This is a genomic window from Viridibacillus sp. NPDC096237 (assembly GCF_050278625.1).
Classification (GTDB): domain Bacteria; phylum Bacillota; class Bacilli; order Bacillales_A; family Planococcaceae; genus Viridibacillus.
Map to the genome: position 1 here is coordinate 1 of NZ_JBNNTI010000026.1, position 57,671 is coordinate 57,671.

Here is a 57,671-nt window from a genome sequence, read left to right on the forward strand (position 1 = left end):
TTTTTCCCTAAGCGAACAGACCTAGCTGAGGTAAGCAAGGATGAATTAAAAAAGGCGTTATATTTAATTAATAATCGCCCAAGAAAATGCTTGGGTTGGAAATCTGCACACGAAGCGTTCATGGAGCAAGTGTTGCACTTAATTTGACAAAGTAACATTTTGAAAATAACACAATAAAAATCACCAAGCAATGGCGCTATAAGGGGAATGGTGGTTTTGGACCTTTAAAAAATGAGAATTCTGAGCGAAATATCTCTTTGGATAAGAATACGATGGTACATTTTAAAAACTTCATCGAGACACGCAAGAAAGACTTTAAAAATGTGCACAAGCTCGTGTTCTATGATTGCTTATCTGACATCTTAATCATCAAAAATGATCGTTTGAATGACGTGTTAAGAGCTATTTTAAATCGTTTATAATTAATCCACTGATTACTGCTCATGGACTGCGACACACTCATGCAAGTGTTCTTTTATATCAAGGAATATCCATCCTTTATGTGTCTGAACGACTAGGTTATGCCTCCATTGATATTACATCATCCACCTACGCTCATGTGTTAAAAGAATACGCGATCGAGACTCTCAGAAAACAAACCAAATTTTCGATAATCTAATGCATTGAATGTGTAGAAAATGTGTAGAAACTTTTCATTTTCTATCGTTTTCTAACGTATACTCAGAAAAATCAAAAGCACTACAAACCATTGATACCAAAGGATTTGTAGTGCTATTTTAGTTGGTTCAAACTTTATCTATCTGAACCTTATTACGTCCCAGGAGGGATTCGAACCCCCGACCGACGCCTTAGAAGGGCGCTGCTCTATCCAGCTGAGCTACTGAGACAAATGTGCAATCCCGCGTTCCAACGGGAAAGACAATACTTAGTATATATCAGATATTTGAAAGTGTCAACATTATTTTTTTAATATAGAAAAATTCTTTTTAGTAATGATTTCATTTGTTTCTGTTTTGAATGTGACTTGCCACTCTTTACCGTCAAAATCGATGATTGCGTAGCTCTTTTCTTTACGCCCTCTAGGCAAGCGAAGGCTTCCTGGGTTAACAAACAGTGTATCACCTATTAACTCCGCTCCTAGCAAGTGTGAGTGGCCAAATAATACGAGGTTAGCGCCTACTTCTGCTGCGCGGTATGAAAGTGATAATAAAGTCAGTTTGACATTGTATAAATGGCCGTGTGTCATATAGATTTTTTGACCATCTATTTCTTCAATGACGTCGTCTGGAAATTGTTTATCGTAATCGCAATTTCCCCTTACTTTGTACATATCACGTAATTCAGTAGCTTCAAAAGATAATTCACTATCACCGCAATGGAACACTGCATCGATATCCTGAACATTAGAAATGACTTGTTTTATAACGGTAGCATCACTGTGGGTGTCACTCATTACTAGAATTCTCATCATTTATCACTCCACTTCTGATACCCAAGTCGGTAGTTGATCCGCTAATAAACGAATCGCATTACCACGGTGGGAAATGGCTCCTTTTTCAGCAGGCGTTAGCTCTGCCATAGCTTTGTTAAGTTGTGGAACAAAGAAGATTGGGTCGTAACCGAAACCATTTGTACCGCGTTTTTCAGTTAAGATCAGACCTTCGCAAGTACCAAAAACAGTTGTTGTTTCTTGATTTGGTCCAGCTATAGCTAGTGCACAACAGAAGCGTGCTGTACGGTCTTCTCCTTTTACGCCCTCAAGGTTTTTCAATGCTTTTTGCATATTTGCCTCATCATCATGATCGCCTGCATAACGTGCTGAGTAAACGCCTGGCTCACCGTTTAATGCATCAATTTTAAGGCCACTATCATCAGCAATGACGATTTTGCCAAGCATGTTAGCAACTGTTTCTGCTTTTAGAATGGCATTCTCTTCGAAAGTTGTCCCAGTTTCTTCGATATCTAAGTCAGGTGCTACATCAAATAATGTAACTACTTCAAAACCTAAAGGGCCAAAAATTGCTTCAAAATCCTTCGCTTTTCCTTTGTTTTTCGTTGCGATTACGACTTGTTTCATTTTCCTGCCTCCAAATTACGTTCTATGCGAAGTGCAATTTCACCTAAAACTTCTTTTTGTGCATTGATTAATTGTTGAACACCTAATTCTCCTAATACTAAAAGTTCATTTAACTGTTCACGTGAAAATGTAGATTCTTCACCTGTACCTTGTAGCTCAACAAATTGACCTTTGCCTGTTTGAACGATATTCATGTCCACTTCTGCTGCAGAGTCTTCAAGATAATTTAAATCTAAAATAGCGCCCTCTTCAGCAGCGATACCTACACTTGTTGCCGCTAGGAAGTCTTTTAATGGGTAGTGCGTGATTTTTCCAGCGTCTTGTAGTTTTGCCACTGCGTCTGCCATCGCTACAAACGCACCTGTAATAGAGGCTGTACGAGTACCTCCGTCTGCTTGAATGACATCACAGTCGATCCAAATTGTTCTTTCCCCTAGTTTCTCTAAATCTACTACTGCGCGTAAAGCTCGTCCAATTAAACGTTGGATTTCCATTGTACGACCACCGATTTTACCAGCAGATGCTTCGCGGCGTGTTCTTGATGCAGTTGCTCTTGGTAACATTGAATACTCAGCTGTTACCCAACCTTTTCCTTCTCCGCGCATAAATGGTGGTACTTTTTCTTCAATAGTAGCATTACAAATAACTTTTGTATTTCCTACTGTTATTAATACAGATCCTTCTGGGTGTATTAAATAATCCTTGTCCATTTGAATAGGTCTTAGTTCGTCTTTATTACGTCCATCATTTCTTGTCATGATGTACCTCCAATTAAGTTGTTTTAATTCATAGGAAAACCCCGAAATGTCCATCATTTCGGGCTTTTTCTATCCTTTTATTAACGCTATTACTTTTTTAAAGTAATTCTTTTCACTTGTATCTTCTGAAGTGGTAACCATTTGTTCGCAATTAATTGGAACATCGGCACCGAGCCCGTCGTAAAGAAACGGTGCTCTGGCGCTAATTGTTCCATCCTTGCGATATGATGATAACTCAGTAGATTTTGGACGTCCTTTGCAGTTTCTTCTGCTGAAGAAACAACATGAACGTGTTCACCTACTGTCTGTTCAATATTTCGCTGAATAAGTGGATAATGTGTACAGCCTAAAATAACCGTATCAAAACTTGTTTTTTGTAATGGTTGTAAACTTTCTTTTACTAACTGGTCAGCAAACTCCCCTTCGTACTCGCCACTTTCCACTAAAGGAACAAATGACGGGCAAGCTAGTGATGTTACCTTACTAGATGAAGAAAGTGAATAAAGCGCCTCTTCATATGCACCACTTTTCACTGTGACCTCAGTACCAAGGACTACAATATCGTGGCTTTTCGTCGCTTTAATCGCTGCTCTAGCACCTGCGTTAATAACACCGATAACTGGGAAAGGACATTTCTTTTGCAAACTTTCTAAAGCAACTGCTGTTGCGGTGTTGCAAGCAATGACAAGCATTTTGATATTCATTTTGGACAATGTATCCGCCATTTGCCATGTAAAGGTTCTCACTTGTTCTTGTGAACGTGGTCCATACGGGCATCTTGCTGTATCACCGATATAATATATGGATTCGTTCGGTAGTAATCGTAGCATCTCTTTTACAACGGTTAATCCACCAACACCCGAATCAATCACTCCGATGGGAGCATTCACGTTAACCGCCTCAATCCTGGTTCATTTCGTTATATAGTTTGTGTAATAATCTTGATAATTCTAGTACTTCTTTTTCGCTAAAATCTGTTACGATATCATTCAAGTATTTTTGACGTTTTACAATTACTTCTGCAATTATACGTTCGCCCTCTTCTAATAGATGAATTCGAACAACTCGACGATCTTCATTATCACGAATACGTTTAACTAATGCATTTTTTTCCATGCGATCGACTAAGTCTGTAGTTGTGCTAAACGCTAAATACATTTTATTTGATAGATCTCCAATTGTCATGTCACCAATCTCATGAAGCCATTGTAACGCAACAAATTGCGGAGGTGTAATTGTATAGTTACTTAAAATTTCTCGACCCTTCTGCTTAATTAATGCCGAAATATGTCGAAGTTCTTTTTCCAAAAATGCTACTTGTTCAGCATTATGTGTGGACTGTGAATCTTGATTTGTCATGTGAACCTTCACTCCTCAAAAGGATTACTTATCCCTATATTGTGAAGTGTTTTAACAAAAATGGCAAGGGCACATTCATCCTAACGACAATTCTCCTAGTCGAAGAAGCTCTATCATCGCTTGTGCACGGCCTGACACACCGAGTTTCTGGATAGTATTGGAAATATGATTGCGAACAGTTTTTTCACTTATGTGAAGTTGTGTCGCTATTTCCTTTGTCGAAAAGTCCTGTACAAGTAATTGAAAAATTTCACGTTCACGCTTAGTTAACAATGAACGATGATGTGAATGACTCATCACACGCGGCCCTCCAATCCCCTCTTCCATGTAGCGTATGTCGGAAGGAGCAAAGCGGTGACGGCTATTCAAATATTATGCTTCAACTCTTTCTAATTGCGATTCATTCCAACGTATAGACTTCCCTGTGACGCGGTTCATCTGTACAATTGTTCCGCGCCCTGTAAAGCACATCTCTTCCTTTTTATTCATCGCTAAATAGTGTATATCTAATGATGAGTTACCGATACTCTCTATTTTCACATAAATATTCAATTGCTCTTCAAAGTACACTTGCTTCACATAATCGCATTGAATATCTGCCACAACCGGTATAGCTTCACTATCTCCATGCATCCATTTACCCATAAAACCAAGATGCTTTAAAAATTCGATTCGTGCATATTCAAAATATGTGATTGGTACTGTATTATTCATATGTCCAAACATATCAGTCTCTGAAAATCTCACTTGCACAGGTACTGAAAATGAAAACCCCTTTTTCCATTCTTCCATATTACTAATGTATGATGATTGCATACGCTTTCCCCCTTCGCAAAAATGAACAATGATTCATTTTATTATAACAGAAAACCCTAAAGACAAAAACGGATAACTACTCTTTATAAGACGCAAAAAACAGCTCCACACTTATGTGTGAAGCTGTTTTATAAGTTTCAATAATAGATTAGTCAACCATATGGTCAGAACCAAAGAAGTTTTTGAACATTTGTACTGTAGTAGCACGGTTCAAAGATGCGATAGAAGTAGTCAAAGGAATACCTTTTGGACATGCAACTACACAGTTTTGAGAGTTACCACAGTTAGCAAGACCGCCTTCGCCCATGATTGCTGCTAGACGTTCGTCTTTGTTCATTGCACCTGTTGGGTGAGAATTGAATAGACGTACTTGTGAAAGTGGAGCTGGTCCCATGAAATCAGAGTGAGTATTCACGTTTGGACATGCTTCAAGACATACACCACAAGTCATACATTTAGATAATTCATAAGCCCATTCACGTTTACGCTCAGGCATACGTGGACCTTCACCAAGATCATAAGAACCATCAATTGGAACCCAAGCTTTCACTTTTTTAAGTGAATCAAACATACGGCTACGGTCTACTTGTAGGTCACGAACGACCGGGAAAGTGCTCATTGGTTGTAATTTAATAGGTTGTTCTAATTGGTCAACTAATGCTGAACATGATTGACGAGGACGCCCATTAATAACCATTGAACATGCACCACAAACTTCTTCAAGACAGCTCATATCCCATGAAACTGGAGCTGTATTTTTACCATCAGCAGTTACTGGGTTACGTTGAATTTCCATTAATATAGAAATTACATTCATTCCATGACGGTAAGGTACTTTGAATTTTTCCATATATGGCTGTGCATCTGTAGCAGCTTGACGTTGAATCTCTACATCAATATATTTCGTTTCAACTGCTTGTCCCATGTTTATTTATCCCCTTTCTTAGAAGAATAGTCACGTTTACGTGGTGGGATTAACGAAACATCTACTTCTTCATAGCTTAATTTAGGCTCAGTAGAAGGAGTGAATTCCGCGATAGTTGTTTTCAAGAAGTTTTCATCATCACGTTCTGGGAAGTCTGGTTTATAGTGCGCTCCACGACTTTCATCACGATTTAATGCTCCTAAAGTAATAACGCGAGCAAGAGCCATCATGTTTTTCAACTGACGAGTGAATTGTACACCTTGGTTACTCCATTTAGCTGTATCGTTAATATTGATGTTGTTATAACGTTCTTGTAATTCCATAATTTTATCATCTGTTGCTCTTAATTTATCATTGTAACGTACAACAGTAGCGTTTGCTGTCATCCATTCACCAAGTTCTTTGTGAAGTAAATAAGCATTTTCGTTACCATCTAGATTCAATGTATCATCCCATTTTTGCTGTTCTTCAGCAACTGCGGAATCGTAGATTGAAGAAGGAAGATCTTCAACATGTTTTTCAAGTCCTTTGATGTAATTTACAGCGTTTGGACCTGCAATACTACCACCGTAGATAGCAGAAAGTAATGAGTTAGCTCCTAAACGGTTACCACCATGTTGAGAGTAATCACATTCTCCAGCAGCAAATACACCTGGAATAGTTGTATGTTGATCGTAATCTACCCATAGACCACCCATAGAATAGTGAACAGCTGGGAAGATTTTCATCGGTACTTTATGTGGATCATCACCAACGAATTTTTGGTAGATTTCAATAATACCACCTAGTTTAATGTCTAGTTCATGCGGATCTTTGTGTGAAAGATCTAGATAAACAACATTTTCACCGTTAACACCTAGTTTTTGGTTAATACAAACATCGAAGATTTCACGCGTTGCAATATCACGAGGTACTAAGTTACCATATGCAGGGTATTTTTCTTCTAAGAAGTACCAAGGCTTACCGTCTTTATAAGTCCAAATACGGCCACCTTCACCACGAGCAGATTCTGACATTAGACGAAGTTTATCGTCACCAGGAATTGCTGTTGGGTGAATTTGAATGAACTCACCGTTCGCATATTTAGCACCTTGTTGATAAACAATAGATGCTGCAGAACCAGTGTTGATCATTGAGTTAGTAGATTTACCGAAGATAATACCAGGACCACCACTCGCCATAATCACTGCGTCAGAACGGAATGCTTTGATTTCGTGTGTAGTAAGGTTTTGTGCTTTAATACCTTTACATACGCCAGATTCATCAAGAACTAGTCCTAAGAATTCCCAACCTTCATACTTTGTTACTAAGCCTTCTACTTCCCATTTACGAACTTGTTCGTCTAGAGCGTATAGAAGTTGTTGACCTGTTGTCGCACCAGCAAATGCTGTACGGTGCATTAATGTACCACCGAAACGACGGAAATCTAGTAAACCTTCTGGCGTACGGTTGAACATAACACCCATACGGTCGAATAAATGAATGATACCAGGTGCTGCATCAGCCATAGCTTTTACTGGTGGTTGGTTCGCTAAGAAGTCTCCACCATAAACTGTATCATCAAAGTGGATCCATGGAGAATCCCCTTCACCTTTTGTATTAACGGCACCGTTAATTCCGCCCTGTGCACATACAGAGTGTGAGCGTTTTACTGGTACCAATGAGAATAATTCAACTTCTGTGCCCATCTCGGCTGCTTTCATAGTAGCCATTAAACCAGCAAGACCGCCGCCAACGACTATCAATTTACTTTTAGCCATGTTTTTTCTCACTCCTCTTTCAAATAGTAATCAAGCGCTTACATGATGTTAAGTGCATTCTATTAAACGAATGCAAGTAATGCACTTACGCCGACTACTGATAACACTAAGAAAATTAAAACAGTAATGTAAGTTGCAATTTTTTGAGATTTTGGAGATTGAGTAATTCCCCAGCTTACTAAGAATGCCCAAACACCATTTGCTAAGTGGAAAGTTGCTGAAATAATACCTGCAACATAGAATGCTAACATCCATGGGTTAGATAAAACATCTGCCATCATGTTGTAGTCAACTTCTGTTCCAAGTGCTTTTTGGATACGAGTTTGGAAAATATGCCAAGCGATAAAGACAACTAGGAATACTCCAGTGAAACGTTGTAATACGAACATCCAGTTACGGAAAGTGCTAAAACGTTTAGTATTTGGTTGTGCAGTGAAGGCTATGTACACACCATAAAAAGCATGGAACATTAATGGAATGTAAATTACAATCCATTCTAGAGCCCATAAGAATGGGAGATTACCCATAAATTCACTTGCTGAGTTAAATGATTCTGCACCTTTTGTTGCTGTAAAGTTAATAAACAAGTGTTGCGTCAAGAACAGTCCAACTGGAATAATTCCAAGAAGTGAATGCAGACGACGCAATAAAAACTCTCGATCTTTCGACAAAACTGTTACCCCCCTTAATACTGAAAATAGACAGACGAACAACTACCAATGCTTTTCAACATGGTATCCATTGACTGCATATTTCATCATGGTACAATATTATGACAAGTTCATTGTACTCTCATCATGGCAGAGCGTCAAGGTAACCAACACTATTTCTAACTACCTTTAATATACGATTTTCTCTCGTAAATACATAAATATTCTACTAGAAAACGTTATTTTCTAACTCTGACAAAAAATAGACAAAATTAAATGAAAGAAGGTAAATCATGTCATCTACTACTAACACTCAACACTTCCCATTATTTGGTTACGAACTAATAAGAGATCACGTACTCTCATCTGTTCTTGGAAAAAACGAAGAGGATATCTTATATTGGTGCGGAAAAGAGTTAGCACGCAAGTTCCCTTTATACAGCATGGAAGAAGCTATTTCATTTTTCCACGAAGCTGGATGGGGCGATCTTTCTATAGAGAAACAATCTAAAGATGAATCTTTTTATACTTTAACTGGAGACCCTGAAGCTATGCAATTTGAAAAACGCTGTTTCCGACTTGAAAGTGGCTTCCTAGCAGCTCAACAAGAAAAAATCAGTGGTTTCTTAACAGAATGCTACGACGAAAAGAAAGTAAAACGAGGGGTTGTCCGATTCCATGTCAAATGGGATTTAAAAGATCAACTATAAAAAGCAGCTGACTAAACATCTATTCAAGATGCCTAGTCAGCTTTTTAAATTTATATTTTTAAACTTGAATTTCGAGACTAGCTGCTAACTCAAATTCATCATGTAATGCATTTGCAGCCAAAAACATTGAATCCTGAGGTATGATGACAGAAATTTTAATTTCAGAAGTACTTACCATTTTGAGTGTAATATTTTCTTTATGTAAGCGATCAAACATTTTTGCAGCTACGCCAGGATTAGATACTATACCAGATCCAACAATCGACACTTTAGCTACGTCTTCTTCATAATTTACATGACGATAACCAATTTCAGATTTATTTGCTTCCAATACACGAGCGGTATCTGCTAAATTTTCTTTTTTAATAGTGAAAGATACCGAAGGCTCTACACCTTCAATAATAGTTTGAACGATTATATCTACGTTAATATGATTATCTGCTAATACTGTAAATATATTTACTAAAGAACCATTATAATTCCCTTCATACCCTACCGTTACACGAATAATATCTGACATAAATGCAACCCCGCGTACAACTAAATCTTTTTCCACTTCTACTTCCTCCTTCATAATTGTTCCTTCATCTTCTACATAACTAGAGCGAACTGCTAATGGAATGTTATAGTTTTTCGCAAACTCTACAGCACGTGGATGCAAAACACCCGCTCCTAAATTCGCCAATTCTAGCATTTCATCATATGACAGTCCTTGTAGTTTACGAGCATTCGGAACATAACGAGGATCTGAAGTATACACACCATCAACATCTGTATAAATATCACAGCGTTCAGCACCTAATACCGCAGCTAAAGCAACTGCTGTCGTATCTGATCCACCACGACCTAGAGTAGTAATATTGTTATTATTATCGATTCCTTGGAAACCTGCAACTACAGCTACACAGTCTCTATCCAACGCTTTCTGTATATTTGCCGCTTGGATTTCCACAATGCGCGAATCACTCGGAACGCCTTCTGTTAATATTCCAGCTTGCCAACCAGTGAAGGACTGAGCTTTTAAACCTATGCTTTGCAAAGCAATCGATAATAATGAGATAGTCACCTGCTCACCTGTTGTTAAGAGCGTATCCATTTCTCGCTTCGATGGATTTGGCATAATTTCATGTGCCATATCTACAAGTATATCCGTCGTTTTACCCATTGCCGAAACAACAACGACAACATTATTGCCCTTTTCCTTCTCTTTCTGAATGCGTCTTGCTACATGCATTACGCGTTCAATCGTTGCAACTGATGTACCACCAAATTTAAAGACTAAACAACTCACCCATAACCTCTCCCTTACTTGTTATGACGACCGTATTCACAATGACATCTTATGAAAAAAGCAGCCTTTCACACGTTTCCATGTGAAAAGCCGCCTCCGTAGAATGCACGTTCAAAAGAACATTCATGTGAGATAGCCCTCCAGAACCGAAACGGGTCTGACAATTCTACACTTGTTAAATGTAGAACCAGAAATAAATTGGAAATAGTCAATTTATCACTTCGGCGACCTTCCCTTTCATCAACAGTCCTAGGATCTATTCATCCTCTTGCTGATTACTCTTGAAATCCGCACCTCTATCATCACTAAATAGTGATTATTTAAATAGTAATGCTACCTTAACACAATTTTCTGATTACTACAATTTATTTTTCGGAAAAATAAGTAAATATGGTATAAGCTAGTTTTTTTGGTACATTCGCAGCAATTAACTCTTCATAGGATGCCTCACGAATTTTTTTTACCGAACCAAATTGTTTGAGAAGTTGTTGCTTTCGTTTCGGACCAATTCCTTCAATTTCATCGAGAACAGATGTAATGGCATTCTTCTCATGTAATTGGCGATGGAAGGTAATAGCAAAACGATGCACTTCATCTTGAATTCGTTGTAATAGATAAAATGCTTCACTCGTTCTCTTCAATGGAATAATTTCTGGCGGCGAGCCATATAGCAGTTGAGAAGTTTGGTGTTTATCGTCTTTTGCTAAACCAGCAATAGGGATATCTAAACCAAGCTCATCTTCTAATATTTCTCTTGCCACTTCCATTTGTCCTTTCCCACCATCGATAACGATTAAATCAGGTAAAGGCAAGCCATCTCTTAATACACGAGTATATCTTCGGCGAATGACTTCTCGCATTGCACCGTAATCGTCATGCTTTGCAGCCACTTGAATTTTATACTTACGATAATCCTTTTTGCTCGGCTTTCCGTCAATAAAAACAACCATTGCCGAAACGGCGTCAGCTCCGAAAATATGGGAGTTATCAAATGATTCTATGCGAAGTGGTGTAGCGATATTCATCGCATTTCCTAATTCTTCGCAGGCACCTATTGTCCTTTTTTCTTGACGCTCAAGTAACTGGAATTTCTCAGAGATAGCGATTTGAGCATTTTTACTCGCTAAGTCAACAAGTTCTTTTTTCTTTCCCCTATGTGGAATCGTCACTTTTATATCAAGCACAGTCGCTAAAAGCTCTCCTTCAATATTCGAAGGTATGAAGATTTCCTTCGGCTTAATATGTTCTGCTTGTTCATAAAAGCGCCCGACAAACGTTAAGAATTCTTCCTCAGGATCTCTATAAATCGGGAATAACGAAACATCTCTTTCAATTAACTTGCCTTGTCGAACAAAGAACACTTGGATACACATCCAGCCTTTATCAACCGCATAACCAAAAACGTCACGGTTCGTTAAATCAGTGAGGGTGATTTTCTGACGTTCCATGACCGTTTCTATATGGGCAATTTGATCTCGGTATTCTTTCGCTCTTTCGAAATCTAATTTTTCAGCTACATCGAGCATTTTTGCATTTAAATCTTCTTTAACTTCTCCATAACCACCATTTAGGAAACTTGTTATACCTTGAATAATCTCTTGATATTGGTCTTTCACAACTTCTTTTACACAAGGAGCTAGACATTGACCTAAATGATAGTATAAACAAACTCGGTTTGGTAAATTCGTACATTTCCGAAGAGGATACAGGCGATCAAGTAATTTTTTCGTTTCATTTGCAGCAAAACTATTTGGATAAGGTCCAAAGTATTTACCATTATCCTTCTTCACTTTGCGAACGATAAGAAGTCGCGGGTGCTTCTCATTCGTAATTTTAATATAAGGGTACGTCTTGTCATCCTTCAGCATAATGTTGTATTTCGGATCATGGGTTTTAATGAGGTTCAATTCTAAAATAAAAGCCTCTATATCCGAAGATGTCACTATGTATTCGAAATCTTCTATTTCGCTTACAAGTCGTTGCGTTTTACCATCGTGACTGCCTGTGAAATAAGAGCGTACGCGATTTTTTAGCACCTTTGCTTTGCCGACATAAATAATTATACCTTGTCGATCTTTCATCAAGTAACAACCTGGTTGGTCAGGTAGAATGGCTAATTTTTGCTTTATTAATTCGTTCATCTTATCACCTTCTCAGAAAAGTACAAGCGCCTTGTTCATTCCCGGCAAGCATAAGCCGAATTGGCATGGAGGTTGCCCTTTAACCTCCATGTCGAATTTGGGTTATGACCTCGAGGGGCTAGACGCTGGAACTAGATCATATACAGAATAGTTTTATACTTTATTATTTCTAAAAAAAACCGGGCACCATTGTAGGAACCCGGTTTTATATTTATTTCTTCAAAGATTAAGCGTGTTTTTGAATGAATTCAACTAATGCTTCTTTCGGTTGGAAACCAACTGTTTTATCAACTGGCTCTCCGTCTTTGAATAACAATAGAGTTGGAATTGACATAATGCCAAATTTACTTGCTGTTTCTTGGTTTTGGTCAACATCAACTTTAACAATTTTAGCTGCACCGTTTAGTTCAGAATCTAGTTCTTCTAAAACTGGAGCGATCATTTTACAAGGTCCGCACCAAGTTGCCCAAAAATCAACTAGTACTAAACCTTCTGCGATATCATTTGAAAAGCTTGCATCTGTTGCGTATACAATTGCCATATTAAATATCCTCCTTCAACTTGCGTATAACGGTAGTATAGCACGGATAAAAAGCACGAGCGACTGTTATGCTTATAACAGCATTATTTTGCAATAACGATAGTAAAATACGTATTTCACATGCCTATTTGTATGCTTGTATGAAAAAACCCCCGTAAATGGTGTATCCATTTACGGGGGTTAGAAGCATCAATTATGCGTTTACTAATAATTTTTTGAACTCTTCAGTAAGCATTGGGATAACTTCAAAAAGGTCTCCAACGATACCGTAGTCAGCTACTTTAAAAATATTCGCTTCTGGATCTTTGTTGATCGCAACGATTACTTTTGAGTTAGACATACCAGCTAAATGTTGGATTGCACCTGAAATACCTGCTGCAATATAAAGATCAGGTGTAACAACTTTACCAGTTTGACCGATTTGCAATGAATAATCGCAGTAATCAGCGTCACAAGCACCTCTTGAAGCACCAACAGCGCCGCCAAGTACGTTAGCAAGCTCTTTTAATGGAGCAAAACCATCTTCACTTTTCACGCCACGACCACCAGCTACTACAACTTTTGCCTCTGACAAATCAACGCCATCTGTTGATTTGCGAACGACCTCTTTAATAATAGTACGTAGATTCGTAATATCTACTGACATTGAAATCACGTCACCTGTGCGAGATTCGTCTTTTGTGAGAGGAGCAATGTTATTTGGACGGATTGTCACAAACACAAGACCCTCTTTCACTTGTACTTTTTCAAATGCTTTACCAGAATAGATTGGGCGGATGAAAATTGCTTTTTCATCTTCCCCTTCAATATCTGTAACATCTGATACTAAACCGCTTTGTAATTTACTAGCTACTTTAGGAGAAAGGTCTTTACCTAGAGCAGTATGACCGAAAACGATTGCTTCTGGTTGCTCTTGCTCAGTAACGGCCATAAATGCTTGGCTAAATCCATCAGAAGTATACTGTTTTAAATGTGGGTGTTCAACAGTCACTACACGGTCTGCACCGTTTTGAATAAGTTCCTCGGCAAGATTCGCTACAGCGTCTCCGATTAGAACGCCTACAACTTCTCCACTACCAGACACTTTTTTTGCAGCTGCAATAGCTTCGAATGATACATTTCTTAAGCTTCCTTCGCGTACTTCACCTAATACTAATACTTTTTTAGACATGTTATGTCCCTCCCATACAATTTAAAATCAGCTTAAACGACTTTTGCTTCTGAATGTAATAGACTAACAAGCTCTTTCACCTGATCAGATAAATCGCCTTCTAATACACGTCCAGCTACTTTTTGAGCTGGTAAGTAAATTTCAACTGTTGTTGTTTTTGCTTGAACATCATCTTCATCAATATCTAAATCATCTAATTCTAGCTCTTCAAGAGGCTTTTTCTTCGCTTTCATAATTCCAGGTAATGATGGATAACGAGGCTCGTTTAAACCTTGCTGTGCTGTAACTAAAAGTGGTAATTCAGCTTCAAGAACCTCTGAATCTCCTTCTACATCACGAATGATTTTAGCTGTTTTGCCATCGATTTCTAGTTTTGTAATTGTAGTTACATAGTTCATACCTAGTAATTCCGCAACACGTGGGCCTACTTGACCTGAACCACCATCAATAGCAACGTTCCCACCTAATATAAGGTCTGCATCTTTATCTTTTAAGTATTCAGCTAAAATATATGCTGCTGAGAATTGATCAAGCTCATCTAAATCATCTTCAGTGTTGATTAAGACTGCTTTATCAGCACCCATAGCTAAAGCCGTACGGAGTTGTTTTTCTGCATCTTCACCGCCGATAGTAACAACTGTTACTTCTCCGCCTTGTGCATCACGAACTTGAATAGCTTCTTCGATTGCGTATTCATCGTATGGGTTGATGATGAATTCTGCTCCATCTTCTTGAATTGCTCCACCAGTTACAACAATCTTTTCTTCTGTGTCAAAAGTACGTTTTACTAATACAAAAATGTTCATTCAACAAACCTCCTAATACTATTTTTTATTTACCTGTGAAAGTTGGTTCACGTTTTTCTATGAATGCTTGAATACCTTCTTTGGCATCTTCAGACATGAAAACGGTTCCAAAAGCTTTTGCCTCAGCTTCAATGCCTTCATAGAATGAAGTATGCTTAGCATATTGCAACATATCAATTGCAGCTTTTAGAGCGACTGAACTTTTCTTCGCAATTCGTTTGGCTGTTGCAATCGTTTGAGGTAGCAATTCCTCATCAGAAAAGGCTGCGTTTGCTAAGCCCCACTTTACAGCTTCAGTGCCAGAAATAGGCTCACTAATGAACATCATTTCTGCCGCTTTTGCGACCCCAACATAACGAGGTAGGCGCTGTGTACCTCCAAAACCAGGAATTAGCCCCAATTGTAATTCAGGTAATCCTAATTTCGCATTTTCAGTCACATAGCGGAAATGACAACTCATCGCTAGCTCAAGTCCCCCACCTAAAGCTGCGCCGTGAATACCAGCAATAACTGGCTTAGGAAATTTCTCTAAACGTTCAAAAACATCTTGTCCGTTCGCAGATAATTTTACAAATTCAGCACCTGAAGCAACAGCTGTAAATTCTTTAATATCTGCTCCTGCTGAGAAGAATCTTCCTTCCCCATGTAAAACGATAACTCGAACTGTATCATCATGCTCTACAGCACTTAAAAGTTCATTTACTTCTAAAATTAGACCCCGCGATAAAGCATTTGCAGGTGGGCGCTGAATCGTTGCAATTGCAACTCCATCTTCTACTGTCCAACGTAAAAATTCCATACTCCCATTTCCCCCCTTTGCATTGTGGCTATGTAAGTAGTGTACTAGATGAATTGAAGTAATGGATTGGCTACTATCAATTCAACTGTTGTTTACAGCCTATGCTTTTATTCCATTTAATATTAAATGTTGTACTTTCGGTGCTAGCGCAGTTAAATCATATTTATGATCATTCATGACCCATGATGTCGTTACTTCATCAATCGTTCCAAAAATGAGCTGGCGCGCGAGTCGCAAATCCATTTCTGAATTAAATTCTTTCGTCTCCATACCTTCTACTAATATTTCATCAAGTAATATTAAATACTCTCTTAATACCGCATTAATTTTGAGACGAATATCTTTATTAGACTGACGAAGCTCTAATTGTGTAACTGTGGCCAAATGATGATCTCCTGCTAGAACCTGGAAATGATTCTCAATCATCGCCTTCAACTTCTCAGACGATGATTTTCCATCTCTAATTATACACTGTAAATTTTCTACAAATACAGACATTTTTTCCTTAAATACCGAAATTAATATGTCTTCTTTGTTTTTAAAGTATAAATAGATTGTTCCATCGGCGACGCCTGCCTGTTTAGCAATTTTGGAAACTTGTGCATGGTGATAACCATTTTCCGCAATTACAATAACGGCCGCATCGATAATTTGTCTATACTTCGGTTTGTCTTTCTTCAATACGATCACCACCATATAAAAAATGAAAATATGAATGACTATTCATTCATATTTTCATCTTATAATTTCATTTTACACTTGTCAAGTGGACTTGTCATTATTTTCACATAATTTCCAGTGTTCTTTCTTTATCTTCTTCTTGTAAAGTACGGCGCAGTATTTTACCGACAGCTGTTTTTGGTAGTTCATCACGAAATTCATAAATACGAGGAACTTTAAATGCGGCTAAGTTTTCTCGACAATACGTATTGAACTCTTCTTCTGTCACTTCCATGCCTTCTTTTAATACGATAAAAGCTTTCACTGTTTCACCCCGATATGGGTCAGGAACACCGAGTGCTACACATTCCTGTACAGCCTCATGCTCATATAACACTTCTTCAATCTCCCTTGGATAAATATTGAAACCACCAGCGATAATAATGTCTTTTTTACGATCAACGACAAAAAAGTAGCCTTTGTCATCCATATAACCAAGATCTCCTGTTAACAACCACCCCTCCCTCATGGTCATCTCAGTATCTTCGGGACGATTCCAGTAACCTTTCATAACTTGAGGACCTTTAATAGCAATTTCACCAACCTCACCAACTGGTAATCGTTCAGTTGAATCCATTTTGAAGATAGCAGAATCTGTATCAGGCCAAGGAACTCCGACAGAACCTCTCACCCGTTCACCATGCCAAATGAAATTCGAATGTGATACTGGTGACGTTTCTGTTAAGCCGTAGCCTTCTACAAGCTTACCACCAGTAATTTTCTCGAATTTCTCTTGCACTTCTATAGGTAACGGAGCAGAACCACTTAAACACGCCTTGATGGAAGATAAGTTATATTTCGCAATATCTGGGTGATTTAATAGACCAATATAAAGCGTAGGCGCTCCAGGGAAAAGTGTTGTCTTTTGTTTTTGGATCGTTTTTAACGTTGTTTCAACATCAAACTTCGGTAATAGTACCATTTTGTCTCCGCGCATAACTGATAATAATAATACCGTAGTCATCCCATAAACATGGAAAAACGGCAACACACCCATAATCACTTCTTCACCAGATATACACTCAGGCATCCATGCACTACACATTTGTACGTTCGCTACTAAGTTTTTATGTGTCAACATAACTCCTTTTGGATAGCCTGTCGTACCACCTGTATATTGCAACAACGCAATATCATCTTCAATATCAAAGTTTAAAGCGATTGGTTCAGTTGTAGCTACCCTTAATATTTCAGTAAATAAATGATTGCTGCCACTATGCTCAACTGTAACTTTGAAGCCATATTGCTTCTTTTGAATAAATGGATATACTAAATTTTTCGGGAAAGGTAAGTAGTCTTTAATCTCTGTAATAATGACATGTTCTAAATGTGTATTCTTCATAATTTTTGCAATACGTGGATACAAAATATCCACGGATAAAATCACTTTTGCACCGGAATCCTTCATCTGGTATTCAATTTCTCTTTCTGTATAAAGCGGGTTCGTTTGAACGACAATACCTCCGGCATATAGCACTCCAAAATAACCTATAACGCCTTGAGGGCAATTTGGTAGCATTATGGCTACACGATCACCTTTCTCAATACCAATAGATACTAAATAATTGGCAAATTTCAATGATTCTTCATACAATTCTTTGTACGTAATATCCCTCCCCATGAAATGAATTGCAATTTTGGAAGGTGTTTTACTACTCGCTCGCGTCAAATACTCCTGCAACGGAATTTCTTCATATTCCATAGACTTAGGTATATTATCCGGATAATTTGACAGCCAAATCTTTTCAGTCATGCTCCATTCCCCCTTCGTTATTAAATTGTAAGAATACTTCTATAATTAAGTATAAATAAAAGTGGCAACGCTTTCAAATTTTTCCTAAATTTATCGAAAATCATATTTCTTTTTCCATTTGTAATTGTAAAGATCTCACCCATTATGTTTAGGTCAAATAATCTAAACATACAAAAACAATAAAGTATCGTACAAAAAAATGACTCCAATTTATTCTGAGGGCACTGAAAAAGTCCATAAAATGAATTTTAGCCATGGCTTTCTCTTCGATGCCGTTAATTTCCGTTCCGGCGAACGCTTTCCTGGGGGGCGAACCTTGAGCCTCCTCGTCGCTAACGCTCCTGCGGGGTCTCAAGATGTTCGCTAGTTCCCCAAGGAGTCGCCCCCTGCACTCCAATCAACTAGTTTTATCGTTTATCTGAGTTTTTCATTCTTTCCGATTCAAACCTAACCATTTATAATGAAAAGACTAATTCAAGGTGGAACTGTCCATGATTTCCAAACAAGAATCATTCACTCTAAGCCCTTATATGTTGCTTTACATTTAATTGTGCCTAAAATCAAAGAACTCGTTACGTATTACTTTGACATAGAAAAATGTGAGGTCTGTCCATTACAAGATGGCTGTTATAAAGACGGCGCCAAAATCAAAACGTATTCAGTTTCCATAAAATCCACCGAACTTGAAGAGCAAGCTGCTTTTCAAGAAACGGCAAGATTCAAAGACTTAGCGAAAAAGCGCTATAAAATTGAGCGAAGAATAGTGAGTTAAAAAATCCGTATGGCTACAATACGGCAAAACCAGCGGGTGTATTTGGCCTGGAAGTCCAAGGAGCTACAACAATATTTGCAGTAAATTTGAAACATATCTTGAAGCTATTAAATGAAGAATAAGGGAAATACAAAAAACACCGGCACTTTATGTTCAAAATCGAACAAAAGTGCCGGTGTTTACTATTGAAGAACAATACATTTTAAAAACGTTAGTTTTTCAGTACCCTCATTTATTCTTGAGGTCATGTTTATTTTTGTACTGGAATACATTTACTTATTTATCTAATTCACGAACTATATAGGTACCGGAAACATAGCCTAGTTCTCCATTCGGTAATTTTACTTTATACCAAGTGCCACTCATAATCGGCTTATTTTTATCTATTGCGAGTTCAATAAATTGATAATTTAATAATTCTCCAATTTTAGAACTGGTTGCATTTCCTTCAGAGCGAACATTTAATGCTATTCCATTAGCTGAAGAAGTATTAACACGCGCTAAGTTCTTCACAGTAAAAAATTTATTGTAAGTGCTGAACTTTTGAACATTTGTATAATACGTTTTCCCTTTATATGATACCGTTAGCCAGTAATCATTGGACTTTTCTAGCAAGTTGAACGTTTCGCCTTTTGCAATAGTTGATGAAACACTATTTGTACTTCCTTTTTTGCTGTATAGATTCAAATTACTATTTGCAATTGCTACCGTTCCAGTTGGGAACACATCTTTAAGATCAGGATAACTTGGTTCAGAAGGAACGTCTGTATTAGGTGTTTTTGAAACTGCTCCTTCTTTATCATATGCAAGTATAGCGTTCATATGATTAGCGATTGCATTTCCCCAATTAGTATCACTTGCATAATAGAAATTCATCCCTTTACTCAAAGTATCAATGCGAACGCCATTAACGTCTTTAGCTGAGTATCCTAAATAGGCACCACCATTATATTTCCAATTTAAAGGATTTAAATAGGTCGCTTTCATCGACTGTGCCACAAATTCCAAATTATCTCCTACTGAATCGAATTTAACAGCCCCTATGAATGGAGCGATATCATATGCTCCAAAGCCAAATAAGTTATTTCTTCCAAACGAAATGTCGGAAGTTCCAAATTTGCTCTCATGAATTGCATGTGCTGCAAAGTAAAGAGCGTTTATCCCATACTTATCGGCTGCCTTAATAATAGCTTGTCCTTGACCTGTTAAAACACTAGTTTTTCCAACAGTCTTACTAGCAATATATTTATTGATTTGATCTGCTGTCACAGATGAATTGGTACGAAGATCCATGAACAGATAGCTATTTTGATTGGATTCTAGACTAGCGATTTTTGACTTCGTTGTTTCATCTATTAAATACGAACCTGATACAAAGCCTGTCATACCTTCGTAGCTCACTTGGTACCAGCCATTTATTGCCTTATACGTTGTTTTCAACTGCGTATTTGCAGGAATCATCTTTAACAAATCTGATGATGTAGAGTTCGATTGGCGTAATTTTAAATCAGCAATACTATAGATGGTCATCTGACTTATTGATGAACCACTTGGTAATGTTGGTGTACTGTCGTCTATATCATCAGCAGTCGTATCGACACTTGGCGTATAGACACTAAATTTAGTACTGTCTATATAACCCGCCTCACCTTCGTATGTTACCTTTAACCAATTACCTATTCGATCAGTCGAAGTCACTTTTGCATTTTTTGGAATGCTTGTTATTTTAGTATGCGATACTCCCGCTTCCGCATATAAAGAGGTTGCTGAATCAGCTGTATAGTCCGTATTTTTTACTTTTGTAGGTATTACTTTACTAACTACAGTAGATTGCAAAAAATAATACTTGCCCTTATAGAATACACGATACCAATTTTCTCCCTTACTATTAACAACTGATTGTGTTGACTTGAAGGTATTATTTGTTGAAATTGAGTATACTTGCGCTTTCTTGGTGTTAGGCGTTATACGAAGTGTAGCTGTTTTCTCTGTTAGGTAATAAGTGGTTGCCGTCTTTTTATAGGCATCATACTCTTTAATATATGAACTATTTACCCAACCAGTTTTGCCCTTGTATGTTACTTTATACCATACTCCAGATTTCGCGGTAGCTTTCACCGTCTTCCCTTTTGTTGAGCCGCTAGACCTTAAGTTAGCCTTTTCTATTGATTGATAGTTTGTTGCAGCAAACGCCGTCATTCTAGTTGTTACTTTAATATTGTTTGTACTGACATAGCCAATTTTCGTCCCATATTTCACCTTATACCAACTGCCCGTTTTAGAAACGTATGTGACAGATTTTCCTTTTGGTATTGATAAAAGAATTTTCCCTTTTGCCGAGGCTTTAGATCGTAAATTAACCTTTGCAGTTACTGTATATGTTTTTACGGCAGCTGCCTCGACTTTTTTTGGTGATATCGGTGTTTCAAACGGATTCACACTTGAAGCGAAAAGAATTCCTATTGATACAAATGTACAATTTGTTAGATATAAAAATGTTTTTTTATTATTAAAACTCATATTGAGCCCTCCCATATATTCGAAAAATTAATTCTAAGAAAAATATACTTCCATAGAATATGGCTATACTATTAATATTATATCTCTCTTGCTATAAAAGTAGAATCATAATATATACACTATTTAACATTTTTTAAATCTTCTTCTTTTATCGGTAATACTTTCATTTCACTTAGAATCATTAATACTGTTTCATTACTGAAGAAATTAGAAGGTAGCATTTTATTGTTTGAAGAAGCGTCCGCTCGACTCCTGCGGGAATAGCGAGACAGTCGAGACCCTGCAAGAGCGTAGCGACGAAGCGGCTCGGCTCTCGCCCGTGGAAAGCGAGCGGTAAGCTTCGGAAAACCTGATCTATCCTATAGAATTTTATTGGTTTGGAGAAGCGTCCGCTCGACTCCCGCGGGTAAAGCGAGACAGACGAGACCCTGCAGGAGCGTAACGACGAAGCGGCTCGGCTCTCGCCCGCGGAAAGCGAGCAGTAAGCTTCGGAAAACCTGTTCTATCCTGTATACAAATAAAAAGACTGTAGATTCGCAGTTTGTCTACAGTCTAACAACTATTAAAATGAATGCGTAAGTAGAAAAATAGAAGGTAGCATTCTATTGGTTTGGAGAAGCATCTGCTCGACTCCTGCGGGGAAAAGCGAGACAGACGAGACCCTGCAGGAGCATTGCGACGAAGCGGCTCGGCTCTCGCCCGTGGAAAGCGAGCGATAAGCTTCGGAAAACCTGTTCTATCCTATAGAATTTTATTGGTTTGGAGAAGCGTCCGCTCGACTCCTGCGAGAATAGCGAGACAGACGAGACCCTGCAGGAGCGTAGCGACGAAGCGGCTCGGCTCTCGCCCGCGGAAAGCGAGCGGTAAGCTTCGGAAAACCTGTTCTATCTTGTATAATTTTATTGGTTTGGAGAAGCGTCCGCTCGACTCCTGCGGGAATAGCGAGACAGACGAGACCCTGCAGGAGCGTAACGACGAAGCGGCTCGGCGCTCGCCCGCGGAAAGCGAGTGGTAAGCTTCGGAAAACCTGTTCTATCTTATATACAAATAAAAAGACTGTAGAAAACTCATTTTTCAGAGTTTACCTACAGTCTGAGGAGCCCTATTGAGGACTTCAAGACTAGTTCATTATTAAATAGACAATTCCTACTAAAATGAACGCAATACATACGCCAATTAGTACCTTCGATAATGTTTCCATATTCTCTCCCCTAAGAAATACTTGCACCGATAACAAATGACAGACCTACTGAAATCGTAAACGAAATAAAACCAACTGATCGATTATCCTTTTCAATTTCTTCATCTACCTTAAATGTCGGCGTCATAAATTCAAATAAAACATATGCAAATATTAGTAAGATAAAACCAATCAATCCCCAACCCATCATTTCTACGAGCGAGTTATGCTTCTCAATGGAGTATCGGAAAATATTACATACCCCTAATATCTTCCCGCCTGTTGCAAGTGCAACTGCTACATTGCCTTTTTTTATTTCCACCCAATTTTTGTATTTTGTTACAATTTCAAATATCACCATCGATAGGATTAAGCAAAGGACAACAACACTGAAGTTACCAGCAGCCTCGACAGCAGGATATCGCCAAAATTCATTTAACAACATAAACATCCCCTTTCAGTGTCAAAATTTTTTCTCTATTTTTGATTACTTTAAAAGGTTATTTTAGCTCGGCTACTGTTACGCCATAGCCACCCTCTCCTGCTTCACCAAAACGATAAGATTTTACACGCGGATGTTTTTTTAGTAAGGCTTGAATTCCTTGGCGTAATGCCCCAGTTCCTTTACCATGGATAATTGAAACGCGTTGATAATTTGACAGTAATGCATCATCAATATATTTTTCCGTGCGTACAATCGCATCTTCATAACGTTCTCCGCGAAGATCTAGTTCTAGCTTAACATTTGAGTCTCGATTTCGAACGCTTGAAACATTTACAGTTTGCTTTTCTTTTTCAGGTTTCACGTACTCTAAATCTGATTCATCAAGCTTCATCTTCAATATACCAATTTGCACGATCCATTCAGAATTTGATACTTTTTCAAGTAACACACCTTTTTGACCATAGCTCAATACTTTTACTTCGTCACCCTTAGATAATTCTTGAGCTCGTGCTTTCAGTTGCTGTTGCTTTTTCAGTACTTTATTTTCCGGTGCAGCTTTTTCTAGACGTTTACGAGCATCAATAATTTCATGCTCTTTGACAATCTTGTTTGCATTTAAGCGCATTTTATGAAGTTCTGAAATAACCTCTTCAGCTTCTTTTTTTGCTTCATCCACGATTTTACGCGCTTTGTCTTTTGCTTTTTGTTCTAATGCTTCTTTTTTATCTTCATAAGCTTTAATTTTTTCATCTAATTCTGCTTGAAGTGCTTCTGCTTGCTGGCGTAATGCACGTGTTCTTTCAGCATCTTCTTCTGATTGACGACGACTTTCTTCTAAAGACGCAATCATCGATTCTACTTCATGACGATCAGTACCTGTGAATGTTTTAGCACGATCAATAATAGTATCTGGCAAACCAAGACGTGTCGAAATTTCAAAGGCGTTACTACGCCCTGGAACTCCGATTAATAGTCGATAAGTTGGGCTCAACGTCTCAACATCAAATTCTACACTTGCGTTGACAACACCTGGGCGATTATAGCCGTATGCTTTTAACTCAGGATAGTGAGTCGTTGCCATTACTCGTGCTCCACGACCATGTACCTCATCTAAAATAGAAATGGCCAGTGCTGCACCTTCTTGAGGGTCAGTTCCTGCTCCAAGCTCATCAAAAAGAATCAGGGAACGGTCATCAAATTGATTTAAAATATCAACAATATTCACCATATGTGATGAGAAAGTACTTAAGCTTTGTTCAATAGATTGTTCATCTCCAATATCAGCAAATAACTGATTAAATACGGCAAGATGAGAGCCATCAAGAGCAGGGACTGGAATACCAGACTGTGCCATTAGTGTACATAGTCCCACTGTTTTTAACGTAACCGTTTTACCACCTGTGTTAGGCCCAGTAATTACGATTGCAGTGAAATCTTTTCCAAATTCAATATCATTTGCTACTGCCTCTTCGCTTGGTAGTAAAGGATGACGCGCTTTACCCAATTTAATATATCCATCATTATTCATAATTGGCTTTGAACATTTATTGGCTTGTCCGTATTTTGCTTTTGCCAAAATAACGTCAATTTCGCCAAGTAATTGCACAGTGATAAAGATGTCAGGTGCTACCTCTTGTACTTTTAGAGATAACATTAATAAAATGCGCGCGATTTCAACTTGCTCTTTTGATTTTAGTTGATGAATTTCGTTATTCGCTTGTACGACTGCATCCGGTTCAATATATAGTGTTTGACCAGATGAAGATTGGTCATGTACAACACCACCGTAATGACTGCGGTATTCTGATTTAACAGGAATAACAAAACGATCATTACGAATTGTAACTATCGCATCAGAAAGCATTTTCGTTGCATTAGTACCACGTGTTAAGCTCGCTAACTTTTCACGAACACGTCCTTCTTGTGCTCGCAATTGCTGACGTATTGAACGAAGCTCAGAGCTAGCAGAGTCTAAAATAGCACCGTTATCATCAATACAAGCATTAATCTCATGCTGCAAGCCTGTTAATGTCGGGATGCTTTCTTTCTTCTGAATGAAGTAAGGTATTTGTATATCCTCTTCTACTTCAATTCCTTCAATAAACTGACGAAGTATACGACTTGCACGAATTGTGCTCGAAATCTCCATCAATTCAACTGGGCTGAGAGCACCACCAATTTGTGCACGTCTTGCATGCGGACGCACTTTGAAAATGCCACCCATTGGCACATTTCCTTTAACTCGAAGAATGGATAAACCTTCATCCATTTCGTCTAATAGTTGCGTTACTTTTTCAAAATCAGTTTCAGGGACAAGTTCATCTATTACAGTTTTCCCTAAAGAGCATGTACAATATGAAGCTACTTGAGCACGTACTTTATCAAATTCTAGTGTTTTCAATGCGCGTTCTGCGATCATTCAAAACACCTCCCCTTCATTTCTTCTGTATAAAGCGGACAAAATCTTCAAGTGTCCACGTATTTACAATATTATTTTTCTTTAACCATGCTTTTTGAGCGTATTTCGTTCCAACTTCCATGAAGCGAAGTTGGTCAATTGCATGTGCATCTGTATTTATAGCGATCGGTACACCAGTAGCTGCTGCCATTTCTAAATGTTCTTCACATAAATCAAGACGATATGGATTAGCATTTAACTCTAAAATTTTACCATATTCTCTCGCCCATTCAATCAATTGCGGGATATCTGGGTTATATCCTTCTCGATTACCGATAATACGGCCTGTAGGATGTGCAATCATATGGACATATGGATTTCGCAGAGCATTATGTAATCTGTCCATTATTTTCTCTTGAGGCTGTGAAAAGTTAGAGTGAATTGACGCAATGACAAAGTCTAATTCCTTTAGTACATCATCTTCAAAATCAAGCGATCCATCTGGTAAAATATCCATCTCAGTTCCTGCAAGTAAGCGGAAGTCTGGATGCTTTTCATTGAATGCCCAAATTTCTTTGCTCTGTTCAATTAAACGTTCAGGGGTTAATCCATTTGCAACCTTTAAATATTGCGAGTGATCTGTGATGACAGCATATTCATATCCTCTAGCAATGAGTGCTTCACCCATTTCATGTACTGCATACGCGCCATCAGACCATGTTGTATGCATATGCAAATCAGAACGAATATCTTCTAATTGAACAAGCTCTTTGATGTCCTCTAAACGGTCAAATTCTTTATTACCTACTCTTATACTAGGTGGGATAAACGGTAAGTCAAAATGAGCAAAAAAGTCAGTTTCAGAAGCAAATGTTGTGACAGATCCATCCGCCTGCTCCACACCGTATTCACTAATTTTCTTACCTAAATCCTTAGCCAATTGACGCATTCTTACATTATGTTCTTTTGAGCCAGTAAAGTGATGAAGGGCCGTTGCATATTCATCTTGTGTCACTAGACGGAAGTCGACGCTAATTGGTTCTTCAGCGGCCAAAGTTACGGAAATTTTAGTATCACCCGCTGCAATCGTCTCAGATATGACAAGCGCCTCTAAAAGTTGCTCTTTCACAGATTCTCGGTTTGCCGTAGCAATGATAAAATCGACATCCTTACTAGACTCTTTAACACGTCTAAAGCTACCTGCAACTGAAAACTGTTGCACTTCTACAATTCCACTTAAAATACCCTCTATTTCTTGTACAACTTTTTCTAGTTGCCAAATAGGTAGTCTCTCTGAACGAGTACCAAATACCTCTAGTTCTTTTAATATCTTCTCTTCAGTCTTTTTACCAAAGCCTGCTAACGCAGAAACTTTTCCTTCATCACATGCTACCTTTAGTGCCTTTGCTGAATCTACGCCTAACTCTTGATATAGCTTTGCGATTTTTTTCCCACCAAGGCCTGGTAATTTTAATAATGGCGGTAATCCTTTAGGTACTTCTTCTTCTAACTCTTTTAGAACAGAAGATTCTCCAGTTGCAAGTAAATCTTCTATAACTGCAGCGGTTCCCTTACCGATGCCTTTTATCGCTGTAATATCTTCAATTTCACTTAAACTTCTAGTATCTGCTTCTAGTGCTGCCGCAGCTTTACGAAATGCTGAAATTTTAAACGGGTTAACTCCCTGTAACTCTAGATACAATGCTATTTTTTCAAATGTACGGATGATTGTTTTTTTATTCAAAAAATGACCTCCTTATTCGTGAAAAAACTGCTCTCGGTTGAGAGCAGTTATTTCATGTAGACAAACCACATATTTTTGAACATGCTTGAAATAATCGGTGTGTATTCAAGCATTAATTTTGTTAGGATTGAATTATCCACAGATTTCTGGATACCATCTAATGGTAATAGCGCTAAAATATAAAGTAAAATAAATACTAATATATAAGCTTCTATAAATCCTAGTATTCCGCCTAAAAAGCGATTGAACGGACCTATAATAGGCACATATTTTAAGAAATCAAAAATTGACGCTACAATCTGCATTGCAAATTTGACGACAAAGAAAATAATTGCAAAGGCAAGTAGCTGATAAAATGTTTGGCTAAGATCTAGTTGTTCCATCGCATAAGTTAACGTAGTATTCCCATCAACTACTGGATATGGAATCCAAAGCACAAATTTTTCAGCTAAAGGTTTATAATAAACATAAGCAACAATCATCGCGATTAAAAATCCAATGATATGTATCAACTGGACTACTAAACCTCTTCTTCCACCAGTGATAATGCCGGCAAGTAATAAAATAATTATAAGTATATCAATCATTTACTTCAATCCTTTAGTTTTTTCAGTTCTTCTTCTAATAATACAAGTTGCTCTTTTAATTTCAAACTATCATTTACAGAATTTACAGCTGTTAGGACGGCCAGTTTAGTGCTGTCAAGGCTCGGGTTTGCCTGTTTAATCTCTCTCATAGTATTGTCAACTGTTGACGCGACTAAACGCATATGTGTTGTTGACTCTGTACCAAGCATAGTATATGTTTGACCATATATATCAACTGAAATTCGATTTTTTGGTTGCTCTGACACAGCTGCCCCTCCTTAAAATCCTATTTCTAATCATACCATGAAATTGTTTATCATGTGAATAACGAGAGTAGAAAGGACTATAAAATGTCTAATATTGTAATTTTATTAACAACCGAAAAGCAAGGAGAACTTGCTTCTTATTATGCCTCATCTAGAGTAGAACGCAATGCGCCAGGAGTCATATTTGCTGCAAAATTAAGCGATACTTCTATCACTTCATATAAATCTGGCAAAGTGATGTTCCAAGGAAACGGAGCAGAACGGGAGTCTAGTCGATGGGGAAAACCTAATGATCCTACGACTAAAAAGACGTCGTCGAAGGGTGATAAGTTGCCTTCCAATTTTGAACAACTCTCCGTAATGGGGTCTGATGAAACAGGAACAGGTGATTATTTCGGACCTGTAACGGTAGCCGCCGTATATGTACCTGCTGATAAAATCGAACTAGTTCGTGAACTCGGTGTTAAAGACTCTAAAATGCTGACTGATGACTTTATGCGACAAATCGCGCCTGACTTAATGCGGGCATTACCTCATAGCATTCTAACCGTACGGAACGACAAATATAACACTATTCAAGCTAGAGGCTGGTCACAAGGGAAAATTAAAGCAATGATGCACAACCAAGCACTACATAACGTGCTAGGTAAAATTGCACCAAAAAAACCAGCACATATTTTAATTGACCAATTTGCGGAGCGTGGCATTTATTATAACCATCTAAAAAATGAAAAGACTATCGTTAAAGAGAATGTATTATTCGCTACAAAAGCTGAACAATTACATGTCTCAGTAGCAGCTGCCTCTATTCTAGCACGATATGCCTTCTTAAAAGAAATGGACCGCCTTGGCGATTTAGTTGGCTTTGATTTACAAAAAGGCGCAAGTAATAAAGTAGATGAAATGGCAGCACGTATTTTACTATCAAAAGGCGAAGAGACATTAAAATCAATGACAAAATGGCATTTTGCAAATACCCAAAAAGCACAAACCATTGCCGCAAAAAAACGTACAAAATAAAAAACAAGCTATTCCCCTCTTTTCATGAAGAGCAGGAATAGCTTGTTTTTATATTTTTATATTCTCCATATTCTTTTTTGCACCAAATACTCCTACGAACATCAACACTAATATGGCAATAACCGTCACTACTACCGACGACCAAAAATCACTATTATCTGGTTTTGACTCAAGCCAAGTTATGGCGTATGTACCTAACTTCCAAGGTGACACTGTCCAAAACTGCCCGATTATGCTATCGATTAATTGAAGAAAATATGTTAGTAGAATGGCTAGAGTGCCTGCAACACCCGTAGAGAATAATGCACTTGCTGTAATTGTCACCGTCACAACGAATAATACCCATAGACTATACGTACCGATGAGGGCTGCTATCCGCCAAACATCTACTTCATTATACAAAATTACAGTATAGTAGTAACTTGCAAGTAAGCCTACCAGTGTACTAAAGAGCGCAACAATCGTTGCTCCAGACCACTTACTGAAGTAATAAGAGCTAAATGAAATCGGTCGTACATATAGCAACGCTGCTGTTCGATTTTTTCTTTCCTTACTAATAGTTCCCATGAAGCTTAAGACAATAATGAGCGCAACAATGAGATGAAACTGACCGACTGTGGAGGCTATTACTTCCGCTGATGTTATATCTGTAATACCCATATCAAAGCCCTCAGGCATATTGCCAACAGCCTTCATAATATCTTCCATATAATAAAGTGTTACTGGCTGCATAACACCATATAATATAAACACAATTGGTATCCATAAAATCTTCAAGCTACGTACATGATCACGCCATTCTTTTTGTAAAAGCACACGCCATTGCATCATAGTTTCGCCACCTTCATGAAGATTTCTTCCAAGCTAGCAGATTGCTGCTCGACTTTACGAATTGCGAAGCATCCTTTTGCTAACTCCTGAATAACTTGTTGCATATTATCTGTTTGCAAAATTACGATTCTGCTTTGTTGCTCTGCACTAAATGTGCTATTACCTACAAATTGCGCAGCCTCTTCTTCTTCTTTAAACTCCACTACAATTTGACGATGTTCATATTTTGCTTTTACATCCTGTAGTGAACCTTGCTCAACTAGCTGACCAGCTTTTAAGAATAATAACTGATCCGTCATTTGCTCAGCATCATTCAAAATATGAGTTGAATATAAAATCGTCATTTCTTTTTGTAGCGATTTCATCAAATTCATCATATCTAAGCGTCCAGCTGGGTCAAGTGCGGATACTGGCTCATCCAATAAAAGCAGTTTAGGTTTATGTATAATTGCTTGAGCTAGACCCAGTCTTTGCTTCATACCGCCTGAGAACGTGCCAATTTTCTTATTTGCTGCATCTTTTAAGCCAACGAACTGAAGCATTTTCTCTGACTCTTCTTTAGCAATTTGTGCAGTTAATCCACTTAATCGTGCAGCCATAATTAGAAACTCACTCGCTGTTAGCCAAGTATTAAACTGTGGATACTGTGGCAAAAAACCAATAGATGCTCTTGGGTCCCCCTCTATTCCATCGAATTGAATATGCCCACTTGTCGGTTTTAATAATCCAGCAAGCATCGATAATATCGTTGTTTTACCTGCTCCATTCGGTCCAATCAAAGCAGTTGCCGTGCCTTTTGTTAACTCAAAAGAGATATTCTTAATCACTTCATGCTGTCCATAGTTCTTTTGCAACGCTGAAACTTGTAATAACTGGCTCATACTTGTTTCCTCCCGAAGATAAAGTAAATAATCGAACCAATAATATTTCCACAGACAATAACAATAGCCCACAGCCATTTTGGACCATTTGTTTGCGGGATTTTAACTAGATCAATTAAAGCAACAATCATCAAAATAAACTGAATAATTATAATCGGTAAAAGCATCATTAATAATGAATTCATCTTGCTCACCTCTTTTTGTTATATAATAAATATAACAGATTAGAACTTTCATGAAAAGCATAATATAAAAAAATACCTGATCAAGACAGTTCGTCTGATCAGGTATTTAGTATGAAAATTTATATGTTAACGAATTTGTGCATTTGCTTCTGCTAATGCTTTTAACACTTCGTCATGTGCTGCTACTACTTCTTCATCTGTTAAAGTACGTTCAGGTTCAAAGTATTGTAGTGAGAAGGCTACTGATTTTTTACCTTCTTCCATTTTGTCCCCTTCATATAAATCGAAGACACGAACATCTTTCAATAAAGTACCACCAGCCTGACGGATGATTGCTTCAAGATCAGCTGCCGCTGTGCTTCTATCAACAACTAGTGCAATATCACGTGACATCGATGGGAAACGTGGAACTGAAACGTAAACTAGCGCTTCAGTAGATGCGTCTAAAATAGCTGCTAAGTTCATCTCCATTACGTATGTTTCTTTTAAGCCACTTGCTTTTTGTTCAGATGGGTGCAATTGACCGATTAAACCGATGCGGTTGCCATTTAATAATACGCTAGCAGTACGACCTGGGTGTAAGCCATCTACAGTTGCACGTTCATATGTTACTGCATCTGCTAAACCTAGACGATCAAATAATCCTTCAACGATTCCTTTTAATACGAAGAAATCTACTTGTTTATGCTCACCTTGCCAAGCATGATCTACCCATTTGCCTGTGATAACAGCTGCTACATGCTCTTCTTCAAGTGGCAGCCCTTCCTCAGTTAAACCTAAGAATACAGAATCGACTTCATAAAGTGCTACAGTATCCGCTTGACGAGCGATATTATAAGAAGTTGCTTCCACTAAATGTGGGATCAAACTTTGACGTAATGTGCTACGTTCTTCACTCATTGGCATTAACAATTTTGTAACTGAAGCTGTTTCTATAGCATATTTTTGTGAAAGTGCTTCAGATGTTAATGAATAAGTAAGTGCTTGGTAAAGACCTGCACCTTCTAAGTAAGAACGTACGATACGACGCTTTGCTTGGTAAGTTGTTAAGCCACCTGGTGTAGATTCGCCAATTGGCATTGTTGCTGGAATTTCATCATAACCGTAAAGGCGTGCGATTTCTTCCACAATATCTTCTTCAATTTTAATATCTTGACGGCGAGTTGGTGCATCTACATAAAGCATGCCATTCGCAGTTTCAACATCAAATTTCAAACGTTTTAATATTGATACCATATCATCTAAAGAAATCTTCATACCAAGACGAGCATTAATAAAGTCAGGAGACACGATTACTTTTGAAGGTGTTTTATCCAATTCATCAAAAACAACTGATCCAGCTAATACTTCTCCACCAGCTAGTTCTGCTAATAATTTTGCTGCACGTTCTGCTGCAGGAATAACACGATTTGGATCAAGTCCTTTTTCAAAACGTGCACTTGCATCACTACGTAAGCCTAAGTCTTTTGATGTATATCGTACTGATAAACCTTCGAAGTATGCAGATTCAATGACAACTGTTGTTGTTCCATCATGTACTTCTGAGTTTAATCCACCCATAACACCAGCTACTGCGACAGGTTCTTTTCCATTTGTAATAACAAGGTTTTTTGCATTTAAAGTACGTTCTTTATCATCAAGAGTCGTAATTTTTTCGCCTTCATTTGCAAGACGAACAACAATTTCACCTGTTCCTAAACGGTCATAGTCAAATGCATGAAGCGGTTGACCATATTCCATTAAAATGTAATTTGTTACGTCAACTACATTGTTATGTGGACGAACACCAGCTGCCATTAGACGTTGTTGTAACCATAATGGAGACTCAGCAACTTTGACGTTTTTTACAACTTTTGCTACATACATAGGGTTTTCTGCTGGTGCATCTACACGAAGTTTTAAATAGTCAGTAGCTTTTTCAGCTGATTCTGTATAGTCTAACTCCGGTAATTTAATATCCTCCGAAAGAATTGCACCTACTTCATAAGCAACACCTAACATACTCATAGCATCAGAACGGTTTGGTGTTAAACCAAGTTCAAGCACTGTGTCATATAGACCAAGCACTTCAAGTGGGTCAGCCCCTACTGGTGTTTCTGCAGGTAATACGAAAATACCTTCACTGTAAGCTTTCGGTACTAATTTACCTTCGATACCCAGCTCTTGTAATGAACATATCATACCGTTTGATACTTCACCACGAAGTTTGGCTTTTTTGATTTTACCACCTGGTAAATGTGCACCTGGACGAGCAACGATAACTTTTTGGCCAACTGCTACGTTTGGAGCTCCACATACGATTTGTGATAATTCCTCTTCACCAAAATCAACTTGGCAAATATTTAATTTATCCGCTTCTGGATGTTTTACTTTTTCTTTCACTTCGCCGACCATTAGCTTTTTCATGCCTTCTGCTAAGTCTGCTATACCGTCAACTTCAATACCAGCGCGTGTAATTTTTTCTGCTAAAACTGCTGGCTCAAGGCCTTGTAAATCTACATATTGATCTAACCATTTTAATGATACTAGCATGATTTCCCCTCCTTACTGTTCTGTGCGATGGAATTGCGATAAGAATCTAATGTCATTTGTGTAGAAATGACGGATATCATCCACCCCATATTTCAACATTGCAATACGTTCTTGCCCCATACCAAATGCAAAGCCTGAAACTTTTTTAGGATCATACCCTGCCATTTCTAGGACGTTTGGATGTACCATACCAGCACCTAAAATTTCAATCCAACCTGTTTTTTTGCATAAGCTACAACCATCTCCACCACATTTGAAACAAGAGATATCCATCTCTACTGAAGGTTCAGTGAATGGGAAGAAACTTGGACGCAAACGAATTTCACGTTCTTGACCAAACATTTTTTTAGCGAAAAGATCCAAAGTACCTTTTAGGTCACTCATTGTAATGTTCTCACTTATTACAAGCCCTTCAATCTGATTGAATTGATGCGAGTGAGTAGCATCATCATTATCACGGCGGAATACTTTACCTGGACAGATAATTTTTACTGCAGCACCTTGTTTTTTTTCCATTGTACGTGCTTGAACAGGAGAAGTCTGTGTACGAAGTAAAATTTCTTCAGAAATATAGAATGTATCTTGCATATCACGAGCAGGGTGACCTTTTGGTAAGTTCAATGCTTCAAAGTTGTAATAGTCTTTTTCAACTTCTGGACCTTCTGCAATTTCATAACCCATGCTGATGAACAAGTCTTCAATATCTTCAACTACCTTTGTCAGTGGGTGTTTATTACCTACTTTTAAAGATCTCCCTGGTAAAGTTACATCGATAGATTCTTTTTCAAGTTGTTCTTGGATTGCTTTTTCTTCTAGTAATTGTGCGCGTGCTTCAAGCACCTCAGTTACTTCTTGACGTACGACGTTTACTAGAGCACCCATTTTAGGACGTTCCTCTGCAGGAAGTTTACCCATCCCTTTTAATAAATCCGTAATCGGACCTTTTTTACCTAAATAAGCAACACGCACATCATTCAACTCTTTAGAGTTTGATGCCGCTGCAATTTTCGCTAAAGCTTCTTCTTTTAGCTGATTTAATTGTCCTTCCATTGCCATTTAAATTCCTCCTTCCAATATAGAAAAGCAAAAACAAATTGTTTTTACTCAACATGTAAACCCTCTTTTTATGTAGATTGTGTAAAAATCTGCACAAAAAAACTCGCCCCTGAAAAGGGACGAGGACATAGTTCGCGGTACCACCCTAGTTATTGTGCCTGAACACAATCACTTCATTGAAATAACGGCTCTAAACCGGCCAACCTTTACAGCAAGTGCTGGTCCCGGTGGCTGCTAACGGAGTGAACTTCCATGTAACACAACTATATGCACGCTTGCAGTCTTTGGCGAGCACTCCCTAAAAAGTGTAGAAACATATACTTTTTCCGATCGAGGCATTTTAATTATTATTAAGCATTGTATGCAATAATAATCATTATACGCAACTAAATTGTTTTCTTCAAGGTCACTTTGCTGAAACTGAGAAGTTATATAACAAAATCCCAGAAGCCACTGCTACGTTTAAAGATTCAGCTTGCCCTAAAATCGGAATGATAACATTGGCATCAGTTTTTGCCAGTAGGTCTGGGTGAATACCATTACCTTCATTGCCCATAATAAGTGCAAATTTATCGCCTTTTTTCACTTCAGAATATACTACTGCATTATCTAAAGCTGTCCCAATTACAGGAATTAAACGGTCTTGTAAACTATCAACCCAGTCTCCCAATTCCCCTTTTACAACTGGTATATGGAAATGTGAACCTTGAGCAGAGCGTACTGTTTTTGGATTAAAAGCATCAGCGGAGCCTTTGCCCAGAATAACAGCATCAATACCAGCTGCATCTGCAGTACGAATCATTGTACCTACATTACCTGGATCTTGAACAGCATCGATTAACAATAACTTTGTCCAGCCCGCTTGTTCTTCTTCCGTTACCTCACGTTGCTTACATTGCGCGAAGATACCTTGAGGATGTTCTGTTTCAGACAATTCTTTTGCGATTGGTTGTGTTACTTCTACAACAAAAATGTCATCGATATTCCAAGAGTGTGGAATGTCCACACCTTCACGGACAATAATTGTTAGTACCTCACCATTGTTTTTAATTGCTTCTTCAACTAAATGGAAACCTTCAACGATAAATTCCCCAGAGCGTTCACGTTCTTTTCTAGTTGTCACTAGCTTTTTCCAATACTTAACTAGTGAATTTTGTGGTGATTCTATTCTTTTCATAAAATGTATACCGCCTTTAATTTTTAAATCGTTATAGTTATTTTGCCAAACTGATGATTTTCTTTTAAATATTCAAGCGCTTGTTCTGCTTCATCTAATGAGAAAGTACGATCCATCACTGGATGCGTGTTAAATTCCGCTAAATGCTCAAGGCATGCACGGAATTCATCGCGACTTCCCATTGTAGTCCCATACAATGTATATTGTCCATAGAAAAATTTTCGTAAGTCAAATTCAACAACGTCTTCTGTTGTCGCACCGAACAACACTATTTTACCACCCTTTTTCAAAACATCCAAAGAGCGATTAAAAGTTGCACGTCCAACACTCTCAATGACAATGTCGATTTGTTCTCCTTTTAATAATTCTACCCAGTCTCCGTGCGTATCAATCGCTACGTCAGCACCGATTTCAAGCGCTGCATTACGTTTTTCTTCACTTCGAGAAGAGACTATGACTCTTGCTCCTACGTTTTTAGCCATTTGGATTAAAAACGTCGCAACACCACTACCTGCTCCTGGGATAAATATGGTATTCCCTGCTTCTATTTGCCCTTTTGTAAATAATGCACGATAACCTGTTAATGGTGAAATACCAATGACAGAAGCCTCTTCAAATGAAAGGTGTGATGGCTTTCGCTCTAATTGTTCCACTGAAATGGCGATTTTCTCGGCGAATGTTCCGTTATCAGGGAAGCTTAAAATATCAAAATCAGCTGGAGGGACATCAAAATTTTCATACCAACGCAATGAAGGATTAATAATTACTTCATCGCCTACTTGCCAATCAGTCACTCCCTCACCGATTTCTTCAATAACACCTGCTGCATCAGAACCTAAAATCAGCGCCTCGCTATCATTTCCTAAACGTCCTGATGTATACAAATCTCGACGGTTTAACCCCGCAGCTTTAATCGCTACAACCGCTTCTAAAGTGCCCGCTTGCGGATTAGGTAATTCAGTTACTTTAAAAGAACCTTTTTCAAAAACAAATGCTCTGATGATAAAACAACCCCTTAGTTATGTAGTTTTTTTCACAAAATTCTCAATAGTAAATAATATCAACCATTCTAATTTTAACAAATGAATGTATAACTATCGAGCCTAACGGCAAAAATGATAATAGGAGGGATGAAGTATGAATTTTCAAATACGAGAAGCCGTTAAAACTAATGTTCAAGGTCAAAGTGCCGACGAACTGAAGAATGTTGTTGAAGATGCGATTACACGCGGTGAGGAGCATTTACTCCCTGGACTCGGTGTTTTCCTAGAAGCATGGTGGAACAATGCAGATCAACAAAAACAACAAAACTTTATGCAAGATTTAGCCAAAGCCATGGCGTAATAAAAAACTGTCCAAGCGGTGAAATACGCTCGGACAGTTTTTTCTTTTTAAGTAAGTTCAGAAACTTCCTCTTTATCTTCTTTTACATATTTACGGATTTCAAAATAATACATGAGGTTTTGTATAATAGCGATTAATAAAATGATTAGAATATACCAAAAATGATTCATAGGGATTAAGAATATTAGCACTGCTAACGGTAGTGCATAAGAAATGAAAGTATACACCTTTTGCGTTGCACGCTGTGTAACAGCACGCATCATTTCATCCTCTTCTAAGTACTCATTCGGCTGGATTCTAAACACGGATACTTTTTGTTGTGGGTGCAATTTGTTATGTTGCTTAATTTTATAAGCATATGCAGGCAAATAAATTAGAAAGAACAACGCAGACGCAGTGAAACATATTAGCCAAACACTATTGCTACTTGTTATATAAAATTCGAATGCCCCGTCTCTCCCTTTGTTCCATTCAATTGTGAAAGAATGTGTTAAACCGTACAATAAATTACCTAATAAAACAATAGCGCCAATATTCCATAACGGATACATTACTCGCAAATCATTTTTCATTCCTCTGCCTCCCCTTCTAACCAAAATAGTTCATCTACTTTAATTTGTAACTCTGTTGCAAGTTTTAAAGCTAATGTAACGGACGGTGAGAACTCCCCTTTTTCTATAAAGCCAATAGTTTGCCTTGTTACACCGACACGATTTCCTAATTCAGATTGCGAAAAGCTATGTCTTGCTCGAAGCTCCTTCACCCGATTTCTGAGCATTCTATAACCTCCAGAAGTTAAGTTTTATATGCATATTGTAACCTAAACTTAACATTATGTAAATATTTTCAATCTATTTTATAAAAAATCCCACAAAAAAAGAGAGCTCATTGGCTCTCTTTTTTTATTAAATATTAATTATCGTACTCGTGCTGCACTCGAGAACATAGATGGGTTGTATGATGCGATTTTCACGACATCACCCGTTTGCGGTGCATGTAGCCATTGTCCATTTCCGATATACATACCAACGTGATACGCCGGGCTACCAAAGAACACTAAGTCACCAGCTTGTACATCATTTGGTGAAATACGAGTACCTGCATTTTGTTGTTGACTAGACGTTCTTGGAAGACTAATACCTTCAGAACGGTAAACATATTGCATTAAACCTGAGCAATCAAAGCCTGATGGTGAAGTTCCACCCCATACATATGGTACGCCAAGGAAATTCTTCGCGTAACCAATGAGACCTGATGCATCTCCGCCAGAAGGCTTTTGATTTATTAAATTTAGAACATCATCATTTTTGTTCGATGTTTTTGTGATATTCACTACTGGTGATAAACTTACTTGCTTGTTGTCATCATCATTTGATGCTGTTTTCACTGCTTCTCTTACAGCTTTTTCTGCACGTTTTTGAGCGGCCTTTACAGCTTTTTTAGCGGCTTTTTCTTCTTTGATTGTTTTTTTCGTAGCTTTTAGTTTTGATTCAACTTTCTTTTTATCTTTTTTGATTTGCTTCATCTCTTTAGCTAAATCTTTTTTATCTTCTTTCAGCTCTGTATTTACTTTTTTAAGAGATATTTTAGAAGCAATTAGTTTGTCTTCTTTATCATCTAACTCTGTCATTAAAGATTGATCACTATTTAAAATTTGAGTAACAGCTGTTGTACGGTCGATGAAATCAGACATACCCTCAGATGATAGGAAGACATCTGCATACAACATAAATGTACTTTTGCTTTCACCTTGGATATCTCTTAGTCGTTCTTCATATAATGTTTTGCGCAATTCATATTCTGTTTGCGTTTGTTTAATGTCTTTTTTTGTTTGAGTAATTTTCTCGTTTGAGTTTTTAATTTTCTTATTTAGTCGATCAACCTTATCCATTGCTTCAATAATACTGTTATCAAGCTTTTGAATTTTTTGCTCTAGCTTTAATGCTTTTTGTTCAGCTTTTGTTGGAGCTGAGTCATTTGAAGGACTAGCGTAAGAAGGGGATACTTGTAATAGAGCAGCCGCTAAAACGGTTATTGCTAAAACGTTTTTGAATATCTTCTTCATTAATTATCATCTACTTTTCTATGTAATATTATGGGTGTTTTGCTATGTTTTTTTACTTGACTATTCTTCAGTTTATACTTCTACTATTTGAAATACAATATTTCGACATGCACTGTAATATAATTGTAATCTTTGGAGGAGATAATTTAGTTATTCTAAACTTAAATTATATCAAATTAGTACTATCCAAATTAGCTAGCGTAATATGGTGACAATATTATAATGAACTCTATTACATCATTAATTATCCGAAAATAACCATATTTCGGATTGTTCTAAAAATATAAAGTGAGGCGATTTAAAATGACAGTAACAGTCGACACCATTGCAGAAGCGTTAAAACAATTCCTTGACGGAGATCAAGTTTCTGTCAACGAGACAGTTAGAGAACTGCACGGACAAGACGAATCTTATCATGAGGCTTGCCTTCCAGATATCGTTGTATTTCCTAAAACGAAGGAGCAAGTAAGTAAGATTATGAAACTTGCCAACGAGCTAGTAGTTCCGGTAGTACCTTTTGGTCGCGGTTCTAGTTTAGAGGGCCATGTAATTCCTTATGAAAACGGAATTACAATCGACTTTTCTTTAATGGATAAAATTTTAGAAATTCGCCAAGATGATTTGCTTGTAAAAGTACAGCCTGGCGTTACTAGAATGCAGTTAAATAAAGAGTTAAAAAAACATGGGCTCTTTTTCTCTGTTGACCCGGGTGCCGACGCCACTTTAGGCGGAATGGCTGCTACAAATGCGAGTGGCACAACTGCTGTACGATATGGCGTCATGCGCGACCAAGTACGTGACTTAGAAGTTGTTTTAGCTGACGGAAGAATTATCCACACTGGTAATTTAGCTGCAAAATCATCATCTGGTTATCATTTAAATGGTTTATTTGTCGGCTCTGAAGGTACCCTCGGTTGTTTCACAGAACTTACATTAAAGGTTTATGGTATTCCAGAATTTGAAACGGCTGCCCGTGCTGTCTTTCCAACTGTCGAGAATGCAATTGCTGCTGTTACTTCTATTTTACAAGTCGGTATTCCAATTGCTCGAGTTGAATTAGTCGACGAAGAGTCTGTTCGCCAAGTAAATCATTACAGCGACACCGCTTATCCTGAAAAACCAACACTATTTATCGAATTCCACGGTAATGAAGCAGGCTTAGCACAAGATGTTTTATTTACGCGTGAAATTATGGAGGATCATGGTTGCGTGGAAATGCAGTTCGAATCGGATAACACTGCTCGCACCAAACTGTGGGATGCTCGTCACAACTTAGCATACGCTTATACACATGGTCATCCAGGTAAAAGACAGATGGTAACGGATGTGTGCGTAGCCATTTCAGATCTAGCAGATGCTGTACGTTTTGCACGTCAGCAACTAAATACTGCTAATCTTCCAGGTGGCGTATTAGGTCATGTCGGTGATGGTAACTTCCATACAATAGTTATGATTGATTTGAAAAATGCAGAAGAAATTAAAAGAGCCGATGCCTTCAATGAAGCCATCGTACAATTTGCACTAGATCGCAACGGTACTTGCACAGGAGAACACGGGGTGGGAGTTGGTAAACAAAAATACCAAGCCAAAGAACATGGCGAATCGTATAATGTCATGAAAGCTATTAAAATCTCACTTGATCCAAAGAATATTTTGAATCCAGGTAAAATTGTTCGAATTGAAGAGTAAATATTAAAATCTGATATTCCGCTTCTAATTTTTATTAGGAGCGGCATTTTTATTTGATTTTCATAATCTTCTTGAAAAATCCTTAATCATCATTATAATAAGTATATTATAAAAATATTCAGAATAGTATTTATATTCTTTTTTTATAGAGTAGTACTTACTTTTAATAGTCTTTACTTACCCTATTTGAAAATTTACAAGCAAGAGACAGAAAGGATGTTGTTCAAATGAAAACTCTTGAAACGTTTAGCACTTTTATCGGAAAATACTTTGCTGTATGGGTAATGCTTATTGCCGTAATAGCTTATTTAGCACCCACACCCTTTTTAGGATTAGGGCAATATATCACAATACTACTTGGGGTTGTCATGTTTGGAATGGGACTTACACTAAAAGCCAGTGATTTTAAATTAGTTTTGACAAAGCCGTTACCAGTATTCATCGGGATTATAGCACAGTTTACGATTATGCCTCTTACTGCACTTGCAATCGCTTATATATTGCAATTACCTTCAGAATTAGCTGCAGGTCTTGTATTACTAGGTTCTGTTCCAGGTGGGACTGCTTCTAATGTTATGGTGTATTTAGCAAAAGGAAACGTGCCCCTATCTATTACAATGACTTCTGTTTCTACATTACTTGCACCAATTTTGACACCACTATTATTATTGCTATTAGCTGGTCAATGGATGCCTGTAGATGCAAAATCAATGTTCATGTCTATTATTCAAGTTATTATCGTTCCAATCGCTCTTGGCATACTAGTTCGCAAATTCTTGCCAACTGTCGTTGATAAAAGTATTTCTATTGTGCCTTTAATTTCCGTTTTCGCAATTATTGTCATAGTATCAGCCGTGGTTTCAGGGAACCAAGATAAAATCGCTTCTGCAGGTTTACTAGTATTCTTTGCAGTATTTTTACACAACGGTGCAGGGTTATTATTAGGATACTACGCAGGCAAATTATGTGGTCTTTCTTTACAAGATCAACGGGCTATTTCTATAGAAGTAGGTATGCAAAACTCCGGATTAGGTGTCGCACTTGCTGCAGCACACTTTGGCCCCCTAGCAGCTTTACCAAGTACATTTGGAGCTGTATGGCATAATATCTCTGGACCAATTCTTGCAACATATTGGTCAAAGCGTCCAGTCCGTAATGTTGAAGTTGATAAGATTACTTCCACTGTTACACAAAAGGCCAAAAGCATATAAGATTGCTTCTCTAAAGTAAAAAAATCCCCACCAGTTATTGAGGACACTGAAAAAGTCCATAAAATGAATTTTAGCCATGGCGGAAACGAGTAATCGTTTCTGCCATGGCTTTTCTTCGATGCCGTTAATTTCCGTTCCGGCGGACGCTTTCCTGGGGACGAACTTTGAGCCTCCTCGTCGCTAACGCTCCTGCGGGGTCTTAAGATGTTCGCTAGTTCCCCAAGGAGTCGCCGCCTGCACTCCAATCAACTAGTTTTATCGTTTTTTCTGAGTTTTATTCCTTCCTATTCACACCTAACACTTTATAATAAAAGGACTAATTCAAGGTGGTGCTGTCCATGATCTCCAAGCAAGAAACATTCACTCTAAGTCCTTATCTGGTGATAAAAGAAAAATGTCCATTAAAACCAACTTCAAATGAAATCACAGAAATAAAAAAGAAGTAGGTAAAAATCAAACACAAACGTATTACTTTGACATAGAAAAATGTAAGGTTTGTCCATTATAAGTTGGCTGTTATAAAGACGGTGCCAAAAGCAAAACGTATACAATTTCCATAAAATTAACCGAACATGAGAGCAAGCAGCTTTTTAAGCAACGGAAAAATCGCGGGTTTATTTGGCCTGGAAGCCCAAGGAACTACAACAATATTTGAGGTGAATTTGAAACGTATCTTGAAGCTAATAAATGAAGAATAAGGGAAATACAAAAAAACACCGGCACTTTCTGTTCAAAATCAAACAAAAAGTGCGGGTGTTTGCTATTGAAGAACATTACATTTTAAAAATGTAAGTTTTCAGTACCCTCCAGTTATATAGATGGGAATTTAGTATGTTAATGATTATTAACATTACAATCTATTTTACACTTACTTTTTTGGTGTATAAATGGATTTATCCTTTCCATCAATGATTAATACTGATTTCCCGGGTATCTTTTCTCCTTGAGCGATGGTTTCATCTTCAGAGAAATTGGCTATTACACTCAAATCTTCTCCATATTCAGTCATTTGAACTAATCTGTCATCTGATAGAATTTTATAATCTGTCATCTCTTCCTTTATTGCTTTTTTGCTGAAATTTGACCATACTTTAGAATGGTTTATTATTGTTGTTTTGTACTTTTCCCACTCGTGTTTATCAATATGATATAGAGGTGGTACATTGTAAAGTATTTCATACAGCATTCTATTTTCAATTTCATCTTCTATTTTTAGAGTTCCCCATCCCCACCAATATGTCGTAATCACTGAATCGTTGTAAACTAACTTATATAATGGAATGGTGTAGTTGGAATCCAAAAATAGTTTCTTGTACTTATCCTTTACAGGTATTTGTTTAGAAAATAGTTCTGGAACTCCGCCAGTACTCGAATAGTATCTTCCTACATAATAATTACTCTCTTTATTTTTGCCCATATCCTCATCCATCCAGGAAAATGAGGGGGTTTCTATTCCATGTGCAAAAGCAATCGTTTTGTTAACAAAATCATTTCCACCTTCAGTTCCGACTACCATTCCCCATTCTTTTTGTAGATACTCCATTCTCTTAATTCGAGCTTGGGCATCTTCTGACTCAGTAGTAGTATGTTCTGGTGAGTAGTCATCAAAGATCTCTCCTGTACCATCTGTATCTAAAAACCATGAGTTAAATGGTAAACCAGTATTTAAGATCGACGTTACTCTTTCTTTCACACTCGGCATCGCTAATGTTGGATTCAACTTTCTACCTACACCTTGGAATCCTTCAATTTTACTTCCATCTTTTTTAGTGACGGTTGCATTTTCAAAAAGTGAAGTGTCCTTAAATTTAGCCGTTTCCCACTGCTCTTTACCTGGTTCATGGATTGAATGATACGAATCGTAAGTACCGATTAAATATCCCTGATTTTCTGCTTCTTTTACTAACTCTGGTTTAATAAAACCTTCTTGCCAGTCATCTAAACCAATCCATAAATTTGCTAATCCTGAATGCTTCATATCCTTTATGACATCTATTGTATTTGCATCTGCCCACTTTTCTATTGGATCCACTACGTTACCAAGCTCGTTTTTTAATAATCTCTTATTAAGTTCAATTAATTCTACTGGATTTAATTTGTCTATTTTCTTATTTATTAACTTTTGAATTTCTTTATCCTCTTTAGTAAATACTTCCGGATTGTAAAATTCTTTTAGTTGCATGACAGCACTTAAGCTTTTTACTATTCTATTTTTAGTATATTTGTCTACGTAATCGTAAGTATTTAAATCATCATACGCAGCTGCAAGCTCTGTCCCATCTTCAACTTTAGTAGCTAATAACTCCTGAATCCATAATTTCAGCTTATCAGGGAAACTACTTTTCAATCTTGCCCATTGTATATTTTCTTCTGAAATTACAGTTCTGTCCCAAAAATAAACATGAGGAGCACCATAAAGTTTTTCAATATTATTATTTTCTTTAGCCTTCTCATTCAATGATTTAAAGTCACCTTGCTCAATCAAATAATTTTTATAAGTTTTGGCAACATGTACTGGATTTTTTTTCGTTAAATATATTCTAAAACCATATTCCTTCTGTTGATTGATAGACGGGAACTCATGATTAAAAGTAAACTCTATATTTTTCTTTGTATCAAAAGAAATTTCATTATTGTAGGGATTTTTAATAATGTATACTAACGAATATTCATCTTTATCAACCGCAAAAAACTGCATGGAGAAAGATTCAATCAATTTCATTTTTTCTTCATTTAGATGGTCTTTCCAAACTGCATCATCGCTTGGAATGTACTTCCCTTGATTTAATGGGAGTAGATATCCATTACCTTTCACTTTCGGCCAAGCAAACGTATTTTCATCGTCTTTACTGGATTTGATGGTTACATCTACATACTTATCTTTCTTTTCGATATCAATATCAAGATCCTGTTCTGCATAGGTCCAGCTAATATTATCTTCACTGTCTTTTAAATTTGAAACTTTCATTTTCTCCAATGGTTCTGATGCCTTTTCCTTATTTCCATTGGATTCCACCTCAAGCGTAAAGGTTTCCGGATCTACACTAAAGTTAAAATCTAAATTATCTTTTTGCGTGTAGCCCACTTTGTTTGGCCTTTTTTCTTTGCCAGCGCATCCTGTAAGAAAACTAATAGCAAAGACTACAATTACCATGATAGATATTATTTTTTTCATGTATCGCACCTCCTAGTCTTAGACTAACTCGGGCTTGTTACACGAATGTGACAAAAAACTCTAACTTATTATTTTTCAATTCAAATCCATAATCCACATTGTGATTATCTAAAATGGTCTTAATAATAGGTAAACCCAATCCTGTTCCAGAAAGCTCCTTACTTCTTGATTTTTCTAGTACATAGAAAGGTCTCCAAATATTTTCTAAATCATTTTCAGTCATTTCACCTATCCCGTTAGCAATCGTCAGCTTCACGGCATTATTGGCTTTCTTTAAAGCAATTTCAATATTCTTGTCATAGGAATATTTAATGGCATTCGTAATTAAATTATCGAGTACAATATCGATTCCTTCTTTTTCAGCTTGAATCAAATATTCTCTGCTCGCATCTACATCTAGTGATAAATTAATATCGTATTCCTGCAGGATCAGCTTGTACTTCTTTGTCATTTCAATAATTCTTTTACCTATATCAAAAGTAGATTTGTTTAATGTACCATTCTCTAGTGCTGTCCAAAACAAAAGCTTCTCTATTAGAGCATTCATTTTTTCAATCTGTTCTTCAATGGTGTCTCTGTAAGTACCGTCATCCAGACCGTCCGATATTCCTTGTTCATATACTTTCACTAATGATAGTGGTGTTTTCAACTCATGGGATATGTCTGCCATTAGTTCTTTCAAACGCTTATTTTGACTATTAATTTCTTCATGAGCTTTTTCTAATTTTCCACTCATAATGTTTATACTTTTTGCTAGCTCTCCTACTTCATCATTTGTCATTATCTCTTCTTTCCTAAAATTTAAATTGGCTATATCTTGAGATAAATTTTTCAAGGATTCTAATGGTTTTGTAATTTTGTTGGATATAATCACTACTAAAAAGACAATTAACATGACAGAAATGGACATCAAAACAATATTAAATCTATTTATTATGGAAATAGTATCTTCCATATGCGGCAATGGTAATCCAATAGCGATTATATAATTATCTATTTTCATAAATTTAGTTAAAACTTTATATTTACTTACCCCTTGGTCGTATATCTTATTTACGTTTTTTTCCTGCAACTTATCCAACGTCTGTTCAGTAAGCCAAAATTTGTTTAGCTTTATTTTTTTCTTGTCAAATTCCATAATTATTCTTTCATTAATTTGATCCAAACTTCCACTTACTTCTGAATAGACAATAGTAATAGCGTATTTCTCTTCTATCTTTTTCAAATCATTTAAAAGGTTTTTCTTAGGCTCCTTGAGTATATGGCTAGCCGCCTTATCCAAAACCTTGTTTTGCTCATGAATGTAATATCTGTCTACCAAAAATATATTTGCTAGTATCGAGAATATATAAATGCAAATTACTACTGATGATATACCAATAGAAAATTTATTTCTTATTTTAATCTTCCTTCACCTCCAGGCAATATCCAATGCCTCTGTAGGTTTTAATCAGGTCATCTCCAATTTTAGTTCTTAATCTTCTGATATGAGTATCTACAGTTCTATGATCCCCCTCATAATCCAAGCCCCAAACTAAATCAATCAACTTATCCCTTGATAAAATCACGCCTTTATTTTTTATGAAGAAAAGCAATAAATCATATTCTATCTTTGTTAGTTGGATAGGTTCTTCTTCTTTATATGCTTTCTTTTCACTCTCTTTGATGAGAATATCTTTCACTTTTATTTCTTCACTCATATTCAATAGCTTTTTTACTCTTAAAATTAATATACGCGGATCAAATGGCTTTTTAATATATTCATCAGCTCCACCATGTAAGGCGTGTATTTCATCTTCATTTTGACCTTTCGCTGTTAATATTAGAACTTTAGTTTGACTGTTTTCCTTAATATATTTACATACTTCTATTCCATCAATTTTAGGCATCATCCAGTCTAAAATTGCTAGCTTAATCTTAGTTGTTTCAAAAATCTCCAACGCTTCCTGTCCATCTCCAGCTTCTAGAATATTAAAGCCTTCATCTTTTAGATAGGCTGAAAGTATTTTAACCATATGCTGTTCATCATCTGCTATTAGAATATTCATTTTATACACTCCTTTCCGATTTCATATATAGGTAAGCGTCAAATAATCCCCACCTAGCGCATAGAGGGTATTATTTGACGCTTATCTTTTAAAAGTCATTTTATAAAGTTATGTTAAACACCGATATTTCTGCAGGGTTCCAAAATCGAACGGGTATCCTCGTAGTACCAATCCCGCTATTTACATATAGATACTTATGGATACCAAGCTGATATAACCCTTTGGTGTATTTCTCTGCAAGAGGGGGCGTATATATAGCACCAATCACTGGGACATCAACTTGTCCACCGTGACTATGCCCTGCAAGTGCGACATCAATATTTTCATCTCCTACCTGGTCTATAAGGTCAGGCTGATGTAATATAAGGAGGTTCATCCCCTCATCATTTGTACCTTCATATGCTCTTTGAACATCAGGATTTCCAAGCATCGCTTCATCCAATCCTATAACATTTATTACTTTTCCATTTTCAAGATCTATAACGTTACTCTCATTAGTCAGTAACTTAAATCCAGATGAACTCATTATCTCTTCATAAAACCTAACTCCACCGCCTCCACGATCATGATTTCCCCAAACTGCATAATTTCCATATTTACTACTTAGTCTACCCAATATCGTACTTATTTTTGACCTATCTTCAAACTCAGATGGTACATCCATTAAGTCTCCAGTAAAAGCTATTACATCAGGTTCAAGTCGATTAATTTTCTCAACAAGTTTACCAAGTTGCTCTAGCGAATAATTCGGACCTAAATGCACATCTGAAAATTGCACTACCTTTAATGAACTTTCTCCTCCTGCTACGACTTCCAGTTCATATTCCTTTGTGATTAGGCGTTTCGGCTCTATCTTAAATGAATATATGACGATTCCCGCTACAACTATACTTAATACAATTAGGCATTTTATAATATTAAAAATTAATCTTTTCATACTTTCACTACCATTCTAACGTATTGTTAATAACTTTTGAATCAACACCAAAACCAAAATCTATATTTTCTACTTTCGAAAAGACCTCGTGGATTAGAATAAACTAAATCTGTTACGCGAATGTTACAAAAAACTCAAACCTATTCCCGATAGTTCCTTTGGGTTTGGAGAAGCGTCCGCTACTCCTGCGGGAAAAGCGAGACAGACGAGACCCTGCAGGAGCGCAGCGACTAAGCGGCTCGGCGCTCGCTCGCGGTAAGCTTCGGAAAACCTGATCTATCTTGTTTAAAATACAGTCTGTAGTCTATTTAATTGAATGAGTAAATAGAAAAGTAAAAGGTAGCATTTTATTGGTTTGGAGAAGCGTCTACTCGACTCCTGCGGGAATTGCGAGACAGACGAGACCCTGCAGGAGCATAGCGACGAAGCGGCTCGGCGCACGCACGCGGAAAGCGAGTGGTAAGCTTCGGAAAACCTGATCTATCCTATAGAAAAATAAAAAGACTGTAGAAAACTCGTTTTTTTCGAGTTTGTCTACAGTCTACATCACTATTAGTAGTAATGTACTTTTTTAAATTTATGAAACATGTAGCCTTATACACTTTATGTTAATGTCAGCATCGTTTTCAATTAGTATCTACCCTAAGATAGAAGCTAAAACTGCTTTTTGGGCATGAAGACGATTTTCCGCTTGTTCGAAGATAAATGAGTTTGGTCCATCAATAACAGATGTCGCTACTTCTTCTTCACGGTGGGCTGGTAAGCAGTGCAAGAACATATAATCTGCTTTTGCATTCGCTACTAATGCATCGTTAATTTGATAATCATTAAAGTCTGCTAAACGTTTTGCAGCTTCCTCTTCTTGCCCCATAGAAGTCCATACATCTGTATAAATCACATCTGCATCTTTTGCTGCTTCAGCAGGATCATATGTGAATGATACAGTACTACCATTTACAGTTGCAATTTCCGTTGCTTTTCTCATGACTGCCTCACTTGGTTCATACGCTTTAGGTGTTGCTACAACTACATCCATTCCAACATGTGCAGCAGCTACTACTAATGAATGGGCTACATTATTTCCATCACCAATATATGCTAGTTTTAAGCCCTTCACATAACCTTTTTCTTCTGCAATTGTTTCAAGGTCAGCAAGTGCTTGACATGGATGAGCAAGATCTGTTAGACCGTTAATAACAGGAATAGATGCGTGTTCAGCGAGTTCTTTTACCATTTCATGTGAATTTGCACGAATCATAATACCGTCCAAATAACCTGATAATACATGCCCAGTATCATAAATAGATTCTCCACGTCCTATTTGTAAATCGCGAGCATGCATAAACATACCTTTTCCACCGAGTTGATTCATACCTACTTCAAATGAAATACGAGTACGTGTAGAATGCTTTTCGAAAATCATTCCTAACGTTTTCCCTTCTAATAACGGAGGACATTTCCCTTCTTTAGTAATAGTTTTCAATTGAATGGATAAGTCTAGTAAGCTCTGTACCTCCTCACTTGTATAGTCTACAAGTGAAATTAGATCTTTGCCTTTTAAGCTTTCTACTAATTTTAGTTGCACTAATTCTAATAGTTTCATATATGATCACTCCCAACTTTTTTATTGTTAATAACCATTATACATATGCATAAATATTAAATCAATTGTATTTTTATGTTTTTTCCAAAAAATTAAAATCCTTTGCTCGTGTGAGCCAAGGATTTTAATATAACCTTATTCAAAGATAATTTTATTTACTGTTTCACGGTCTAATTTCTTAATCACTTCAACGATTAATTTAACGGTATTTTCAAAGTCATCACGATGTAAAATCCCTGCATGTGAATGAATATAACGCGTTGCAATACCGATTGATAAAGAAGGTACACCGTTAGCAGTTATGTGAATGGCACCTGCGTCTGTACCGCCTCCTGGAATAGCTTCATATTGGAATGGGATGCTATTTTCATTTGCAGTATCCACCACAAGATCACGTATACCTTTATGTGCAATCATCGAAGCATCATAAATAATAATTTGTGGGCCAGCACCTATCTTACTCGTTGATTCTTTTGATGTAATTCCTGGTGTGTCACCAGCAATACCTACATCAACTGCAAAACCGATGTCAGGTCGAATTTTATGCGTCGCTACTTTAGCTCCACGTAAACCAACCTCTTCTTGGACAACACCACATCCATAAACGACATTCGGATGTTTTTCGTCTTTTAGCCCTTTTAATACTTCAATTGCAATCGCACAGCCGATACGGTTATCCCATGCTTTAGCAAGTAAATGTTTTTCGTTTTTCATCACTGTAAATTCAAAATAAGGTACGACCATATCGCCAGGTAAGATACCCCATCCTTCAGCTTCTTCTTTAGAAGTAGCGCCAACGTCGATGAACATATCTTTAATTTGGAAAGGTTTGTTGCGTACTTCTGCTGGTAAAATATGCGGTGGTTTAGAACCAATTACACCAATAATCGTTTCACCTTTACGCGTAATGACTTGCACGCGTTGTGCTAGCATTACTTGTGACCACCAGCCACCGATTGTTTGAAATTTCAAGAAACCTTTATCATCAATTTGAGTGACCATGAAGCCTACCTCATCTAAATGGCCTGCTATCATAACTTTAGGTCCGTTTGCATCGCCCACTTTTTCAGCGATTACTCCACCTAAATTATCACTATCCATTCTGTCAGCAAAAGGTGCGATGTACTTTTTCATTACCTCGCGTGCTTCACGTTCATTACCTGAAGCAGCACGTGCGTCAGTTAGTTCTTTTAACATTGTTAAAGTCTCATCCAATTGTTGCATTATTTCGTCCTCCTAAATATTCGAATCTTCAACTATTATAATTCAATAATAGCCAATTTTCAAAAAATACTCTAGTATCCATTGCGCTGACGTTCATAATTTTTTTCGTTTTTTGCGATATACGCTTGCACGATATCATCAGCTGTAAAATCTAATGCATTTGCCAGGGCACCATATAAAATCCATGCATCTTCATATTGTGCTCTCTCAGGCTTAAGAATGAAGTTTAGAACTGCCCCTTCCGTCTGGATGAAGAGATCTGTCAAATCTCCCTCACGACATGCTGTTGGCCACTCTACTAAATCATCGAAACCCTTCATAATACCTAATGATAATAAGAAGTGAATAGAATCTACAAACTCTTCTAAAATCACCGAACGCTCAGAAGGTCCCTTTGTGCTCCAAAACTTAAAGCAACGTGTTTCATTTGCAAGTTCACCTAACTCAACAAGTAATGCTAACCCTTTTTCACGGAATACATCCTTTGTAATTTGTTGTGTTTCTTCAATAAATGCATCAAGTTGTTGCTGCATTGTAAAAAGTTTTTGTAAATTCATTATAATTCCCCTAACATTTTTGAAACTTTTCTATCTCTTCTATCGTATAGGAAAGAATAATGTTTGTACAAGGGGGAACTGTAGATGCTTGTTCTCATTCGTGTTTCATTAGTTGTGCTCATTTTATATGTCATGTATAAAGTCATTCGCTACTTTTTTAATCCAAAGCGAAAATTTGAAGATGCGGTACAACGAAGAAGCTACTACTTCTATGATGATTCAAAAAACGCACGAAAGAACTTTTTTATTTCTTATAAAGGCGCTATGTTCGAGGGTGAAAAGTATCTAGGATCAGCTAATGACACATTAGATGTCGTATCCATCTTCATTGATACGAAAAATGTAATGGAACTCCAAGGCTTAAAGAAAGATGATTTTCTATTTTTAGAAAGCGAAATCCGTCGCCACTATCCAAATGCGACAATTAATTGGAAAAATCCAATTGAACAATTGATGAAGTAAAAAAGTACCGTCTTTTTAAGACGGTACTTTTCAGTATCTCGATAAAAGGTATTCAGAATGCTCGCATCCTGAATGTCTTTTGTTTTTTTATATATTTTCGTTATTGTGATCCTCTTTAATACCATTTTAGGAATTAGCCAAGTCCAATTGGCTAATTTGTTTAAATTTACAGCAGGAAAAGTAAGCATCGCTTGCATGAACACTTTTTTAAGACCTTTAAAGTTGTCCACCGCACCCTCAATTTTGAGGTACTAGTTGATATAAAGCAAATCATTTCAATTTGATCTTTGCTTTTAGGATTACTTTTTCTCGTCATCATTTTCTATCACCTTCAAAAGATTTGTTTTTATCACATGTGTAGTTGATTAGAGCGGAGGTTGCGACTCCTGCGGGAAAAGCGGGACTGTCCAAGACCCTGCAGAAGCGTAGAGACGAAGCGGCTTGGCGCCTGCCCGCGGAAAGCGTCCAGAAATCAACGGTCTTATCTATTTTTTAAAAGAAAAAAGACTGTAGACAAACTCGAATTTCTTCGAGTTTGTCTACAGTCGGAAAGGTACCTTCTTTTTATGACGGTACTTTTTTATTAATAGATAGCTAATGAAATGACGGCATAAATAACCGCAATCGCCGGTAAGCCAAATGCAAAGGAGGTATGTTGCGTTTTATGACGAAAAATTCGCATACCTATATACGAACCTATTCCCCCTCCAAAAAGTGCAACAAGCCATAAAGTCCTTTCTCTAATACGCCATTCATGATTGATAGCCTTTCTTTTATCATAACCCATTAAAATTAAACCAATTGCAGACATAAGTAATATCCAATAAAGTATAATTGCACTCATCTTATTCTCCTTCCAGAGACATATTTTTCTTATAAAAAACACACAGTCTAATTGCTGTGTGTTTTTACTGATTATTACAATTATATATACTTATACAAATACTATACTAATTATTTTGCTGTTACATAGGTTTTCTTCGCTGTAATATAATAACCATTCGTTAATTTTAATCGTGGGGTACCATTCGTTCCGTATGCAATACTACTTAATTTGACAGTAGATCCTACAGCAATTGCTTGTCCTCTATTAGCTGCCGTAAAAGAAGTACTTTTATATTGATATACTTTCTTAGTAACTTTTACTTGACCAGGGTTACTTGTCAAATAGTCATAATAGTTAGTTGGTAGCTTTAATACGTAGTCTTTATTTGCAGTGATATATGAGCCCGATGTCGTTATTAATCTCGGAGTACCATTCTTCGTATACGCAATGTCTTTAATACTTAAAATCGTATTCTTTTTGACACCTGAAATTTTATTACTAGATGTAAGATTTACACTCTTGTATGCATTTAATCCTTTTTTCACAACAATGTTTTTTGGCACTGTAGTGTAGTACTGATCAATATTACTTGTTACTTTTAAAACAAATTTTTTGTTCGCAGAAATATATTTACCATTCGTTAATTTTAGTCGCGGAGTACCGTTTGCAGTTTTAACAATACCTGAAACTGATACTATAGAATTCTTACTTAATGCAGCACCTTTATTTGCAGTTGTAAAACTTGTGGAACTATATTGATAGACCGTTTTCTTCACTACTACTTTTTTAGGGTTAGTTGTATAATACTCATCTTTCCCTGCTGTGTCAGTTTCAGCTTCTTCTGTAAAGAATTGCAGTGGTGTATTTGGATTTAAACGATTTAAATCCACGTAAGTTGAAATACCAGGAACAACCCCCTTATCTGTATATTGCCATAGATTATAATTATAGGCTGGAACAGTATTTGTATTGTTGTAACGTGGAATCCAAACAAAATCAAATTTTGACGTATCAATATTTAAATCTTTATATAAATGGTGCGCAATGTAAACACCTATTTTTTTATCTGTTTTAGTACGCAGTTGCTTCACGTATGCGTTGATAATTGTACGCATACTTTCGCCAGATTTACTCGTATTTTCTTCAACATCTAATACATAAAATTTAGCATCTTTACTAGCACGATTGTAAAAAGAATTTGCCTCTACTTTCGCATCTGCAGTAGATTCCGCTAGGCTATATGAATATACCCCAAAAGGTACGCCGTATTTAAGAGCACCAGCTTCATATTCCTTGTGTTTTATATCTTCTAAAATTGAACCATATTGGGTGCGAATAATAACCAGATCTAAATTCTTACTTGCTGTCGCCCAATCGATAGTTCCTTGCCATTTTGAAATATCCGCAATAACCGGTTCCACAGCACGTAATTGCAAATTAGAATTTGCCTTCACTTCAGGTTCGGTTTCCCACTTTGTTTTGCTATCTGGATTAGCAGGCCCTAATTCACTTGCCGAGGTGGTTTGCAAGGCAAAAAAACTTACAGCGACTAAACAGAATAGCATTGTTATAAAACGTAGTTTTTTCATATTTTGTAGCTCCTTATGTATTTTCGCTATTTCAATATGTGAAGCAATCTAGAAATAGCCACTTAAGCATAACAAAATCTATATAACAAATTGAACACAACTCCAAATCATTTCCTTTACGAACTTTAAATTCATCTAACAGTTGTATATCATAACAGTTCCAAAATGTTATATTTCACAAACAAAAAATGAAACTAAAAGAAAAACAATGAAAGGGAACTACACTCCCCCCATTGTTTTATTTTCCCCTATCAACTATTACTGCACATAACTTTTATTTGCAGTTGTATAATAGCCATTTGGTAGTTTAAGTCTTGGCGTACCGCCTTTTGTATAGACAATTGCAGAGACTTTTAGCATTTTACCTTTTGCTATTGCCATATCTCTATTTGCTGAAGTTAAAGAAGTACTTTTATATTGATATATTTTCTTTACTGTCTTTACTTCAATAGGTTTAACTGTAATATAATTCGCAATGTTAGCTGTTGTTTTTAATACATATTTTTTATTTGCAGTTACATATGTCCCCGAAGTGGTTTTCAAACGTGGTGTACCACCCTTTGTATAATCAATATCTGCAATACTAACAATCTTACCTTTTTTTAATGTAGAAACTTTTTTAGCAGTTGTAAAACTTGTACTACTATAATTTGTCACATCATTTTTTATAACGACATTCTTTGGAACTGCAGTATAATAATCGTCAATATTTGAAATTAACTTTACTACATAGCTCTTGCTAGCTGTAATATACATTCCATTAGCTAATACTAATCTCGGTAACCCATTGTTAGAGTAGTCTATACCTTTTACTTCAACAATTGTATTTTTGCTCAGTGAACCTGCTTTCTTCGAAGTAGTAAAATTTTTGTTGGTATATTGATTCACTTTTTTTCGTATAGATACTTTCTTAGGATTCTTTGTATAATAATTTGAAAGATCAACAGGTTTGCTATTTTCTTTTGTAAAGAAATCTAATGATACATTCGGGTTTAATCTATTTAAATCTACATTTGTATTAATTCCAAGCACTGTTCCTTTGTCCGTATATTGCCACAAGTGGTATTCATAGTCCGGAGGTGTATCTGTAGTGCTATATCGTGGAATCCATACGAAATCAAATTTGGTTGTATCAATGTTTAATTGTTTATATAAATGGTGTGCGATATAGACGCCAATTTTTTTATCTGTTTTCGTGCGTAACTGGGCTACATATGCATTGATAATATCACGAACACTCTCTCCATTAGTTGCTGTTTCTTCAATATCAATTACATAAAATTTAGCATTTTTGTTAGCACGATCGTAAAAAGTATTTGCTTCAATTCTCGCTTCTGCAGTAGATTTAGCCATACTATATGAATAAACACCGAATGGCACACCGTATTGCAATGCTCCTGCTTCATATATTTTATGATATGTATCTTCTAAACCACTACCATATTGTGTACGAATAATCGCTAAGTCTAGTACTTTACTAGCTGTTGCCCAATCTATTAAATATTGCCATTTCGAAATATCGGCAATGACTGGCTCAGCTGATTGTACTCTAACATTCATATTGTACTGCTCTTTTTCTTCTTTCTCCCATTCAGTCGTGCTATCTGGATTAGCTGGCGCTAAATTGTTCGCAGCCAAAGTTGTTATACTAATAGAACAAATTACAATCATGCAAACAAGTGTAAGTATAATACGTTTCTTTTTCAATGTTTAAATCCCCTTATACCTTCTTCTAAAGTCACCCTACTATGTATCTAGACTTTGAACTCTATGAGTTTAACAAATTCATGCGTCTTCTAACATCCACAATTTAGACGAATTTTATTTGCCCAACTAGTTCAATACAAGCAAAATTGTTATTCTAAGAAAACTTTAGACCTATAATTGACTATTAATTTTTCAAAAAAGTATAATTCATATGACTTTTTTAATAACTCTTCGTTTTCTACATAAAAATGCCATTAATAGATTTTACACTACTAATGGCATTTGAGGTTCTTATGCTTTTATCTCTAATTGCATGGCTGGTCCGAAAAATTCATAATGTACTTGCGATTCTTTGAAGCCTAAAGTATATAAGTCATTGATGACCGCTTCCATAAAGTTAGCTGGACCACATACATAAACGTTGCTACCTTTAGCTACATGTTGCTGTATAAAAGCACTATTGATAATACCATTGGGTTCATCAGAATTTAATTTTAAATACTTTGCATTTGGCATTTCCGCTAATAATGTATCAATTTCTCTTTCAAATGCATGGTAGTTTTCGGAACGAGCGCAATGGATAAATGTTGTCTTACGATCAACATCTGTAGTTGCAATTGTTTCAAACATACTCATTAAAGGTGTGATACCTACGCCACCACTAATGAATGCAACCGGTGCTGTTGAAGTCATATCTAATTGGAAATCACCAGCTGGAGCACTTACTTGTAATGTATCTCCCTCTTTTAACTGTTCATGTAAATAAACTGATACGACTCCATTTGGATGTCCTTCATCTTCACGTTTAACTGAAATTCGGTATGCCTCTTCACCAGCTGCTTGCGATAAGCTATATTGGCGATTATGCAAGTACTTTTCGCCTGGAATTTCAATTTGTACTGTAATATACTGGCCTGGTTTGTATGCAGGTAATTTTTTAGCATCAGCAGGTTTTAAGTAAAAAGAAACGATTTTTTCGTTTTCCTGTATTTTTTTCACTACCACAAATTCTTTAAAGTAGCGCCAACCACCTTCTTGAGCTTCCGCTTCTTTGTACATCACTTCTTCTGTTTGGATAAATGCATCAGCAATTACGCCGTATGCTTCTCCCCATGCTTGGATAATTTCATCTGTTGCTGCATCATCAAGAACTTCTTTTATCGCTTTTAATAAAAACTCTCCGACAATTGGATAATGCTCTGCTTTTATGCCTAAGCTACGGTGTTTATGAGCAATCTGTTTTACAACGGGTAAAATGGCTTCTAAGTTTTCAATATGCACTGCTGCTGCATAAACAGTGTTTGCTAAAGCAGTTTGTTGACGCCCTTTTGCTTGATTTGCATGATTAAATATATTTAATAGTTCAGGATGTGCTTCAAATAGATTACGGTAAAACACTGTT

At 36.9% G+C, this 57,671-nt stretch carries 52 protein-coding genes, 1 tRNA gene, 3 pseudogenes, 1 riboswitch and 1 other annotated feature (1 of these 58 running past the window's edge); of the genes and pseudogenes, 10 read left to right on the top strand and 46 right to left on the bottom strand.

Annotated elements, in window-relative coordinates:
• Both ACQKMD_RS14235 and ACQKMD_RS14240 read left to right on the top strand, forming a co-directional pair.
• Positions 1–147, top strand: a pseudogene (locus ACQKMD_RS14235) (IS30 family transposase); the annotation flags it as partial.
• Positions 148–433: 286 nt separating this feature from the next.
• Positions 434–619, top strand: a complete 186-nt coding sequence (locus ACQKMD_RS14240) for a tyrosine-type recombinase/integrase (RefSeq protein ID WP_427752865.1) — start codon at positions 434–436, stop codon at positions 617–619.
• 155 nt (positions 620–774) lie between these two features.
• On the opposite strand, the gene ACQKMD_RS14245 is transcribed toward ACQKMD_RS14240, so the two are convergent.
• The 11 genes from ACQKMD_RS14245 to ACQKMD_RS14295 form a co-directional block, all read right to left on the bottom strand.
• Positions 775–848, bottom strand: a tRNA-Arg gene (locus ACQKMD_RS14245).
• Positions 849–919: 71 nt separating this feature from the next.
• The gene (locus ACQKMD_RS14250; protein ID WP_427752807.1) at positions 920–1,432 is read right to left on the bottom strand and encodes a metallophosphoesterase; all 513 of its coding nucleotides are present in this window, start codon (positions 1,430–1,432) and stop codon (positions 920–922) included.
• A gap of 3 nt (positions 1,433–1,435) precedes the next feature.
• Positions 1,436–2,038, bottom strand: a complete 603-nt coding sequence (locus tag ACQKMD_RS14255; protein WP_427752809.1) for an XTP/dITP diphosphatase — start codon at positions 2,036–2,038, stop codon at positions 1,436–1,438.
• Positions 2,035–2,796: a ribonuclease PH gene (gene rph / locus ACQKMD_RS14260; protein WP_427752810.1), complete on the bottom strand. Its 762-nt coding sequence runs from the start codon at positions 2,794–2,796 to the stop codon at positions 2,035–2,037. Before rph ends, ACQKMD_RS14255 begins: the two co-directional genes overlap by 4 nt.
• Positions 2,797–2,885: 89 nt before the next feature.
• Complete coding sequence (racE, locus tag ACQKMD_RS14265; RefSeq protein ID WP_427752812.1) at positions 2,886–3,686, bottom strand: glutamate racemase; 801 nt, start codon at positions 3,684–3,686, stop codon at positions 2,886–2,888.
• 10 nt (positions 3,687–3,696) lie between these two features.
• Positions 3,697–4,155, bottom strand: coding sequence for a MarR family winged helix-turn-helix transcriptional regulator (locus ACQKMD_RS14270; protein ID WP_427752814.1), 459 nt, complete (start codon positions 4,153–4,155; stop codon positions 3,697–3,699).
• 75 nt (positions 4,156–4,230) lie between these two features.
• Positions 4,231–4,452, bottom strand: a complete 222-nt coding sequence (locus ACQKMD_RS14275; RefSeq protein WP_427752866.1) for a helix-turn-helix domain-containing protein — start codon at positions 4,450–4,452, stop codon at positions 4,231–4,233.
• A gap of 75 nt (positions 4,453–4,527) precedes the next feature.
• The gene (locus ACQKMD_RS14280) at positions 4,528–4,971 is read right to left on the bottom strand and encodes an acyl-CoA thioesterase (protein ID WP_427752815.1); all 444 of its coding nucleotides are present in this window, start codon (positions 4,969–4,971) and stop codon (positions 4,528–4,530) included.
• Positions 4,972–5,119: 148 nt separating this feature from the next.
• Positions 5,120–5,896 (bottom strand): succinate dehydrogenase iron-sulfur subunit, encoded by a 777-nt coding sequence (gene sdhB / locus ACQKMD_RS14285; protein WP_427752816.1) that lies wholly within the window; start codon positions 5,894–5,896, stop codon positions 5,120–5,122.
• A 2-nt stretch (positions 5,897–5,898) separates the two neighbouring features.
• A complete protein-coding gene (gene sdhA / locus ACQKMD_RS14290) occupies positions 5,899–7,656 on the bottom strand; it encodes a succinate dehydrogenase flavoprotein subunit (protein WP_427752817.1) in 1,758 nt (585 codons plus the stop codon).
• A gap of 62 nt (positions 7,657–7,718) precedes the next feature.
• Complete coding sequence (locus ACQKMD_RS14295; RefSeq protein ID WP_427752818.1) at positions 7,719–8,327, bottom strand: succinate dehydrogenase cytochrome b558 subunit; 609 nt, start codon at positions 8,325–8,327, stop codon at positions 7,719–7,721.
• Positions 8,328–8,599: 272 nt separating this feature from the next.
• Here ACQKMD_RS14295 and ACQKMD_RS14300 point away from each other — a divergent pair, with 272 nt between their 5' ends.
• Positions 8,600–9,016 (top strand): YslB family protein, encoded by a 417-nt coding sequence (locus ACQKMD_RS14300; protein WP_427752819.1) that lies wholly within the window; start codon positions 8,600–8,602, stop codon positions 9,014–9,016.
• 58 nt (positions 9,017–9,074) lie between these two features.
• Here the strand turns inward: ACQKMD_RS14300 and ACQKMD_RS14305 are convergent, their stop codons facing one another.
• The 8 genes from ACQKMD_RS14305 to ACQKMD_RS14340 all read right to left on the bottom strand — a co-directional run bounded on the left by ACQKMD_RS14305 (position 9,075) and on the right by ACQKMD_RS14340 (position 18,238).
• Complete coding sequence (locus tag ACQKMD_RS14305) at positions 9,075–10,307, bottom strand: aspartate kinase (protein WP_427752820.1); 1,233 nt, start codon at positions 10,305–10,307, stop codon at positions 9,075–9,077.
• Positions 10,308–10,432: 125 nt separating this feature from the next.
• Positions 10,433–10,614, bottom strand: a riboswitch (Lysine riboswitch).
• A gap of 58 nt (positions 10,615–10,672) precedes the next feature.
• A complete protein-coding gene (gene uvrC, locus ACQKMD_RS14310; RefSeq protein WP_427752821.1) occupies positions 10,673–12,448 on the bottom strand; it encodes an excinuclease ABC subunit UvrC in 1,776 nt (591 codons plus the stop codon).
• A gap of 226 nt (positions 12,449–12,674) precedes the next feature.
• Complete coding sequence (trxA, locus tag ACQKMD_RS14315; protein WP_427752822.1) at positions 12,675–12,989, bottom strand: thioredoxin; 315 nt, start codon at positions 12,987–12,989, stop codon at positions 12,675–12,677.
• Between the two features lie 193 nt (positions 12,990–13,182).
• The gene (locus ACQKMD_RS14320) at positions 13,183–14,160 is read right to left on the bottom strand and encodes an electron transfer flavoprotein subunit alpha/FixB family protein (protein ID WP_427752823.1); all 978 of its coding nucleotides are present in this window, start codon (positions 14,158–14,160) and stop codon (positions 13,183–13,185) included.
• A gap of 32 nt (positions 14,161–14,192) precedes the next feature.
• Positions 14,193–14,966, bottom strand: coding sequence for an electron transfer flavoprotein subunit beta/FixA family protein (locus tag ACQKMD_RS14325; protein WP_427752824.1), 774 nt, complete (start codon positions 14,964–14,966; stop codon positions 14,193–14,195).
• Positions 14,967–14,991: 25 nt separating this feature from the next.
• The gene (locus ACQKMD_RS14330; RefSeq protein ID WP_427752825.1) at positions 14,992–15,765 is read right to left on the bottom strand and encodes an enoyl-CoA hydratase; all 774 of its coding nucleotides are present in this window, start codon (positions 15,763–15,765) and stop codon (positions 14,992–14,994) included.
• A 99-nt stretch (positions 15,766–15,864) separates the two neighbouring features.
• Entirely contained in the window at positions 15,865–16,446 is a 582-nt protein-coding gene (locus ACQKMD_RS14335) for a TetR/AcrR family transcriptional regulator (RefSeq protein ID WP_427752826.1), read from the bottom strand.
• A gap of 103 nt (positions 16,447–16,549) precedes the next feature.
• Entirely contained in the window at positions 16,550–18,238 is a 1,689-nt protein-coding gene (locus ACQKMD_RS14340) for a long-chain-fatty-acid--CoA ligase (protein WP_427752827.1), read from the bottom strand.
• Positions 18,239–18,809: 571 nt separating this feature from the next.
• On the opposite strand from ACQKMD_RS14340, the pseudogene ACQKMD_RS14345 reads away from it, so the two are divergent.
• Positions 18,810–19,132: pseudogene (locus ACQKMD_RS14345) on the top strand (transposase); the annotation flags it as partial.
• A 154-nt stretch (positions 19,133–19,286) separates the two neighbouring features.
• Here ACQKMD_RS14345 and ACQKMD_RS14350 read toward each other — a convergent pair.
• The 6 genes from ACQKMD_RS14350 to zapA form a co-directional block, all read right to left on the bottom strand.
• On the bottom strand, positions 19,287–21,530 hold the full coding sequence (locus tag ACQKMD_RS14350; protein WP_427752828.1) for an SH3 domain-containing protein: 2,244 nt from the start codon (positions 21,528–21,530) through the stop codon (positions 19,287–19,289).
• Positions 21,531–22,741: 1,211 nt separating this feature from the next.
• Positions 22,742–23,155, bottom strand: a complete 414-nt coding sequence (locus ACQKMD_RS14355; protein WP_427752829.1) for a DUF350 domain-containing protein — start codon at positions 23,153–23,155, stop codon at positions 22,742–22,744.
• Positions 23,156–23,210: 55 nt separating this feature from the next.
• The gene (locus ACQKMD_RS14360) at positions 23,211–25,574 is read right to left on the bottom strand and encodes an endonuclease MutS2 (protein ID WP_427752830.1); all 2,364 of its coding nucleotides are present in this window, start codon (positions 25,572–25,574) and stop codon (positions 23,211–23,213) included.
• A gap of 16 nt (positions 25,575–25,590) precedes the next feature.
• Positions 25,591–27,297, bottom strand: coding sequence for a DNA polymerase/3'-5' exonuclease PolX (gene polX, locus ACQKMD_RS14365; RefSeq protein WP_427752831.1), 1,707 nt, complete (start codon positions 27,295–27,297; stop codon positions 25,591–25,593).
• Between the two features lie 47 nt (positions 27,298–27,344).
• The gene (locus tag ACQKMD_RS14370) at positions 27,345–27,884 is read right to left on the bottom strand and encodes a CvpA family protein (protein WP_427752832.1); all 540 of its coding nucleotides are present in this window, start codon (positions 27,882–27,884) and stop codon (positions 27,345–27,347) included.
• Between the two features lie 5 nt (positions 27,885–27,889).
• Entirely contained in the window at positions 27,890–28,150 is a 261-nt protein-coding gene (gene zapA / locus ACQKMD_RS14375; protein ID WP_427752833.1) for a cell division protein ZapA, read from the bottom strand.
• An 84-nt stretch (positions 28,151–28,234) separates the two neighbouring features.
• Here zapA and rnhC point away from each other — a divergent pair, with 84 nt between their 5' ends.
• On the top strand, positions 28,235–29,170 hold the full coding sequence (gene rnhC / locus ACQKMD_RS14380) for a ribonuclease HIII (protein WP_427752834.1): 936 nt from the start codon (positions 28,235–28,237) through the stop codon (positions 29,168–29,170).
• Positions 29,171–29,218: 48 nt separating this feature from the next.
• Here the strand turns inward: rnhC and ACQKMD_RS14385 are convergent, their stop codons facing one another.
• The 7 genes from ACQKMD_RS14385 to ACQKMD_RS14415 all read right to left on the bottom strand — a co-directional run bounded on the left by ACQKMD_RS14385 (position 29,219) and on the right by ACQKMD_RS14415 (position 36,833).
• Positions 29,219–30,001, bottom strand: a complete 783-nt coding sequence (locus ACQKMD_RS14385) for an ABC transporter permease (protein ID WP_427752835.1) — start codon at positions 29,999–30,001, stop codon at positions 29,219–29,221.
• A complete protein-coding gene (locus ACQKMD_RS14390; RefSeq protein WP_427752836.1) occupies positions 29,998–30,882 on the bottom strand; it encodes an ATP-binding cassette domain-containing protein in 885 nt (294 codons plus the stop codon). Before ACQKMD_RS14390 ends, ACQKMD_RS14385 begins: the two co-directional genes overlap by 4 nt.
• A complete protein-coding gene (locus ACQKMD_RS14395) occupies positions 30,879–31,067 on the bottom strand; it encodes a PLD nuclease N-terminal domain-containing protein (RefSeq protein ID WP_427752837.1) in 189 nt (62 codons plus the stop codon). The genes ACQKMD_RS14390 and ACQKMD_RS14395 overlap by 4 nt, the downstream gene beginning before the upstream one ends.
• Before the next feature lie 126 nt (positions 31,068–31,193).
• The gene (pheT, locus tag ACQKMD_RS14400) at positions 31,194–33,599 is read right to left on the bottom strand and encodes a phenylalanine--tRNA ligase subunit beta (protein WP_427752838.1); all 2,406 of its coding nucleotides are present in this window, start codon (positions 33,597–33,599) and stop codon (positions 31,194–31,196) included.
• Positions 33,600–33,611: 12 nt separating this feature from the next.
• Positions 33,612–34,649, bottom strand: a complete 1,038-nt coding sequence (gene pheS / locus ACQKMD_RS14405; protein ID WP_427752867.1) for a phenylalanine--tRNA ligase subunit alpha — start codon at positions 34,647–34,649, stop codon at positions 33,612–33,614.
• Positions 34,650–34,767: 118 nt separating this feature from the next.
• Positions 34,768–34,998: a binding site (T-box leader), on the bottom strand.
• 63 nt (positions 34,999–35,061) lie between these two features.
• Entirely contained in the window at positions 35,062–35,832 is a 771-nt protein-coding gene (locus ACQKMD_RS14410; RefSeq protein WP_427752840.1) for a TrmH family RNA methyltransferase, read from the bottom strand.
• A gap of 23 nt (positions 35,833–35,855) precedes the next feature.
• Positions 35,856–36,833, bottom strand: a complete 978-nt coding sequence (locus tag ACQKMD_RS14415) for a zinc-binding dehydrogenase (RefSeq protein WP_427752868.1) — start codon at positions 36,831–36,833, stop codon at positions 35,856–35,858.
• A gap of 136 nt (positions 36,834–36,969) precedes the next feature.
• Here ACQKMD_RS14415 and sspI point away from each other — a divergent pair, with 136 nt between their 5' ends.
• Positions 36,970–37,176 carry a small acid-soluble spore protein SspI gene (gene sspI, locus ACQKMD_RS14420; RefSeq protein ID WP_427752842.1) on the top strand — a complete coding sequence of 69 codons (207 nt, stop codon included), beginning with the start codon at positions 36,970–36,972 and terminating at the stop codon, positions 37,174–37,176.
• 47 nt (positions 37,177–37,223) lie between these two features.
• Here the strand turns inward: sspI and ACQKMD_RS14425 are convergent, their stop codons facing one another.
• The 3 genes from ACQKMD_RS14425 to ACQKMD_RS14435 all read right to left on the bottom strand — a co-directional run bounded on the left by ACQKMD_RS14425 (position 37,224) and on the right by ACQKMD_RS14435 (position 39,241).
• Positions 37,224–37,748: a hypothetical protein gene (locus ACQKMD_RS14425; protein WP_427752844.1), complete on the bottom strand. Its 525-nt coding sequence runs from the start codon at positions 37,746–37,748 to the stop codon at positions 37,224–37,226.
• A complete protein-coding gene (locus ACQKMD_RS14430; RefSeq protein WP_427752846.1) occupies positions 37,745–37,954 on the bottom strand; it encodes a helix-turn-helix transcriptional regulator in 210 nt (69 codons plus the stop codon). The genes ACQKMD_RS14425 and ACQKMD_RS14430 overlap by 4 nt, the downstream gene beginning before the upstream one ends.
• A gap of 138 nt (positions 37,955–38,092) precedes the next feature.
• A complete protein-coding gene (locus ACQKMD_RS14435; protein ID WP_427752847.1) occupies positions 38,093–39,241 on the bottom strand; it encodes an NlpC/P60 family protein in 1,149 nt (382 codons plus the stop codon).
• 303 nt (positions 39,242–39,544) lie between these two features.
• Here ACQKMD_RS14435 and ACQKMD_RS14440 point away from each other — a divergent pair, with 303 nt between their 5' ends.
• From ACQKMD_RS14440 to ACQKMD_RS14450, 3 genes and pseudogenes are all read left to right on the top strand, one after another.
• Positions 39,545–40,930 (top strand): FAD-binding oxidoreductase, encoded by a 1,386-nt coding sequence (locus tag ACQKMD_RS14440; protein ID WP_427752849.1) that lies wholly within the window; start codon positions 39,545–39,547, stop codon positions 40,928–40,930.
• A gap of 227 nt (positions 40,931–41,157) precedes the next feature.
• A complete protein-coding gene (locus tag ACQKMD_RS14445) occupies positions 41,158–42,141 on the top strand; it encodes a bile acid:sodium symporter family protein (protein ID WP_427752851.1) in 984 nt (327 codons plus the stop codon).
• Positions 42,142–42,574: 433 nt separating this feature from the next.
• Positions 42,575–42,839 (top strand): annotated as a pseudogene (locus ACQKMD_RS14450) (IS5/IS1182 family transposase); the annotation flags it as partial.
• 170 nt (positions 42,840–43,009) lie between these two features.
• Here ACQKMD_RS14450 and ACQKMD_RS14455 read toward each other — a convergent pair.
• From ACQKMD_RS14455 to ACQKMD_RS14485, 7 genes are all read right to left on the bottom strand, one after another.
• Positions 43,010–45,316, bottom strand: a complete 2,307-nt coding sequence (locus tag ACQKMD_RS14455) for a glycoside hydrolase (protein ID WP_427752852.1) — start codon at positions 45,314–45,316, stop codon at positions 43,010–43,012.
• 37 nt (positions 45,317–45,353) lie between these two features.
• Entirely contained in the window at positions 45,354–46,598 is a 1,245-nt protein-coding gene (locus ACQKMD_RS14460) for a sensor histidine kinase (RefSeq protein ID WP_427752853.1), read from the bottom strand.
• A 118-nt stretch (positions 46,599–46,716) separates the two neighbouring features.
• Complete coding sequence (locus tag ACQKMD_RS14465) at positions 46,717–47,364, bottom strand: response regulator transcription factor (RefSeq protein ID WP_427752854.1); 648 nt, start codon at positions 47,362–47,364, stop codon at positions 46,717–46,719.
• A gap of 100 nt (positions 47,365–47,464) precedes the next feature.
• Complete coding sequence (locus ACQKMD_RS14470; protein WP_427752855.1) at positions 47,465–48,301, bottom strand: metallophosphoesterase; 837 nt, start codon at positions 48,299–48,301, stop codon at positions 47,465–47,467.
• Between the two features lie 637 nt (positions 48,302–48,938).
• Positions 48,939–49,904 (bottom strand): ornithine carbamoyltransferase, encoded by a 966-nt coding sequence (argF, locus tag ACQKMD_RS14475; protein WP_427752856.1) that lies wholly within the window; start codon positions 49,902–49,904, stop codon positions 48,939–48,941.
• 135 nt (positions 49,905–50,039) lie between these two features.
• Complete coding sequence (locus tag ACQKMD_RS14480) at positions 50,040–51,128, bottom strand: M42 family metallopeptidase (RefSeq protein ID WP_427752857.1); 1,089 nt, start codon at positions 51,126–51,128, stop codon at positions 50,040–50,042.
• Between the two features lie 71 nt (positions 51,129–51,199).
• Entirely contained in the window at positions 51,200–51,685 is a 486-nt protein-coding gene (locus tag ACQKMD_RS14485; RefSeq protein ID WP_427752858.1) for a dUTP diphosphatase, read from the bottom strand.
• Positions 51,686–51,769: 84 nt separating this feature from the next.
• Between ACQKMD_RS14485 and ACQKMD_RS14490 the strand changes: the two genes are divergently transcribed.
• The gene (locus ACQKMD_RS14490; protein WP_427752859.1) at positions 51,770–52,147 is read left to right on the top strand and encodes a sigma-w pathway protein ysdB; all 378 of its coding nucleotides are present in this window, start codon (positions 51,770–51,772) and stop codon (positions 52,145–52,147) included.
• A gap of 583 nt (positions 52,148–52,730) precedes the next feature.
• Here the strand turns inward: ACQKMD_RS14490 and ACQKMD_RS14495 are convergent.
• The 4 genes from ACQKMD_RS14495 to hmpA all read right to left on the bottom strand — a co-directional run.
• Positions 52,731–52,991, bottom strand: coding sequence for a DUF1294 domain-containing protein (locus ACQKMD_RS14495; RefSeq protein WP_427752860.1), 261 nt, complete (start codon positions 52,989–52,991; stop codon positions 52,731–52,733).
• Between the two features lie 110 nt (positions 52,992–53,101).
• Positions 53,102–54,562, bottom strand: a complete 1,461-nt coding sequence (locus ACQKMD_RS14500) for a DUF5776 domain-containing protein (RefSeq protein WP_427752861.1) — start codon at positions 54,560–54,562, stop codon at positions 53,102–53,104.
• A gap of 258 nt (positions 54,563–54,820) precedes the next feature.
• Entirely contained in the window at positions 54,821–56,269 is a 1,449-nt protein-coding gene (locus tag ACQKMD_RS14505) for a DUF5776 domain-containing protein (protein ID WP_427752862.1), read from the bottom strand.
• Positions 56,270–56,560: 291 nt separating this feature from the next.
• On the bottom strand, positions 56,561–57,671 hold the 3' portion of the coding sequence (gene hmpA, locus ACQKMD_RS14510) for an NO-inducible flavohemoprotein (protein ID WP_427752863.1). Its footprint extends 74 nt past the window's final position; only the last 1,111 of its 1,185 coding nucleotides appear in the window; the start codon falls outside the window, past its right edge; it ends in the stop codon at positions 56,561–56,563.

Coding starts and splice junctions, on each gene's coding strand:
- ACQKMD_RS14370 (WP_427752832.1), bottom strand. CDS start 27,884: ATGATTGATATACTTATAATTATTTTATTACTTGCCGGCATTATCACT.
- ACQKMD_RS14385 (WP_427752835.1), bottom strand. CDS start 30,001: ATGATGCAATGGCGTGTGCTTTTACAAAAAGAATGGCGTGATCATGTA.
- ACQKMD_RS14500 (WP_427752861.1), bottom strand. CDS start 54,562: ATGAAAAAACTACGTTTTATAACAATGCTATTCTGTTTAGTCGCTGTA.
- ACQKMD_RS14275 (WP_427752866.1), bottom strand. CDS start 4,452: ATGAGTCATTCACATCATCGTTCATTGTTAACTAAGCGTGAACGTGAA.
- argF (WP_427752856.1), bottom strand. CDS start 49,904: ATGAAACTATTAGAATTAGTGCAACTAAAATTAGTAGAAAGCTTAAAA.
- ACQKMD_RS14435 (WP_427752847.1), bottom strand. CDS start 39,241: ATGAAGAAGATATTCAAAAACGTTTTAGCAATAACCGTTTTAGCGGCT.
- ACQKMD_RS14495 (WP_427752860.1), bottom strand. CDS start 52,991: ATGAGTGCAATTATACTTTATTGGATATTACTTATGTCTGCAATTGGT.
- ACQKMD_RS14350 (WP_427752828.1), bottom strand. CDS start 21,530: ATGAGTTTTAATAATAAAAAAACATTTTTATATCTAACAAATTGTACA.
- ACQKMD_RS14465 (WP_427752854.1), bottom strand. CDS start 47,364: ATGAATATTCTAATAGCAGATGATGAACAGCATATGGTTAAAATACTT.
- ACQKMD_RS14430 (WP_427752846.1), bottom strand. CDS start 37,954: ATGCTCAGAAATCGGGTGAAGGAGCTTCGAGCAAGACATAGCTTTTCG.
- pheT (WP_427752838.1), bottom strand. CDS start 33,599: ATGCTAGTATCATTAAAATGGTTAGATCAATATGTAGATTTACAAGGC.
- ACQKMD_RS14470 (WP_427752855.1), bottom strand. CDS start 48,301: ATGAAAAGATTAATTTTTAATATTATAAAATGCCTAATTGTATTAAGT.
- ACQKMD_RS14440 (WP_427752849.1), top strand. CDS start 39,545: ATGACAGTAACAGTCGACACCATTGCAGAAGCGTTAAAACAATTCCTT.
- ACQKMD_RS14395 (WP_427752837.1), bottom strand. CDS start 31,067: ATGAATTCATTATTAATGATGCTTTTACCGATTATAATTATTCAGTTT.
- ACQKMD_RS14300 (WP_427752819.1), top strand. CDS start 8,600: ATGTCATCTACTACTAACACTCAACACTTCCCATTATTTGGTTACGAA.
- rnhC (WP_427752834.1), top strand. CDS start 28,235: ATGTCTAATATTGTAATTTTATTAACAACCGAAAAGCAAGGAGAACTT.
- ACQKMD_RS14490 (WP_427752859.1), top strand. CDS start 51,770: ATGCTTGTTCTCATTCGTGTTTCATTAGTTGTGCTCATTTTATATGTC.
- ACQKMD_RS14445 (WP_427752851.1), top strand. CDS start 41,158: ATGAAAACTCTTGAAACGTTTAGCACTTTTATCGGAAAATACTTTGCT.
- ACQKMD_RS14485 (WP_427752858.1), bottom strand. CDS start 51,685: ATGAATTTACAAAAACTTTTTACAATGCAGCAACAACTTGATGCATTT.
- ACQKMD_RS14410 (WP_427752840.1), bottom strand. CDS start 35,832: ATGAAAAGAATAGAATCACCACAAAATTCACTAGTTAAGTATTGGAAA.
- uvrC (WP_427752821.1), bottom strand. CDS start 12,448: ATGAACGAATTAATAAAGCAAAAATTAGCCATTCTACCTGACCAACCA.
- ACQKMD_RS14455 (WP_427752852.1), bottom strand. CDS start 45,316: ATGAAAAAAATAATATCTATCATGGTAATTGTAGTCTTTGCTATTAGT.
- ACQKMD_RS14280 (WP_427752815.1), bottom strand. CDS start 4,971: ATGCAATCATCATACATTAGTAATATGGAAGAATGGAAAAAGGGGTTT.
- ACQKMD_RS14425 (WP_427752844.1), bottom strand. CDS start 37,748: ATGAAAAATGATTTGCGAGTAATGTATCCGTTATGGAATATTGGCGCT.
- pheS (WP_427752867.1), bottom strand. CDS start 34,649: ATGGAAGGACAATTAAATCAGCTAAAAGAAGAAGCTTTAGCGAAAATT.
- ACQKMD_RS14255 (WP_427752809.1), bottom strand. CDS start 2,038: ATGAAACAAGTCGTAATCGCAACGAAAAACAAAGGAAAAGCGAAGGAT.
- ACQKMD_RS14320 (WP_427752823.1), bottom strand. CDS start 14,160: ATGTCTAAAAAAGTATTAGTATTAGGTGAAGTACGCGAAGGAAGCTTA.
- rph (WP_427752810.1), bottom strand. CDS start 2,796: ATGACAAGAAATGATGGACGTAATAAAGACGAACTAAGACCTATTCAA.
- sspI (WP_427752842.1), top strand. CDS start 36,970: ATGAATTTTCAAATACGAGAAGCCGTTAAAACTAATGTTCAAGGTCAA.
- ACQKMD_RS14250 (WP_427752807.1), bottom strand. CDS start 1,432: ATGATGAGAATTCTAGTAATGAGTGACACCCACAGTGATGCTACCGTT.
- ACQKMD_RS14340 (WP_427752827.1), bottom strand. CDS start 18,238: ATGACTGAAAAGATTTGGCTGTCAAATTATCCGGATAATATACCTAAG.
- trxA (WP_427752822.1), bottom strand. CDS start 12,989: ATGGCAATTGTATACGCAACAGATGCAAGCTTTTCAAATGATATCGCA.
- ACQKMD_RS14270 (WP_427752814.1), bottom strand. CDS start 4,155: ATGACAAATCAAGATTCACAGTCCACACATAATGCTGAACAAGTAGCA.
- ACQKMD_RS14325 (WP_427752824.1), bottom strand. CDS start 14,966: ATGAACATTTTTGTATTAGTAAAACGTACTTTTGACACAGAAGAAAAG.
- ACQKMD_RS14330 (WP_427752825.1), bottom strand. CDS start 15,765: ATGGAATTTTTACGTTGGACAGTAGAAGATGGAGTTGCAATTGCAACG.
- sdhB (WP_427752816.1), bottom strand. CDS start 5,896: ATGGGACAAGCAGTTGAAACGAAATATATTGATGTAGAGATTCAACGT.
- ACQKMD_RS14480 (WP_427752857.1), bottom strand. CDS start 51,128: ATGCAACAATTGGATGAGACTTTAACAATGTTAAAAGAACTAACTGAC.
- sdhA (WP_427752817.1), bottom strand. CDS start 7,656: ATGGCTAAAAGTAAATTGATAGTCGTTGGCGGCGGTCTTGCTGGTTTA.
- ACQKMD_RS14390 (WP_427752836.1), bottom strand. CDS start 30,882: ATGAGCCAGTTATTACAAGTTTCAGCGTTGCAAAAGAACTATGGACAG.
- ACQKMD_RS14355 (WP_427752829.1), bottom strand. CDS start 23,155: ATGTTGTTAAATGAATTTTGGCGATATCCTGCTGTCGAGGCTGCTGGT.
- ACQKMD_RS14360 (WP_427752830.1), bottom strand. CDS start 25,574: ATGATCGCAGAACGCGCATTGAAAACACTAGAATTTGATAAAGTACGT.